We start from the raw sequence: 56977 nt of genomic DNA, 5'->3' as shown, positions 1-56977 counted from the left end.
TGCCATGGTCGCTCATCGCATCTGCTCCCACAGGCGGTGCGGCAGCACGGGCACCTGGCGCATGGTGATGCCGGTGGCGTGGCGGATCGCGGAGAGGATGGCCGGCGCGGTCGGCACCAGCGCCGGCTCACCAACACCCTTGGCACCATAGGGGCCTTCGGGCTCCGGGTCCTCGATCAGATGCACCTCGATCTCCGGCACGTCGCCCACGGTCGGGATCAGGTAGTCGTGCAGGTTTTCCGTGCGGCCTGGCAGAAATTCCTCCATCAGCGCCAGGCCGAGGCCTTGTGCGATGCCGCCATGGATCTGGCCGAGCACCAGCGTGGGATTCACCGCGCGCCCGACATCCTGCGCGGCGACGATGCGCCGCACCTTCACGGTGCCGAGCGCGGTATCCACCGCGACCAGCGCGATCTGCGCGGCGAAGCCATAGGTGGCGTAGGGCGTACCCTGGCCATTCTCGTCGAGCGCCGTCGTCGGCGGGTCGTAGCGGCCTTCGGCTTCGAGGTCTGCGTCGAGCGTCGCCAGGTCGATCACCCGCGCGCTGCCGACACGCAGCTGCGTGCCCTCCAGCGCCAGCGCCGCATCCTCCCCCGCATTGGCCAGCGCAAGAATCCGCCGCCGCAGCGCCAGCCCGGTCTCCATCGCCGCGCGGCCACTGACAAAGGTCTGGCGGGAGGCGCTGGTCTTGCCCGCGTCGTAGGTGCGCGCCGTATCGCCCAGCACGAAGCGAAAGTTTTCCAGCGGCAGCCCCAGCGCATCGGCGCAGATCTGGGCCATGACGGTGGTGCTGCCCTGGCCGATATCGACCGCGCCGTTGAACAAGGTCAGCGTGCCATCGCGTGCAAGGGTGAGCTTCATGCGGGACGGGTTGGACATGCTGGTATTGCCGCAGCCATACCACATGCAGGCAATGCCGGCGCCGAGCTTCACGCGCGGTGCCGTCGCATTATGCGCCGCGACCTGCGCCAGCATCGCATCCCATTCCGGCTTCAGCGCATCCAGGCATTCCGGCAGCCCGGCCGAGGCATGCAGCACCTGGCCGCTATGCGTCGTGTCGCCGCGGCCGATGGCATTGCGGCGCCGGATTTCCCAGCGATCCAGGCCGAGCTGTTCCGCCAGATCATCCACCAGCGATTCCGTCGCGATCGCCGCCTGCGGCACACCGAAGCCACGAAAGGCGCCGGCGGGCGTGTCGTTGGTGTAGATGGCACGCGCGCGGTTGCGGAGGTTCGGGATGCGGTAGGGACCGCCGGCATGCACGGGCACGCGATTGGCGACCGTGGCGCCCCAGCTCGCATAGGCGCCGGTGTTGAAATCCGCGTCAAATTCGTAGCTGGTGAAGCGCCCCTCCGCATCGGCCGACATGCGCGCGGTGATGCTGGCCGGGTGGCGTTTGGTGGTGCTGGCCATGCTTTCGGCGCGGGAATAGACGATGCGCACCGGCCGGCCCAGCTTGCGCGCGGCCACCGCCAGCAGCGGCTGCACCGAGACATCCAGCTTGCCGCCAAAACCACCACCGCAGGCGCTGGGCCGGATGCGCACCGCCTCCTCCGCCACGCCGAGCACGCGCGCGGTTTCCTCGCGGTCCATATAGGGCGCCTGGGTGCAGGCGAAGACCTCCATGCCGATGCCGTCCGGTGCGGGCTGCGCGTAGCCGGCCTCGGGTTCGATATAGGCGTGCTCGACGAAGCCGGTGGTGAAGCGGCCTTCCGAATAAGCGACATCGCGTAGCGGCGTGCCGCGATTCAGCTTGCCCTCGATCAGCAGATTGCCGGGCGCATGCGCGTGCAGCTGCGGTGCATCCACCGCGCTGGCGGCGGCGGCGCCATGCAGCGCGGGCAGGGGGTGCCAGGTGAGCGGCAGCGCCGCATCGCGCACGGCCATCACGGCCTCCCGACTGCCCACCAGGCCGAGCACCGCCTCGCCCCGGAAGCGCACCAGGCCATCGGCCAGCACGGGCTGGTCCTTCAGATTCGGCATGATGCCGAAGCCGTTCACGCCCGGTACATCGGCGGCGGTGAGGATGGCCTCCAGCCCCAGCTCCCGCCGTGCGGCTTCCAGATCGCCGAGGGAAAAACGCGCGCTGGCATGCGGCGATCGTACCACGCGCAGCCACAGCGCATCGGCCGGCGCCTCATCCGCGCCGAAGCGATCCGTGCCGTCCAGCTTCGCCACGCCATCCAGCCGCGCGATGCCGGCGCCGACCGCCTCGCCCGCCGGCGGGGACGCCACGGCCCGCGGTGCCGCATCCAGCACGGCGTCCAGGATCTTCGCATAGCCGGTGCAGCGGCAGAGCACGCCGCCCAGCGCGTCCCGCACCGCCGCGCGATCCGGCGCCGCGTCGCGCAGCAGCAGATCCGCCGCCGCCATCAGCATGCCCGGCGAGCAGATGCCGCATTGCGCCGCGCCATGTGCCAGGAAGGCGGCGCGCAGCCGTGCCAGCACGGCGCCCAACTCGCCGTGAACCGCCTCCACCGTCTCCACCCGCGCGCCCTCCGCCTGGGCGGAGGGGATCAGGCAGGCGCAGGCCTGGGCGCCATCCACCAGCACGGTGCAGGCGCCGCAATCGCCGGCATTGCAGCCCTCCTTCGTGCCGGTCAGGCCGAGCCTTTCGCGCAGCGTATCCGACAGCGGCGCGAAGGGCGGCGCGGAGACGGTGCAGGGGCTGTCGTTCAGGGTGAAGGCGATCTCGATCATGCGCGCGCCTCCAGCAGGTCCTGCAACAGCACCAGCGCGGCGTCGCGGCGATAGGCGGCGCTGGCGCGGATGTCGTCGATCGGGCTCAGCGATTCCAGATGCTGCTTCCGCACCAGGCGTGCAGCCTCCGCACGCGGCGCGCTGAGCAGCGCCGCCTCCAGCCCCGGCAGCCGCTGCGCCACCGCCGAACAGGCGCCGAGCGCGATGCGCGCCGTGGTGATGCGTCCCGCCCCATCAGTCGCGATCACGCCGGCCGCCATGGCGATGGAGATCACCAGATAGTGCCGCGCGCCCAGCTTGCGGAAGCCGCCCTGCGCGCCTTCCAGCCGCGGCACATGCAGCGCCAGCACCAGCTCATCTGCCGCCAGTGCCGTGGCGCGATAGCCGGTGAGGAATGCCGCCGCCGGCAGCCGCCGCGTGCCGCGCGGCCCCGCGATTTCCACCGAGGCATCCAGGGCCAGCAGGTTCGGGATGCCATCGCCGGCCGGCGAGGCCGTAACCAGGTTGCCCACCAGCGTCGCGCGATTCTGCACCTGCCGCCCGCCGACTTCGCGCGCGGCCGCCTTCAACCCTTCGAAGATCGGCGGAAGCCTGGCCGCGATCAGCGCGGACCAGGTGACCAGGCAGCCGATGCGCCAGCCCTCCGCGGTCTCCTCGATGTCGCGCAGGTCGGGAATGGCGCTGAGGTCGAGCACATCCTTGTGCGTCGGGTCGCCCCAGGCGGCGCGCGCCGTGCGGGCGGGGAAGACATCCGTGCCGCCGGCCAGCACCGCAACCTCGAAGGCCGCGCGGATGGTCAGCGCGTCGGCCAGGGTGGTGGGGCGATGATAGGCGATCATCCCCACAGCGCCTTCGCCTGATCCGGCGTGTAGTAGCCGCGCCGCACATCCCGCGCGACCAGCGCCGGGTCGCGGTCGCGCGGATTTCCATAGCCACCGCCGCCCGGCGTCATCACCTCCACCCGGTCGCCCGCGCGCAGTTGCAAACCCTGGTCCTTCGACAGATGCAGCGGGATGGTGGTGCTGCCATTGCGGTGCAGTTTTACGATGTTTTTCCCGCCCTCGCCGCCGCCGAGCACGCCGGGCGGGCCGAAGCGGCCGTGGTCCATTACGAAGCTGGCCTTGGCCTCGCCGCGCAGCAGCTCCACCTCGTAATGCACGCCGAAGCCGCCGCGCTGCGCGCCGGCGCCGCCGGAGCCCTCATGGATCGCGAAACGCCTGAACAGGACGGGGTAGTACTGTTCCATCACCTCCACCGGCGCAGTCTTGCTGATGCCGATGGTGGAGCAGCCATTGGTCAGGCCATCGGCTTCGGCAGTGCCGCCATAGCCGCCGCCGGTGATCTGGTACATCACATAGCCGGCCTTGCGCGCCGGATCGAAGCCGCCGAGCGCGAAATTGCCGGAGGTGCCGGCAGGCGCCGCCCAGACCTCCGCCGGCAGCGCCTGCGCGACGGCGAGGAACACCGCCTCCGCAATCCGCTGCGAGACCTCCGCCGCACAGCCGGAGACCGGGCGCGGATAGCGCGCATCGAGGAAGGTGCCCTCCGGCCGGATCACGCGCAGCGGCGCGAAGGTGCCGGCATTGATCGGCACATCGGGGAAGATGTGCTTCATCGCGAGATAGACGGCGGAACAGGTGGTGGCCCAGACGGAATTCATCGGCCCCTGGCAGGGCGGCGAGGAATCACCCAGATCGAAGACCAGCTCATCGCCCTGGCGCGTGACGGTCAGCGCGATGCGCAGCGGCGCATCCACCACGCCATCCGAATCCACGAAAGTTTCCGAAACATAGACGCCATCGGGGATGCGCCGGATCTCGGCCAGCATGCGTTCCGCGGCGCGTGCGCGGATGCCGGCGATGGCCTCGCGCAGTGTCGCCAGGCCATATCGCGACACCATTTCGGAAAGCCGCGCCTCACCCACCAGCAGCGCCGCCGCCTGCGCCTTGATGTCGCCGATGCGCTGGTCCGCGACGCGGATATTGGACTGGATGATCGACAGGATTTCCCGGTCCAGCACGCCCTTCTTGAACAGTTTCACGGGCGGCAGGCGCAGGCCTTCCTGTTCGACTTCCGTCGCATGCGCGGAGAAGCCGCCGGGCACCATGCCGCCGATATCCGGCCAGTGGCCGGTGTTCTGCAGCCAGCAGAACAGCTCGCCCTCCACGAAGAAGGGCCGGCAGAAGCGCACATCCATCAGATGCGTGCCGCCGAGATAGGGGTCGTTGACGATGTAGATGTCGCCCGGCTCCGGTGCCGCCACCGCGCCCTCGCCGATCAGCCGCACCAGATGCGCGGCGGAATGCGCCATGGTGCCGACAAAGACCGGCAGGCCGAGTTCGCCCTGTGCGATCAGGGCGCCATCCTCCGCCGCATAGATGCCGTCCGAGCGGTCATCGGCTTCCGCAATCACCGGCGAGAAGGCAGCGCGGGAGAAGGTGATGTCCATCTCGTTGCAGACCTGCTGCAACCCGGCCTGGATCACGGCGAGCGTCAGGGCATCGATCATGGCTGCACCGTGATGCGGAGATTGCCGATGGCATCTACCACGGCTTCGGATCGCGGCTCCAGCACCGTCGTCGCATCCGCCTGCTGGATGATGGCGGGGCCGGCGATGCGCGCGCCCCCCGCCAGCCTTTCCCGCTGCCACACGGTGGCGCGGTGCCAGGCGCCCTCGGCGTAGAGATCGCGCTCCCCGACCCGCGCCTCACCCACGCGCGCGGCGGGGTCGAGCAGGGCGGAGAGGGGGAAGGCGCGGCGGCGGCCGATGACGGTGGTGGTCAGGTTCACCAGCACTGCGCGGATTTCGGGAAGCTGGACCTGGAAGCGGGCAAAGTAGGCGGACTCGAAGGCGGCCTGGATTTCGGCGCGGGTCATGTCGATGCGCGGCAGGGCGACGCGGATCAGATGCGTCTGGCCGCGGAACTGCATATCCGCGGCGTGCAGCACATCGGTCCGCTCGACCTCCGCGCTATCGGCGGTGACGACGGCCAAAGCGCGGTCGCGCTGCGCCGCCAGCGTCTGCGTGATCTCCTCGGCGGAGATATCGTCCAGGCCGCGATTCAGCGTGTTCACCGCATCCTGCCGCAGATCCGCCACCAGACAGCCCAGCGCATTGGTCAGGCCCGGCCGCGCGGGCACCAGCACCATCGGAATGCCGATCTCCCGCGCCAGCGCCACCGCATGCAGCGGCCCGGCGCCGCCGAAGGCAAACAGGCAGAAATCGCGCGGATCATGGCCGCGGGAGAGGGAGACCATGCGGATGGCGCCGCTCATATGCACATTGGCGAGCCGCAGCGTCGCCTCCGCCGCCTGTTCCAAGCTCATGCCGAGGGGGGCGCCAATCTGCGCTGCGAAGGCCGCGCGCACCGTCTCCATCGGCACCGCGTCGCGCACCGCCAGCAGCCGCGCGGGGTCGAGCCGGCCGAGCACCAGGTTCGCATCGGTGATGGTGGGCCGCGTGCCGCCGCGGCCAAAGCAGATCGGCCCGGGCAGGCTGCCCGCGCTTTCCGGCCCGACGCGAAACATGCCGGCGCGGTCGATGCCGGCGATGGAGCCGCCGCCGGCGCCGACCGTGCGCACATCGACCATCGGCAGGTGGATCGGCAGGCCGTAGGCGATGGAGAGTTCCGCCGAAACCTCCGGAACGCCGCCCGCGATCAGCGCGACATCGGTGGAGGTGCCGCCCATGTCATAGGTGATGGCGTTGCGCAGCCCGCTCTGGGCCAGCGTCGCCGCCGCGGCCATGACGCCGGAGGCGGGGCCGGACATGACGGTCTTCGCCGCCTGCCGCGCCACCAGCCTGGCGGGCACGGTGCCGCCATTGCCGTTCATCACCAGCAGCTCGCGCCGGTGGCCCTGCGCGGCGAGTTGCGATTGCAGCCGCGTGATGTAGCGGTCCAGCACCGGCTGCACGGCGGCATTCACCGCGGCCGTGGTGCCGCGTTCGTATTCGCGGAATTCCGAGAGCAGTTCGTGGCCCAGCGTGACGTAGTCGTTCGGCCAGAGGCTGCGCGCGATCTCTCCGGCGCGCCGTTCATGCGCCGGGTTGGCATAGGCGTGCAGGAAATGCACGACGAGCGCCTCGCAGCCCTCGGCCAGCAGTGCGCGCACCTCGCGCGCCACCGCATCCTCGTCCAGCGGTATCACCACGGCGCCGCGCGCATCCATCCGCTCCGCCACTTCGCGGCGCCATTCGCGCGGTACCAGCGGTTCGAATGTGCCCTTCAGCCCATAGGGATTCGGGCGCGTGCGGCGGCCGAGCTCCAGCACGTCCCGGAAGCCCGCGGTGGTGATCAGCCCGACCTTGGCAAGCTTGCGCTCCAGCACGGCATTGGTCGTCGCGGTGGTGCCGTGGATGATGAGGTCGAGCGCGGCCGGGGAACTGCCTGCTGCCGCGATCGCCGCCAGCACGCCATCCGCCTGGTTCGCGGTGGTGGTCGGCACCTTGGCGAGCCGCACGCGGCCATCGGCGTCCTGCAGCAGCAGGTCCGTGAAGGTGCCGCCGACATCGATGCCGGCCGTGATGCGGGACATGCGTCAGACCGTCAGATAGGTGGTGCGGATATGGTCGTCGGCTTCCAGCGCCGCCATGGTGCCGGCGAAGCGGATGCTGCCCTTCTCGATGACATAGGCGCGGTCGGAGACGGCGGCGGCGAAATCCAGGCTCTGTTCGGAGAGAAGCACGGCCAGCCCCTCCGCCTTCATGCGCAGCACGGCCTCCGCCATCAGCTCCACGATCACCGGCGCCAGGCCCTCCGAGGGTTCGTCGAGCAGCACGGCTTCGGGGTTGCCCATCAGCGTGCGGGCTATGGTCAGCATCTGCTGCTCTCCGCCCGACATGGCGGCAGCACGCCGTCCACGCATCTCGGCCAGGTTTGGGAAGATTTCGTACAGACGCTCGACGGTCCAGGCGGCGCGCGCGCCCTGCGCGGGGCGGCGGCCGACTTCCAGATTTTCCGCCACGGTGAGATCCGTAAAAATGCGCCGGTCCTCCGGCACATAGCCGAGGCCGGCGCGCGCGATCCGGTACGGGGCCCAGCCGGTGATGTCCTGGCCGGCGAAGCGCACCTGGCCGGCGCGGGGCGGCAGCATGCCCATGATGGCCTTCATGGTGGTGGATTTGCCGGCGCCGTTACGGCCCATCAGCGCCGCCACCTCGCCGCGTTCCAGCGTGAGGTCCACGCCGAACAGCACCTCCGCCGGGCCATAGCCGGCGGTCACGCCCGAAACCTCGAGAACGGCCTCAGCCATGCGCGCCTCGCCGCGCCCGCAGCGCCGCCTTGTGGCCGGACTGGCCGAGATAGACGCGCTGCACCTCGGGATTGGCACGAACTGATTCAGGAGAACCCTCCGCGATCACCTCGCCGCGGACCAGCACCAGGATGCGGTCGGCATGGGCGAAGACCGCGTCCATGTCGTGCTCCGTGAACAGCACGCCGATGCCTTTTCCACGCGCGATGCCGGCCGTGAGTTGCATCAGCGCGGCGCGTTCGCGCGGCGCCATGCCGGCGGTGGGCTCATCCATCAGTAGCAGTTTCGGTGCGGCGGCGAGCGCGATGGCGAGCTCCACGCGCTTCACATCGCCATAGGCCAGCTCCCCGATCGGACGGTCCGCCGCCTCCGCCATGCCGACCTGCGCCAGCAGGGCCAGCGCCTCCGCCCGATAGAGCGACGCCGCATCCGCCACCACATCCCGCGTGCGGCCGTGATGCGCGATCAGCGCCATCTGCACATTGCCGGCGACCGACATCGAAAGAAAAGTCTGCGCCACCTGGAAGGTGCGGCCGACGCCGAGCCGGCACACCTCGCGCGGCGGCAGGCCGGTGATGTCCCGGCCCGCCAGCAGCACGCGGCCGGAGCTCGGCGCCAACTGCCCGCCCACCATGTTGAAGGTGGTGGATTTGCCGGCGCCATTCGGGCCGATGATCGCCAGCATCTCGCCCGCCGCCAGGGCGAAGGAGACGTCCTTCGCCGCGACGACGCCGCCGAAGCGCTTGTTCAGCCCCTCCGCCGCCAGCAGCGTCATGCGCGCCTCCGCAGAGCGCCATAGGCACCGGACAGGCCGCGCGGAAAAATCAGCACCAGGGCGATGATGGAGGCGCCGAGGAAGAACCGCCAATGGTCCGTCAGCGGCATGAAGAAGTCCTTGATGGTGTGGAAGGCCGCGGCGCCGGCGACCGCGCCCATCACCGTCTGCATGCCGCCCAGCAGCAGCATCGCCAGGAAGTCGATGGACATCGGGATCGCCAGCAGCGTCGGGTCGATCGAGCCCTTGGAGAAGGCATAGAGCCCGCCCGCCAGCCCCGCCGCCGCGCCCGCCAGGGTGAAGGCCAGCCAGCGATGCATCCGCACATCAATGCCGATGGCATCCGCCCGCTGTTCCGAATCCCGTGCCGCCCGCAGCGTGGCGCCGAAGGGCGCGTAGATCACGTGCCGCAGCGCCGCGATGCCGAGGATGCAGCAGCCGGCGACGAGATAATGAAACACCTCCCGCGACCGCGCCCAGGCGGAGGGCCAGACGCCGACCACGCCATTGTCGCCGCCGGTCACCTCCACCCATTGGAAGCAGACCGCATAGGCGATCTGCGCAAAGGCCAGCGTCAGCATCGCCAGGTAGATGCCGGTCAGCCGGACTACGAAGAAGCCGAACAGCGCTGCGAAGGCGGCGCCGGCCAGCGGGGCGGCGATCAGCGCCGGTTCCATCGCGAAGCCGCCCTTCGTCACCAGCAGCCCGGCCGCATAGGCGCCGAGGCCGAAATAGGCGGCATGGCCGAAGGAGACGATGCCGCCATTGCCGACGAGAAAATTCAGCGAGAAGGCGGCGAGCGCGAAGATCAGCACCTCCGTCGCCACTTTCACCGTATAGGCGTCGCCGAAGACCGGCACGGCGAGCGTCGCCGCCAGCACCACGGCCAGGATCACCTTCTCCCACAGCCCGAAGCGCGGGGTGGCCAGGATGCCTTCCGGCAGCGCCGCGCGGCCCGCTGCCGGTTCGGGTCGGCCGAGCAGCCCCCAGGGCTTCACCACCAGCACCACCGCCATCAGCAGGAAGACCAGCACCAGCGTGATCTTCGGGAAGATCAGCACGCCGAAGGAATTCAACTGCCCGATGATCACCGCGGCCAGGAAGGCGCCGGGCACGGACCCCATGCCGCCGATCACGGTGACGACGAAAGCCTCCGTGATGATCGACAGGTCCATCTGCGAATTCGCGGAGACACGCGGAATCTGCAGCGCGCCGCCCAGCCCCGCCAGGAAGGCGCCGAGGAACAGAGTGCCGGTGAACAGCAGCGCCTGGTTCACGCCGAGCGCCCCCACCATCTCCCGGTCCCGCGTTGCCGCGCGGATCAGGATGCCGAAGCGCGTCCTGTGCATCAGCAGCCACAGCAGGCCGAGCACGGCCGGCCCGACGCAGATCAGGAACAGCTCATAGGCCGGGAAGCGCTGGCCGAGGATCTCCACGCCATGGCGCAAGCCGGGCGCGCGCGGCCCGGGGATTTCCACCGGCCCCCAGATCCACAGCACCGCATCCTGCACCATCAGCACCACGCCGAATGTGGCCAGCAGCTGGAACAGTTCTGGTACTTTGTAGAGCCGCCGCAGCAGCAGAACCTCCATCACCACGCCGAGCACGCCCACCACGGCGGCCGAGACCAGCACCCCCGTGAAGAACAGCAGCGGCGACCGGTCGAAATCCAGCAGCCAGGGCACCACCGTCACCGCCATATAGGCGCCGAGCATGTAGAAGCTGCCATGCGCGAAATTGACGATGCGGGTGACGCCGAAGACCAGCGTCAGCCCCGACGCGATGACGAAAAGCGAGGAGGCGCTGGCCAGTCCCGAAAGGGACTGGACCACCAGGAATCCGAAATCCATGCGCCGCGGTCAGCTCCGCGGGCGCGCGGCGCGCACCTCGTCCTCGGGGAACAGGTAGTTGGCGCCATCGGCGTAGCGCGCATTGCGCATGGTGCCGGTACGGCCGCGCAGCACCGTCTCCCCCACCCAGGTGCCCATGGTGCCCTGGTGGTCCAGCGCGCGCATGGTGACATTGCCGACGATGGTCTGCGTCGGCAGGTCGGCCAGCGCATCCACCATCGCCTCCGTCTCCGTCGAATTCGCCTTGTTCAGCATGCTGGCCACCACCTGCGCGGTGACATAGCCGAGCACGCTGCCCTTGCGCGGCGTGTCGTTGAAGCGGGCGCGATAGGCCTCGATGAAGGCCTTGTGCGGGGCGTCCTGCACCTGTTCCCAGGGGTAGCCGGTGACGATCCAGCCATCCGGGCATTCATCGCCCAGCGGCAGCATGTATTCCGGCTCGCCGGTCAGCAGCGACAGCACCAGGCGACGCTCGAACAGCCCGCGGGTATTGCCCTCCCGCACGAAGGCGGTCAGGTCCGGTCCGAACAGCACGTTGAAGATACCGTCCGGCCGCGCCTGCGCCAGCGCGCCCACCGTGGCGCCGGCGTCCACACGGCCGAGCGCCGGGTATTGCTCCGCCACGATCTCGGCGCCCGGGATGGCGGAGCCGATCAGCTTCTTGAAGTTGGCGGCGGCGGATTGGCCGTATTCGTAGTTCGGCGCCACGATCGCCCAGCGCTTCGCCGTCTTGCCGCGCGCGGCCTCCACCACCATGCGCGTCTGCATGTAGGTGCCGGGGCGCAGGCGCCAGGTGTAGCGATTGCCCTGCGCCATGGTCAGCGCATCGGTCAGCGGCTCCGTCGCCAGGAACAGCTTCTTGCGCTGGTTCGCGAGGTCGGACACCGCCAGGCCGACATTGGACAGGAAGGTGCCAGCCAGGAAGGCGCAGCCTTCGCGCGTCAGCAGGTCCTCCGCCACGCGCACCGCGTCGCCGGGGGTGGAGCCGTCGTCGCGGAAGACGAATTCCAGCGGTCGCCCGCCCATTACGCCGCCGGCCTGGTTGATCTGGTCCACCGCCAGCTGGATGGCGTTGCGGTAGGGCATCGCGAAGGCGGCCATGCGGGCGTAGGAATTCAGCTCCCCCACCTTGATGGGGGCGCCCTGGGCCGGGGCGTGGCCGGGGCGCAGCCCCGCCAGGATGCCGGTGCCAGCCGCGAGCGCGCTGCGGCGGGAAAAGGTGAAGCCAGCCATCGCAAAGGATCCCCATTTGCCTGTCGGGGCGCATCCTCCACCGCGGTTGGGCGGCGGTCCAGCCGGTTTCAGGGTGCGCGGCGCATGTCTTGCTGCGCCGGCATCACCGGAATGCCCAAAGCCCTGGCCGCACTGCTTCCTACCGTGGCAGTTGCCTCCGCGGCCAAGCCGGATGGATCCGGGCGCGAACTCGCTTTTTCGTGGGTGGATCGTGGCCGAATAATGGCGCAGAGATCTTTATCTCGCCAACTTCCAGGGATCCCGCATGTTGCTCATCCTCTGCATCCTGGCTGGAGCCACGGCGCTGCTCGGCATGGTCAGCGTGGCGGCCACCCTGGTACCGGCCATGGGCCTGGGCCTGGCGGGGCTGACGGCAGCCGCTGGCTTCAGCCTCGTCTCGCTGGTCGCCGGGGTGGCCGCCGGGGCGCTCGCCCTGGGCCAGCAGCGCACCCGCGCAAGCTGAAGTCCCAGCCGGTTATGTAGCGACCGGCAGGCAGCCCTCGGGCGACCGTTCAGCCACGCCCGCCGCGGGCGAGCAGCGGCCCCAGCGCCGGGTCGACGTAGCGGATCTGTTGCAGCCTCACCTCGGGTACCGTCTCGGCGTCCCCCATCATGATGGTGAGGCAGAGGCAGGTGCCCATCAGCTCCAGTTGCTTGTGGCCGCGCAGGGGCAGCGGGATGCGGTTGCGGCGGCAGGTCTGCAGAAGGATCGCCAGGATGTCCCCGGCCGTGAAGGACCAATGGGCGCGCGGACCCGGCCGCGGCTTCTGCGGCACCAGGCGGGCGATCACCTCGCCCGAGGGCGCGGTCGCCATGTCCAGCCGCACCGGGCCGGCCGTATTCCGCCAGCCGGGCTGGGCCAGCATCATGCCGGCGACCAGCGCATCCAGCACCTCCTCCGGCGAGAACAGGATGTAGCGCACTTCCTTCGGCATGGCGGCCTTCAGGCGGCGCGGCGGGCGAGCAGGGCGGTGGTGGCCTCCTGCGCCAGGGCCCGCAGCGCGCTGCGCTCGGCGGCGCCGAAATCCGCGCGGGGGACGGTATCGATCACGCAGAGGGTGCCGAGGCGCTCGCCCTCGGGCAGCGTCAGGGGGGCGCCGGCATAGAAGCGGATATGCGGCGCGCCGGTGACCAGCGGGCTGTCGGCGAAGCGCGGATCGGCCGTCGCATCGGGCACCACCAGCACCTCCGCCTGGCGGATCGCGCGGTTGCACAGCGCGTGGTCGCGGGTGCTGATCTCGCCCGCCGGCAGCCCGACGGCCGCCTTGAACCACTGCCGCTCCGCATCCACCAGGCTGATCGCGGCAAAGGGCGTGGCGAAGCGGCTGGCGGCCTGAATCACCAGCGCGTCGAAATGCGGCTCCGGCGGCGTGTCCAGCACGGCCACCCCTGCCAGGGCGGCCAGGCGCCGGACCTCCTGCCGTGCCCCGGCTTCCGCCTGCCGCCGCGCGAATGCCATGGCGGCCTCGACGGCGGCTTCGGCGCCCGGCTGGACGCCCGACTGGACGCCCGGCTGGACGCCCGACTCGAGGCCGGCTTCGACGCCGGCTCCGACAGAGGGTTCGGGTTCGCGGCCCATTCTCTCATCCCGTCCCTGGATGCCTCGCATTCTGATTGCGGGCGCTGAAGGAACCGATAACGCCGGGGCCATGATTGCCTTCATGCAAGATTCACGTCGCCGGGACGCGCGGCAGGGTAGAGGCCCGCTCGTCGCCAGCAGGTCAGCGAGACTCACCTGATGGCCGGCAAGTTGGTCAGGAAGCCGGGCCGATCGGCGGGCAGCTCCGGGCGCGTGGCGCAACGGTGGCGGCTGCGGTGCGTTCCGCTTGGCGAAGCAAGGGCAGGGCGCAGGCATGGACGGCATGGCAGGCACGCTCGGAGCAGAACCCCGGCGGCGCTACCGGACGGTGTTCCTGTCCGACCTGCACCTCGGGACGCGCGGCTGCCGCGCCGATTTCCTGGTGGATTTCCTGCGCCGCACGGAATGCGAGCAGCTCTATCTGGTCGGCGACATCGTCGATGGCTGGCGGCTGCGCAAATCCTGGTACTGGGACGCCGACCATGACGAGGCGATCCGCCTGGTGCTGAAGATGGCGCGCAACGGCACGCAGGTCACCTACATCCCCGGCAACCACGACGAGATGCTGCGCGACTGGCTCGGCCTGGAAATCGCCGGCGTCCGCCTGGCGAAGGAGGCGGTGCACAGCGCCGCCGATGGCCGCCGCTTCCTGGTGATCCACGGCGACGAATTCGACAGCGTGGTGCGCTATGCCAAGTTCCTCGCCCATCTGGGCGACTGGGCCTATGACAGCGCGCTGGTCGCCAACCGCTGGTTCAACGCGCTGCGCCGGCGCTTCGGCTACCCCTACTGGTCGCTCTCGCAATGGCTGAAGCGGCAGGTCAAGGAAGCGGTCAAGGCGATCGACCGCTTCGAGACGGCGCTCGCCCAGGAAGCCCGCCGGCGCGGGCTGGACGGCGTGGTCTGCGGCCATATCCACCACGCCGAGATGCGCGACGTGCAGGGCGTGCTCTACATGAACGACGGCGATTGGGTGGAAAGCTGCACCGCCCTGGTCGAGCATGCCGATGGCCGCTTCGAGCTGGTGGATTGGGCGCGCGAGAACCAGCTCAGCTTCTTCCGCGCCGCGCCCGCCACCGGGACCTCCCCCCCCACCCGCGTGTCGGAGGCGGCCTAGCGCCGGCTTCATGCGCAGCCACAGCGCGTCTTTCGCCACTTCCCCGACGCGGCGTTCTCGGGCACCACAGGCGCCGCCGCAGAGGCTTGAGGCGAGAGGAACGGGTTGGACGAGATCGCCCCTTGGGGGATGGGTGCGCTGGAGCCCACGCAGATGACCGCCGCCGTCGGGCCGCTTCGCATCCTCGTCGTGTCGGACGCCTGGATCCCGCAGGTGAATGGCGTGGTCCGCACCATGGCGACCGTGGTGGCGGAACTGGCGCGGCTGGGCGATGTGGTGGAGGTGATCGGGCCGGACCGCTTCCCGACGCTGCCGACACCCGGCTACGCTGAGATCCGCCTGGCCCTGGCGCCGAAGCGCCGCCTGGCCCGGATGGTGGATGCGTTCCGGCCGAACGCCGTGCATGTCGCGACGGAGGGCCCGCTCGGCTGGGCCATGCGGGCGATCTGCCAGGCGCGGGGCTGGCGCTTCACCACATCCTTCCACACCAAATTCCCGGACTACCTGCACGCCCGCACGCGCATTCCGAAGTCCTGGTCCTGGGCGCTGATGCGGCACTTCCACGCCGCCGGGGCCGGTACGCTCTGCGCCACGCCGACGCTGGCGGCGGAACTCGCGGCGCGCGGCTTCGCCGATGTGGTGCCCTGGTCGCGCGGTGTGGATCTGGCGGGCTTCCATCCGGATGCGGCGCGGCAGGGGGCCGCGGAGGCGTGGGAATCGCTGCCGCGACCGATCTTCCTTTGCGCCGGCCGTGTGGCGGTGGAGAAGAACCTGGAGGCCTTCCTGGCGCTGGACCTGCCGGGCAGCAAGGTGGTGGTCGGCGATGGCCCGCAGCGTGCCGCCCTGTCCCGCCGCTTCCCCGCCGCGCATTTCACCGGCTGGCGCGAAGGCGCGGCGCTGGCGCGGGCCTATGCGCAGGCGGATGTCTTCGTGTTTCCCTCCCGCACCGATACCTTCGGGCTGGTGCTGCTGGAATCGCTGGCCAGCGGCACGCCGGTGGCGGCGTTTCCGGTGACCGGGCCGCTCGATATCATCGGTGCGCATCCGGTGGGGGCGCTGGATGAGGATCTGCGCGCCGCCTGCCTGCGCGCGCTCAACGCCGACCGCGCCGCCTGCCGCGCCCATGCCGCGCGGTTTTCCTGGGCCGCCTGCGCGCAGCGCTTCCGCGACAGCCTGATGCTGTGCCCCTGAGCGATCCGGAGTAGCTGCGCGCCGGTGCCGTTTCGCCGGACCACTGCCGGTGCGGCATCGGTGAATCCGGCGCCTGGGGGGGGGCGGCTTGCAGTGGCCTGCACCCGTTGGCCGGCACGCCCGGGCGGTCTCCTGCCGCCCTGGGCCAGGTCCGGATTTCCCACCCCCGCCGGGGCATGCTACCGGCCCTGTCATGGCGTGCCTCCATCCCCGCCCATGATCCGCAGGTTCATCCGGCATCCGGCGGTCCAGGGGGGCCTGGCGCGGGTGGTCGGGCTGTACCTCGCGCTGGTGGTGCGAACCACGCGCTGGCGCCTGGTGGGCGCGGAACCAGCCCTGGCGCTGGTGGCCGCGGGGCAGCCGCTGATCCTCGCCTTCTGGCATGAACGCCTGCCGCTGATGCCGGCGCTGGTCCATCTGGCGCGCGCGCAGGAACCGGCTGCGGCGCGGGTGCGGCCGCATGTGCTGGTCAGCCAGCACCGGGATGGCCGCTTCATCGGCGCCGCGGTCGGGCGCTTCGGGGTGGAGATGATCTACGGCTCCTCCCGCCGCGGCGGCGCAACCGCGATGTCGGCGCTGCTGCGGACGCTGCGCCGGGGCCAGCCGGTGCTGATCACGCCGGATGGCCCGCGCGGCCCGCGACGCCAGGCCGCGCCGGGCGTGGCCCAGGTCGCCGCCCATTCCGGCGCGCCGGTGGTGCCGCTGGGTGCCTCCAGCACCGCCCATTGGCGGCTCGGTTCCTGGGACCGCATGATGCTGCCGCTGCCCTTCGGCCGCGGCGTCGTGGTCTGCGGCCCGCCGATCCCGGTGGCGCGGGATGCGGCGGAGACGGCGCTGCCCGGCATCGCCGCTGCGCTGACCGAAGCCTGCCGCGAGGCGGACCGGCTGTGCGGCGTGGCCGATGTGCCGGACCGTCCGCCGCGCAACAGGACGCGGCGGCCGTGACGCCGCCGATCTCGGCCTGGCGCCTGGCGACCACCCTGGCCGCCCCCCTGCTGCGCTGGCACCTGGCCCGCCGCGTGCGGCGCGGCAAGGAAATCCGCGCCCGGCTCGCCGAGCGCCGCGGCCTCGGCGCCACCCGGCCGCCGGGCCGCCTGCTGTGGCTGCACGCCGCCAGCGTGGGGGAGGCGGTCTCGCTGCTGCCGGTGATCGAGGCGCTGCTGGCGCGCGACGCGGCGCCGCATCTGCTGGTCACCACCGGCACGGTGACGGGGGCGGAGGCGCTGCTGCGCCGGCTGCCCGCGGCGCTGGTGCAGCCCGGCGCCTCCGGCTTCCCGCGCGTGAGCCACCGCTTCCTGCCGCTGGATGTGCCGGCCTGGGTGGCGCGGTTCCTGGATGGCTGGCGGCCGGATGCCGGCGTGCTGGTGGAAAGCGAGCTGTGGCCCAACCTGATCGCCGCCGCCCGCGCCCGGGGCATCCCGATGGCGCTGGTCAATGCGCGGATCAGCCCGCGTTCCTTTGCCCGCTGGCGGCGCTTTCCGCGCAGCGCGGCGGAGATCCTCGGCGGCTTCGCCCTGGTGCTGGCGCGGTCGGAGGGGGATCGCGCGCGGCTGGCGGCGCTGGGCGCGGGGGTACCCCAAGCCGGGGCACCTCAAGCCGGGGCACCCCAAGCCGGGGCACCCCAAGCCGGGGAACCTCAAGCCGGGGCGCCGCAAGCCGGGGAACCCCAATGCTGGGGCGACCTGAAGGCGGCGGCCGCACCGCTGCCGGCGGATGCGGCGGCGCTGGAGCGTCTGCGCGCCGTGCTCGGCGACCGCCCGGTGTTCCTCGCCGCCTCCACCCATGCGGGGGAGGAGGCGCTGGCCCTGGCGGCCCATGCGCTGCTGGCGCCGCTCTGGCCGGAACTGCTGACGGTGCTGGTGCCACGCCACCCGGATCGCGGCGTGGCGGTGGCGGAGCTGGCGGCGCGGCAGGGGCTGGCGGTGGCGCGGCGGGCCGGCGGCGGCGCGCCGGGCGCGGATGTGGCGGTCTATGTGGCGGATACGCTGGGCGAGCTCGGGCTGTTCTATCGGCTGGCGACCCTGGCGGTGGTCGGCGGCAGCCTGGTGCCGCGCGGCGGGCAGAACCCGCTGGAGGCGGCGAGGCTGGGCTGCCCGATCCTGCTCGGCCCGCACACCTTCAACTTCGAGGAACCGGTGGCGCGCCTGCTGGCGGCCGGCGGCGCCCGGCTGGTGCAGCCCGAACCCGCGGCGCTGGCGGAGGAGGTTGCCGGTATGCTATCCGATGCCCCTGGGCGACAGGCCATGGCCGCCGCCGCCGCCGCTGTCGCGGAAGGCCAGGCTGGCCTGCCGGGGATGGTCGCCGCGGCGCTGCTGGACCTGTTGCCGGATTTTTGTGGACCTGCCAGCGATGGCGAGGCCCCCGCCGAAGACCCTGCCGAAGCCCCCGCTATGGGCCAGGGTCGTGAAACCGGGGCATAAGCTAGGGGGCCGGCCGCCAGGGGCGGCCCCGCTTCAAGGCCGCCCCGGCGGCAGTTTGGTGAACGAAACCTGATGGTCGAGGCCTGATGCGAGCACCCGCCTTCTGGGCGGGCAGTGGTGGCGTGATGCCGCTGCTGCTGGCCCCCTTTTCCGCGCTCTATGCGCAGGCCACCGCGCGCCGCATGACGCGGCCGGGCTGGCAGGCGCCGGTGCCGGTGATCTGCTGCGGCAACGCCACCGCCGGCGGTGCCGGCAAGACCACTGTCGCCATGGATCTCGGCCGGCGCCTGGCAGACCGTGGCGTCGCGGCGCATTTCCTGCTGCGCGGCTATGGCGGCACGCTGAAGGGGCCGGTGCGGGTCGATCCCGCCACGCATGACAGCACCATGGTGGGCGACGAGGCGCTGCTGCTGGCCGAGGTGCGCCCTACCTGGGTCTGCGCCGACCGCGCAGCCGGCGCGCAGGCCGCCGTGGCGGGCAATGCGCGCGCCATCGTCATGGATGACGGGCTGCAGAATCCGGGCCTGATCAAGGATCTGTCGCTGCTGGTGATCGATGGCAGCTTCGGCTTCGGCAATAACCGAGTCATCCCGGCCGGCCCGCTGCGCGAACCGGTGGCCGCCGCCGCCTCACGCTGCCAGGCCGCCGTGCTGATCGGCGAGGATGAAACCGGCGCGTTGGACCTGCTGCCCCCTGGCCTGCGCGTGCTGCGCGCCCGGCTGGTGCCGGGGCCGGAGGCGGCGATGCTGCGCGGCCAGCCGGTCTATGCCTTCTGCGGCATCGCCAACCCGCGCAAGTTCTTCGCCACCCTGCAGGAAGCCGGCGCCGTGCTGGCGGGGCGGGAAGCCTTCGGCGACCACTACCAATACGATGCCGACGAGATCCAGGAATTGCTGGCGCAGGCGGATGCCGCCCGCGCCCAGCTTGTCACCACCAAGAAGGACTTCGTCCGCATCCCGGCCCAGTTCCGGTCCCGCGTCACGGTGGTGACGGTGGGGCTGGAATGGGCCGAGTCGGCGCAGATCGAGAGCCTGCTGGACCCCTTGGCCGGGCGCGTGCCGATCCCGGCCTGAGGGGGGGGGCAGCGCTACCGCCAGAGCCCCTTCGCCGCCAGCCAATCCTGCACCAGCGCCGCGACCTGGTCGCTGTTGCGGTCCATCATCAACATGTGGCTGTTGCCCGGGATGCCGCGGCTTGGCAGGTCCACATCCTCCACCGTGCCGCCGGCCGCCTGGATCGCCGCGGCGAAGGCGCGGGCGTTGCGGCGGATGACGGACCAGCGCGGGTCCTGGTCGACATAGTCGCCATAGACCAGCAATTGCGGCACATCCTTCAGCTTCGCGGCCTCCGCCACCGCGCCGGTGCCGGCGGGCTCGATCAGCACCAGGGCGCGGAACAGATCCGGCCGGCGCTGCGCCACCTGCCAGGCGAAGGCGCCGCCCTGGCTATGCGCGATGACCACGGAAGGGCCGACCCGCTCCAGCAGCGCGATATAGGCCGCGATCACGTCGGAATCGGTGCCGAGGTAGCGGGCCACCACCTGGCGCATAAAGGCTTCGTAATGCTCCGGCGCCGTGGGGAACTGGTTGCCCGGCAGCACCTGACGCGTGGCGTAGGACCCGGCGCCCGTGCCGATCCGGAACCGCTCCCACGGGTTCTGCGCCGGCAGGTGCAGCGGCGGGGCGTAGATGTCGGGCACCATGGCGGCGCCGCTGCGGCCGCGCTCCACCGCATCCGTCACATAGGTGGCCCAGCCGCGGCGCAGGAAGAACTCGTCCCAGCCCGGGCGGCCATCCGGCGTGGTCTCCCAGGTGACGCCGGTGAGGTAGGCGCCGTGCCACAGCATCAGCGGGGCGGTGCCGCGCTGCGGCGCGGGCACCATGAAGCGGGCATACATCTGGCCCACCATGTGGACGCCGTTCGGGTCGATGCGCAGCGGCGCGCTGCCCACGGTCGGCAGGTATTCCCGCACCGGGCGGTCGGACAGCTCGACCTGGCGTCCGCCGACATGGAAGGAGCCGAAGCGCTCCAGCGTGATCGGCTGCGCCTGGGCGGCACCAGCGATACAGGCCGCGACGAGCGCGGCACCCCATTTCACCATGACATTTCCCCTCGCCCGGAACCTCGCCCGGCTGGGGAATATCCTACGATGCAGGACGCCGTCGCGCCTATGCCTCGGCAAGTGTCTTTTCGAACAGACCGAGCAGCGCCAGGCTGAATTCCTGCATATTGGCGGCGCGGTCGCCATGCCCGGTTTCGAGCGTCACCACGCGCTCCAGTGGGCCGGAGACGGCCAGGCAGCTATGCCCCGCCGCATCGCCATAGCGATTGCCGGTGGGGCCGGAGGCGCCGGTCTCCGCGATGCCCCATGTCGTGCCGAAGCGCGCCCGCAGGGTGCGCGCCAGCAGCATGGCATAGGGTTCGGAGGAGGAGCGCATCCCCGCCATGTCGGCGGCGGTGATCCCCAGAAGCTGTTCCCGCGCGGTGGCGGTGTAGACCACCGCGCCGCCCAGGAAATAGGCGCTCGCCCCGGGCACCGCGAGCAGGCTGGCCGAGACCAGCCCGCCGGCCGAGGATTCCGCCACGGCCACGGTTTCGCGGCGCGCCTTCAACAGCGCGCCGACAGCCTCACCCTTGGCGAAAAGGTCCTGCATCTATGCGACCCTCAATCGTGCCGTAGGCACGCCTGTGGCGTGACGGGCGGGCCGCATCCGCGGCCCTTGGCTACGCGGCGTAAGCCGCGGCGGCCATCCGGCCGCTCGGCCGGCGGAAGATGCCGGCCGCATCTACTCCGCCGCCTGGGCGTAGGCTTCCAGCGGCGCGCAGGTGCAGACCAGGTTGCGGTCGCCATGCACATTGTCCACCCGCTTCACCGGCGGCCAGTACTTCTGGCGCGCCACATAGGGCAGCGGGAAGGCGGCCTGTTCGCGGGTGTAGGGGTGCGACCAGTCGCTGGCCATCACCTCCGCCGCCGTGTGGGGCGCGTTCTTCAGCGGGTTGTCGGCGCGGTCCATGCGGCCCTGCTCGATGGCGCGGATTTCGCCGCGGATCGAGACCATGGCCGCGATGAAGCGATCCAACTCACCCATCGTCTCGGATTCGGTGGGCTCCACCATCAGCGTGCCGGTCACCGGCCAGGACATGGTGGGCGCGTGGAAGCCGTAATCCTGCAGGCGCTTGGCGATGTCCTCGACCGAGGCGCCGCCATTCTGCTGGAAGCCGCGGCAATCCAGGATGCATTCATGGGCCACCATGCCCTGGCGGCCGCGATACAGCACCGGGAAATGTTCGGACAGCTTCACCGCCATGTAGTTGGCGTTGAGGATCGCCACCTCCGTCGCGCGCTTCAGCCCCTCCGGCCCCATCATGCGGATATAGGCGTAAGAGATCGGCAGGATGGAGGCGCTGCCGAAGGGGGCTGCCGCCACCGGCCCGTGGCTGGTCGCCTGCGGGCCGGCTTCCGCCAGCATCGGATGCGCCGGCAGATAGGGCGCCAGATGCGCCGCGACGCCGATCGGGCCGACACCCGGCCCGCCGCCGCCATGCGGGATGCAGAAGGTCTTGTGCAGGTTCAGGTGGCACACATCGGCGCCGATCGCGGCCGGGCTGGTGAGCCCGACCTGCGCGTTCATGTTGGCGCCGTCCATATAGACCTGGCCGCCCTTCGCATGGATCAGGGCGCAGATTTCGCGGATGGCTTCCTCGAACACGCCATGCGTGGACGGGTAGGTGACCATCAGCGCGGCGAGGCGATCCGCATACTGGTCCGCCTTGGCGCGCAGATCGTCCAGATCCACGTTGCCGTCGCGGTCGCAGCCCACCACCACCACCTTCATGCCGGCCATCACGGCGGAGGCCGGGTTGGTGCCGTGGGCGGAGGAGGGGATCAGGCAGATATCGCGCGCAAGGTCGCCGCGCGCGCGATGCCAGCCACGGATCGCCAGCAGCCCGGCATATTCGCCGGCGCTGCCCGCATTCGGCTGCAACGACACGGCGGCGAAGCCGGTAACCGCGCAGAGCCAGCCTTCCAGGCGCCGGATCATCTCGATATAGCCGGTCGCCTGGTCCACCGGGGCGAAGGGGTGGATGTTGCCGAAACCCGGGAAGGTCACGGGGATCATCTCGGCCGTCGCGTTCAGCTTCATCGTGCAGGACCCCAGCGGGATCATGCTGCGGTTCAGCGCGACGTCCTTGTCCTCCAGCTTCTTCAGGTAGCGCAGCATCGCGTGTTCGGCGTGATGGCTGCGGAAGACCTCCGCCGTCAGGAAGGTGCTGGCGCGGGTGAGGGAGGCGGGGATGCCGCCTTCCGGGTCGATGCCGTCGAGCTGCGGCGCCGCCTGGCCGGCGGCCTCCGCGATCGCATCCAGCAGCGCCAGAAGATCCGCACGGGTCACCGTCTCATCGAGCGCGATGCCGACGCCGCCGCCTTCGTGACGCGCCAGGTTGAAGCCGCGCTTCAGGGCGCCGGCGATCAGCGCCTCCGCCTTGCTGCCGGCCTCGATGCAGATGGTGTCGAAGATGTCGCGATGGCGCAGGGCGAAGCCGGCGCGCCTGGCGGCACCGGCCAGCAGACGTGCCTGCAAGGCGACGCGCTGGGCGATGCGGGTCAGCCCCTCCGGCCCGTGCCACACGGCGTACATGCTGGCCATCACGGCCAGCAGCACCTGCGCGGTGCAGATATTGCTCGTCGCCTTCTCGCGCCGGATATGCTGTTCGCGCGTCTGCAGCGCCAGGCGCATGGCGGGCTGGCCCGCGGCATCCAGCGAGACGCCAACCAGGCGCCCCGGCATCAGCCGCTTGTGGGCATCCTTCACCGCCATGTAGCCGGCATGCGGCCCGCCATAGCCCATCGGCACGCCGAAACGCTGGGTGGAGCCGACGACGACGTCCGCGCCCATCTCCCCCGGCGGCTTCAGCAGCACCAGCGACAGCGGATCGGCGGCGACGATGGCGAGGCCGCCGGCGCCGTGCACCGAGGCGATCTCCTTCGTCAGGTCGCGCACTTCGCCGGTCGTGCCCGGATACTGCAGCAGCAGCGCGAAAGGCTTTTCCGCGGTCACGGTCGCGACGATCTCGGAGGGCTTCGCGATCAGCACCCGGAAGCCCAGCGGCTCCGCGCGGCCGGCGACCACGGCGCGGGTCTGCGGGTGCACGTCCGAGGCGATGACGATGGCGTCCGACTTGCCGCGCGTCGCGGCATGCGCCAGCGCCATGGCTTCCGCCGCCGCCGTCGCCTCATCGAGCAGGGACGCATTCGCCACGGGCAGGCCGGCGAGGTCCGTCACCATGGTCTGGAAATTCAGCAGCGCCTCAAGCCGGCCCTGGGCGAGTTCCGCCTGGTATGGCGTGTAGGCGGTGTACCAGCCCGGATTCTCCAGCACGTTGCGCAGGATGACGGGCGGCGTCAGCGTGCCGTGGTAGCCGATGCCGATCAGCGACTTGATGTCGGCGCGGTTCTTCCCTGCCAGCGCGCGCAACTCCGCGATCGCCTCGGCCTCGGTCGCTGCCGGCGGCAGGGGCAGGGGCGCGTTGCTGCGGATATCGGCGGGCACGGTGCGGGCGGCCAGCGCCTCCAGGCTCTCGGCGCCGACCACCTTCAGCATGGCGGCAACCTCCGCCTCCGAAGGGCCGATATGGCGACGGGCGAACTCGCCCTTGTCCTCAAGCGCGCTCAGCTGGGCAATGGCGTTCATGCGAGGCTGTCCACGAAGGCGGCGTAGGCGGCCTCATCCATCAGCGCATCGACCGTCGCGGCCTCGACGCCGCCGATCTTGAAGAACCAGCCCTCGCCGGTCGGCGCGCTGTTGATCAGCGCCGGGTTTTCGACCAGCGCGGCGTTGGTCTCCACCACCTTGCCGGCGACCGGGGCATAGACGTCCGACGCCGCCTTCACGCTCTCGACCACGGCGCAGGCCTCGCCTTCCGTGACCTCGCGGCCCGGCTCCGGCAGGTCGACGAAGACCACGTCGCCCAGCGCGTTCTGGGCGTGGTCGGTGATGCCGATGGTGGCGACGTCGCCATCCAGCCGGATCCACTCATGGTCTTTGGTGAAGCGCAGTTCGGCCATTGTCCGGGAACCTTTTCAGCGAGCGTAGCGGTGGGGAGCGAAGGGCAGGGGGCAGATGCGGGCGGGCAGCGCCTTGCCGCGCACCATCAGTTCGAGGGCCGTGCCATCGGCCGCCGCGCCGCGCGCGACATAACCCATGGCCACGGGCGCGTTGACGGAGGGGCCGAAGCCGCCGGAGGTGATTTCGCCGACCACCTCGCCGGAAACCTGCACCGGCGTGTGGCCGCGGGCCGGCTGGCGCCCTTCCGGCTGGATGCCGACGCGCAAACGCTTCGCGCCATTGTCCAACTCGTCGCGGCAGCGCTCGGCGCCGCGGAAATCCCAGGCCGTGCGGCGGCGCTTGCCCATGGTCCAGACCAGATTGGCTTCCACCGGGCTGGTCGTCTCGTCGAGGTCGTTGCCGTAGAGGCAGAGGCCGGCCTCCAGCCGCAGTGAATCCCGCGCGCCGAGGCCAGCCGGCATCACGCCCGGCAGCGCCAGCAGGGCCTTGGCCACCGCCTCCGCCTGCTCGGCCGGGATGGAAATCTCCACGCCATCCTCGCCGGTATAGCCGCTGCGGCTGACCAGGCAGGGCACGCCGGCGATCTCGAATTCGGAAAAGTCCATGAACTTCATGGCGGCGATGCCCGGCGCCAGGGTGGCCAGGGCGGGGACGGCGCCCGGCCCCTGCAGCGCCACCAGCGCGCGGTCCGGCAGCGGCCGCAGCGTGACGCCCGCCGGCAGCACCGCCTCGATGGCCGGGATGTCGAGATGCTTGCGGGAGGCGTTGAGCACCAGGAACAGCCGGTCGCCGCGATTGGCGACCATGAAGTCGTCGAGGATGCCGCCCGTCTCGGTCATCAGCACGCCGTAGCGCTGCCGGCCGGGCTTGAGGATCTGCACATCCGCTGGCGTCAGCTTTTCCAGCGCCGCGGCGGCGCCTTCGCCGATGAGTTCGGCCTGGCCCATATGGGAGACGTCGAACAGCCCGGCGCTGGCGCGCGTATGCAGGTGTTCCGCCATGATGCCGGCCGGGTATTGCACCGGCATGGCATAGCCGGCGAAGGGCACCATGCGCCCGCCCAGCTCCCGATGCAGCGATGCGAGTGGTGTCTCGAGCAAATCGGTATCGGCCACGGTGCCCCCAAAGGCTTCCCATCGCCGAAATGGCGTCGGGTGTTCCGTGACCCCCCTCTGTCCGGTGACCTGAGAGATTCGGCCCGCCTCCCGGCGCTGCCTTACTCCGTCGGTGCCGCGCCCCGTTCGGAGCGCGAGCTTTCCAGAGTCCCGCCGAGCCCTTCGGCTCCTGCCCGCGCGGCCCTTCTGCCTGAGCGTTTCCGGGGGCCGGTTGCGCCTTCGGCGGCGGTTTCGGAACCCGAAAAGGCCCCTCGCCACTCTCTCCCGCGCGGTCCACGGGAGCGGCGGGTATGCCCGAGGCCGGGACAGGGTGCAACGGCGCTTTTCGGCCGGGCGAGGGTTCCACCCCTGCCGGACGGGTGGTTTCCTGCCGGCGCAACAAAGCGAGGGACGGCAGGCGATGCGGGAGTTGACGGCGGAGGGCCTGCTGGCGGCGTTGCAGGGCTGGGTCGAGATCGAAAGCCCGACGCAGGATGTCGCCGCGGTGAACCGCATGGCGGACCATGTGGAGGCGAAGCTGCGGGCGATCGGCGCGCGGATCGAGCGCATTCCCGGCCGGGACGGCTTCGCCGACATCCTGATCGGCCGAGTCGAAGGTGAACAGCCCGGCCCCGGCCTGCTGCTGCTCGGCCATATCGACACCGTGCATCCGGTCGGCACCCTGGCCGGGAAGCTGCCGTTCCGGGTGGAGGGCAGCCGCGCCTATGGCCCCGGCATCTATGACATGAAGGGCGGCAATGCCATGGCGCTGGCCGCGCTGGAGCATCTGCACGCACAGGGCCGCCGCCCGCTGCTGCCGGTCAGCTTCATGATGATCCCGGACGAGGAGGCGGGCAGCCCCTCCTCCCGCCCCGCCATCGAGGCGGAGGCGCGGCGCCATGCCGCGGTGCTGGTGCCGGAACCCTCGGGAGAGGGCGGGCGGCTCACCGTCGGCCGCCACGGCATCGCGCGCTACCATCTGCGCACCATCGGCCGCCCCGCCCATGCCGGCGCCACCCATGCCGAGGGCCGCAGCGCGATCCGGGAGATGGCGCGGCAGGTGCTGGCGATCGAGGCGCTGACCGACTACCCGCGCAACTTCTACGTCAATATCGGCACCATCTCCGGCGGCACGCATGAGAACATGGTGCCCGCCGAATGCCGCGCGATCTGCTACGCGCTGGTGCCCACGGCGGCGGAGGCGCGCGAATTGCACAATGCGCTCTTCGCGTTGCGGCCGCATGACCCGGATGTGACGCTGGAGGTGGTGCCCGGCCTGTCCCGCCCGCCCTTCGGCAAGTCGCCGGCCATCCAGGCGCTGTACGACCATGCGAAGGCGCTGGCGGCGGATGGCGACTTTCCGGTGGCGGGAGAACGCATCGCCGGCGGCGGCTCGGACGGCAATTTCACCGGCGCGCTGGGCGTGCCGACGCTGGATGGCCTCGGCGTGATCGGCGGCGGGCCACACAGTTTCGCCGAGCATATCGAGATCGGCTGCCTGGTGGCGCGCACCCGCCTGTTCGTGCGGCTGTTCGAGACCCCGCTGCCGGCGCTGTAGCGCGGCAACCTGCTGCGGCGCAGCACGTTGGCGCCGCATGAAAGCAGCAAACTGGATTGCCGGCGCGGCGGTGGCCCTTGGCGGCGCCGTGCTGGCCAACGACCTCGTCGCGCGCCGCAACGAGGCACGCCACCCGCCACGCGGCCGCTTCCTGACCGTGGATGGCGTGCGGCTGCACTTCCTGGAACGGGGCGCGGCGCAGGCCGGGCCGACCGTCGTGCTGCTGCACGGCAATGGCGCGATGGCGGAGGATTTCGCGCTCAGCGGTATCCTGGACGAGTTGGCGCGCCACCATCACGTGATCGCCTTCGACCGCCCCGGCTTCGGCTACAGCGACCGGCCGCGCCGCCACATCTGGACCGCCGCCGCGCAGGCCAGGCTGCTGCGCCATGCGCTGCGGCGCATGGGCATCCAGCGCTCGGTGGTGGCCGGGCATAGCTGGGGTACGCTGGTGGCGCTGGAGATGGCGTTGCAGCGGCCGGACCAGGTGGCGGCGCTGGTGCTGATGTCGGGCTACTTCACGCCGACGCTGAGGATGGACGTGCCTGCCTTCTCCGGCCCCGCCATCCCGATCCTCGGCGATGTGATGCGCTACACCATCTCCCCACTGATCGCGTGGGCGATCACGCCGCTGCTGTTCCGCCGCATCTTCTCCCCGGGCCCGGTGCCGGCGCATTTCGCCGAAGGCTTCCCCACCGGCCTGGCGCTGCGCCCATCCCAGCTGCGCGCCGCCGCCGCCGATACCGCGCTGATGATCCCGGGTGCGGCAGCCACGCGGAACCGGCATGGGGAGGTGCGGATGCCGGTGCTGATCCTGGCCGGTGCGGATGACCAGATCGCCGATGTCGGCCGGCAATCCGCCCGCCTGCACCGGGACATTCCGGGCAGCGAGCTGCGCCTGGTGCCCGGCGCCGGCCACATGATCCACCATGCGGCGCCGGAGGCGGTGGTGCAGGCGATCCGCGATGCTGCCGACCGGGTGCGTGACGAAAGGGCGCGCGACTAGCCATGGCGGCGGCGCCCTTCCGCGTGGTGATCCTCGGCGCCGGCTTCGGCGGGATGGAGGCGGCACGCGCACTGCGCCATGCGCCGGTGGAGGTCACGCTGGTCGACCGCCACAACCACCACCTGTTCCAGCCGCTGCTGTACCAGGTTGCGACCGCGGCGCTGTCGCCCGGCGACATCGCCTGGCCGATCCGCGCCATCTTCCGTCGCCAGCCCAATGTGACGGTGCTGATGGCGGAGGTCTCGGGCATCGACACCGCCGCCCGCCAGGTGCGGACGCAGGACGGCCTGCGCCTGCCCTATGACGCGCTGGTGGTCGCCACCGGCGCCACCCATTCCTATTTCGGCCATGACGAATGGGCGGGCGTGGCACCCGGCCTGAAGACGCTGGACGACGCCACCGCGCTGCGCCGCCGCCTGCTGGTGGCCTTCGAGCAGGCCGAGCTGACCATGGACGCCACCGAGCGCCAGCGCCTGCTGACCTTCATCGTCATCGGCGCCGGCCCCACCGGTGTGGAGCTGGCCGGCGCCATGGCGGAGCTGGCGCGCGATGCGATGTCCCGCGAATTCCGCCGCATCAGGCCGGAGATGGCGCGCATCATCCTGCTGGAAGCCGGCGAGCGCGTGCTGTCCACCTTCCCCGAGGATCTGGGCGAGACCGCGCGGCGGTCGCTGGAAGCCAAGGGCGTTCAGGTGCTGACCGGCCGCAAGGTCACGCTCTGCGACGAGGCCGGCGTCACCTGCGGCGAGGATCGCTTCCCCGCCAGCACCGTGGTCTGGGCCGCGGGAGTCGTCGCCTCCCCGGCCGCGCAGTGGCTGGGCGTGCAGCCGGGCCGGGCAGGGCGGCTTGAGGTCGGGCCGGATTTGTCCCTGCCAGGCCTGCCGGAGGTCTTCGCCGTGGGCGACCTGGTGCAGGCCAAGGATGCGGAGGGCAAGCCGGTGCCGGGCACCGCGCCGGCCGCCAAGCAGATGGGCCGCCATGTCGGCCGCCTGCTGGCCGCGCGCGCCGCGGGCCGTACGGCACCCGGCGCCTTCCGCTACCGCCACCAGGGGGAGCTGGCGACGATCGGCCGGCGCTCCGCCGTGGTGGCGCTGGGGCGCTTCAGGCTCACCGGCCTGATCGGCTGGTGGTTCTGGGGCATCGCGCATGTCTATTTCCTGGTCGGCTTCCGCAGCCGCGTCGTCGTCTCCTTCGAATGGCTGTGGAGCTACCTGACCTTCCAGCGCGGCGCGCGGCTCATCACCGCCCCCTCCCGCCGTCCGCCCAGCGATGCGCCCGTGTGATGCGCCCGTGTGACGCACCCGTGTGATTGCGTGGCCGAAAGCGCGGCAGCGTGACCGCGGCGGTGCCGAACCCGCAACCCCATCCCGCATTCAAGCCACATCTTGAAGGGGTGACGCGGATGCGGGCGCTGGTCTGGCACGGCAAGGAAGACATTCGCTGCGACACGGTCAGCGATCCCACCATCGAGGATCCGCGCGACGCCATCATCAAGGTGACGAGCTGCGCGATCTGCGGATCGGACCTGCACCTGTTCCACAACCTGATCCCCGCCATGAAGCCCGGCGACATCATGGGCCATGAGACGATGGGCGAGGTGGTGGAGGTCGGTTCCGCCGCGAAGGGCAGCCTGAAAAAGGGCGACCGCATCGTGGTGCCCTTCACCATCACCTGCGGAACCTGCGAGCAGTGCAGGCGCGGCAACTGGTCGGTCTGCGAGACCACCAACCGCAACAAGGAGATGGCGGACAAGGTCTTCGGCCATGCCGGCGCCGGCCTGTTCGGCTATAGCGGCCTGACCGGCGGCTATCCCGGCGGCCAGGCCGAATATCTGCGCGTGCCCTATGCCGACCAGACGCATATCAAGGTGCCGGACGGGCTGACGGACGAACAGGTGCTGTTCCTGTCCGACATCCTGCCGACCGGCTGGCAGGCCGCGGTGCAATGCGACATCAAGCCGGACGACACGGTGGCGATCTGGGGTTGCGGCCCGGTCGGGCAGATGGCGATCCGCAGCGCCGTGCTGCTCGGCGCGAAGCAGGTCATCGCCATCGACCGCTTGCCCGAACGGCTCGGCATGGCCGCCGCCGGCGGCGCCATCACGATCAACTTCGAAGAAGAAAGCGTGATCGAGCGGCTGAATGAGCTGACCGGCGGCAAGGGGCCGGATAAATGCATCGATGCCGTCGGCATGGAAAGTCATGTCGGCATCGGCCAGCCGGACACGCTGCTGGACCGCGCCAAGCAGGTGGTGATGCTGGAGAATGACCGCCCGCATGTGCTGCGGGAGATGATCTATGTCTGCCGCCCCGCCGGCATCCTCTCCGTCCCCGGTGTCTATTCCGGACTGGTGGACAAGCTGCCGATGGGCCTGGTGATGAACAAGGGACTGACCATCCGTACCGGCCAGACGCATGTGAAGCGATGGACGGAGGACCTGCTGCGCCGCATCGAGGAAGGCCAGATCGATCCGTCCTTCGTCATCACCCACACCGTGGGGCTGCAGGATGGACCGGAGATGTACAATATCTTCCGCAACAAGCAGGACGGCTGCATCAAGGTGGTGCTGAAGCCATGAGCATGATCGCGAACATGTCCCGCCAGAAGGGCGACCCGCGCATCCTGCGCCGTGGCCCCGGCTCGCTCGGCGCCGCGGACCGGCTGGCGCGGGCGCTGGGCTGGTTCAGCATCGGCCTGGGCGTGGCGCAGATGCTGGCGCCACGGCGGATGACCCGTGCCCTGGGCATGCGCGGCCAGGAAGGCCTGATGCGGGCCTATGGCGCGCGGGAGGTTGCCTCGGGCGTGCTGGCCTTGTCCGTGGACCCGTCCGTCGGCCTGCGCAGCCGCATGGTGGGGGATGCGGTGGATGCTGCCACGCTGATCGCGGCGCTGCGCCCGGGCAATCCGAAGCGGGACAATGTGATGCTGGCGCTGGCGATGGTGGCCGGCGTGACGATGCTGGACATCCTGGCCGACCAGGCGCTGAAGGCGCGGCACGGACGGGAACAGGCGCGCCCGCTGCGCCGGATCGCGCCCAACACCGCCGCCCGGCCCGGTGACCGCAGCGGCTTTCCGCAAGGCCTGGCGCGGGCACGTGGCGCGGCGCGGGACTTCGTCGTGCCGGACGATTTTCGCGCCGCTTTCTGACTCCGGCGGCCCGGCCGGCGAGGGCATCCGTTCAGGAGGCCCGCATCTCCGGCGGCCGGTGCCCCTCGATCGCGGCGGAGAGGGCGCCGCGCAGTTCCTCCAGCCCGAAGGGCTTCCGCAGCAGCGGCAGGCCGGCTGCGGCCACGCGCAGGGGTGCGCCGCTGAAGCCGCTGCATAGCACGATCGGCAATTCGGGCCGCTGTGACCGCAGGGTGCGCGCGAGGTCCAGCCCATCCTGGCCACCCGGCATCACCACATCCGTCATCACCAGATCCACCTGCAGCCCCTGCTTCAGCACCGAAAGCGCCGCCTGCGCCGAATCCACCCGGCTGACGGTGTGGCCCAGGTGGCGCAGCACTTCCTCCGTCAGGTCGCCCACATCCGTATCATCCTCCACCAGCAGCAGGCGCAGCGGTGCCATGCCGCTCGTCGGCTGGAGTAGATTCTCCGCCGCCTGTGGCGTGGTGGGAACGCCGAGGGAGCGCGGCAGCAGCAGCGTCACCGTGGTGCCGCCGCCCGTCTCGCTGCGGATGCGCGCCGCGCCGTTGCTCTGCCGCACGAAGCCATAGACCTGCGCCAGGCCGAGGCCGGTGCCGCGGCCGGCCTCCTTGGTGGTGTAGAAAGGCTCGAAGACCCGCGCCAGAACGTCCGGCGTCATGCCGATGCCGGTATCGGACAACGCAATCTCGACGTAGTCGCCCGGTGCCAGTTCCACGTCGCCCTGGCCGATCGTCACATTCGTCGCCATCAGGCGCAGCGTGCCGCCGCGCGGCATCGCATCGCGCGCATTCACGCCAAGGTTCAGCAGCGCCAGTTCCAGCTCCGCCGCATCCACCAGCACGGGCCAGATGTCCGGTGCGGCGTGGATGCCGATGGTGATGTCGCCGCGCAGCGTGCGGGCCAGCAATTCCCGCATCTCCTCAAGCCACAGCTGCAGGTCGAGCGGCTGCGGCTTCAGAGTCTGGCGCCGGGCGAAGCTCAGCAGGCGACGCGTCAGTTCCGCGCCACGCTTCGCGGCCTGGCCCATCGCCTCCACCAGCTTCTCCCGCCGGGCCGGGTCCTCCGTGGTGCGGAGCAGGGCGATGCCGCTGGTGATGACGGAGAGCAGGTTGTTGAAGTCATGCGCCACGCCGCCGGTCAGCTGGCCCAGCGCCTCCAGCTTCATCGTCTGGAACAGGCGGGCCTGGGCGGCCTCGCGGGCGCGGACTTCCTGTTCCACCTCCCGCCGCAGGTCCTGGTTGGCATCCTTCAGCGCCAGCTCCGACTGCTTGCGTTCCGTGATGTCGATGTTGAGCCCGATCAGCCGGAGCGGCTTGCCCTGCTCGTCGCAGACCAGCCGGCCGCGGCCGGCAAGCCAGCGCAGCCCGTGGCGGGGATGCCGGATGCGATACTCGACCGAAAATTCCGGCGCGCAATTCGCGACGCAGTCGCGCAACGCCGCCTCCGCCGCCGCACGGTCCTCCGGCACCACCGATTCGACCCAGGCGGCGTAGGAAGGACGCATGACCGCAGGGTCCAGGCCATAGAGGTCGAAGTATTCCGCGGACCAGACGATGTTGTTGCGACGGATGTCCCAGTCCCAAGTCCCCGCGCCGGCATAGCGCTGTGCCAGGCGCAGGCTTTCCTCGCTGTCGCGCAGCCGGGCATTGATGGCGGCCAGTTCGGCGGTGCGCGCCTCGACCCGTTCCTCCAGCTCCGCATTGTTGTCGGCCAGCGCGGTATTCGCCTCCTCCAGCTCCTCCGCGATGACGTGCAGTTCCTCCAATGCCACGCGCAGGCTCTCGGCGGTATCGGACGTGTCGCCGTTGCCCGGCAGCTTGTGAGGCTGTGGGCGCAGCTTGGCCTGCGCAGTGGCGGCTGCAGCTTCCCGCTCTGTCAGCCTGGACTCCACCTCGCGCAGCCTGCGGGTGCGGACCGCCAGCTCCGCCACCAGGCGGGCGCAGTCCTCGGCCAGGGTGGCCGCTTCCTGTTGCGCGTCCTCCAGCGCCACGCGCAACTGTTCGCTTTCCCCGGCCAGGCGGGCCCGCTCTCCGAGATCTTCATCCGGCTGTGCCATGCCTACCCTATACATGTTGCCGGGCCGTGTGGCCTGGGCGACTTTGCCGCCGCATCTGCGTTTCAAAGCGGCATTTGAAGGCCTGAAGGCGCATCCTCCCGCGAAGTTGCCTGCGTGGGAAACTTGGCTGCACGTCGAAACGATAAGGCAGGAGCGATCGATGGTAAATCACAACGTGATCGTCCTGGGCGCATCCGCCGGAGGTGTGGACACGCTGGTGGCGCTGTGCGGCCGCCTGAGCGCGAACCTGCCCGCGGCGGTGCTCGTGGTGCAGCATATCTCGCCGAATGCGAATAGCGCCATGGCGCATATCCTCGACCGTGCCGGGCCGTTGCCGGCGAAGCAGGCGGTGCATGGCGCGCCGCTGCGGGTCGGCACCATCAGCGTGGCGCCGCCGGACCGGCATCTGCTGGTGGCGCCGGACGGGCAGCACATGGCCCTGAGCCGCGGCCCGCAGGAAAATCGTTCCCGCCCCGCGATCGACGTACTGTTCCGCTCCGCCGCGGTGGCATGCGGGCCGCGCGTGATCGGCGTGGTGCTGAGTGGCCTGCTGGATGACGGCACCGCGGGGCTCATCGCCATCAAGGCCTGCGGCGGCATCAGCGTCGTGCAGGACCCGGCGGATGCCACATGGCCCGACATGCCGCGCAACGCCCTGTTCGGCGACAGCCCCGACCATTGCCTGCCGGCCATCGAGCTGCCGGCCCTGCTTGACCGGCTGGCCCAGAGCCCAGCCGGCGCCGCCCCCCCGGTGCCACCGCGGCTGAGCGCCGAGGTCCGCATCTCGCGCCAGGAGTTCGCCGCCATGCCGCCGAACACGACCACCATTGGCCAGCCGAGCCGGATGAGCTGCCCCGCCTGTGGCGGCGTGCTGAACGAGATCGAGGACAAGAAGGTGCCGCGCTTCCGGTGCCAGATCGGCCATGCCTACGGCGCCGAGACCCTGGCGCTGACACAGCAGGAAGCATTGGAGGAAGCGCTTTCGGTTGCGATCCGCACGCATCACGACAGGCAGCAACTGTTCCTGCGGATGCAGCATCAGGCGGAGGCGCGCGGCATGCGCCATGCCTCGCAACGCTGGCAGCGGGCGGCGGAGGAGGCAGCGCGTGCCGCCGTGTTGATCAGCGATGCGATGGACATGCTGCGGCAGACGGAAGACGAGCCACCGACCGAGGCGCCTGCCATGCCAGCCTAGCGCAAACGCCGTGATGAGTGGTTCAGTGGGAGCGCATTTCCTGCGCTGGAGTCAACGGAGTCTGGCGAGCGCAGCCGCCGGTTTCACGGCGGCGCCGCTACCCGGTCGGCCTCACCCGTCAGCCGGCGCCGGTCCGCGATGTCGTGCAGGATCGCGACGAGCAGTGGCGGCATCTCGTCACCGAAATACTGCAGGCACATCTCCACCGGGCGTTCCGCCGGCCCGCCGGCCTCGTCCGTCCGATGCAGCACCGCCTCGACGACCAGTTCCTGCACCTCGCCGGCCAGCAGCGGGGCCAGCATCGCGCGAAAGGCGAGGGAGGACACGCCCACCAGCAGGTCGGTGAAGGGAATGCGACGAAGCTGCGCGATGGACTGGCCCAGCTTCTGTTCGCCGCCGCGATTGACCAGGATGAACCGCAGCGTCTCCGGGTCGAGGAAGTACACCTCGTTCAGCGAATGGCCGAGGATGCGGCCGAGGTAGCGCGCGTAATCCTGGTCCTGCCGCGCTTCGGTCACGTCCTCCACGATCAGCACGACGCCGCGCGGCCCGGCTGTCTCGTAGAGCAGCGGGGAGATCCGCACGCGGCATTTCAGGCCACGGCCGCGCCGGTCCACCGCCGCGATCGTCGTCTCCGCATGGTCCACCTGGCCGGACAGTACGCGCTGCATGTCGGACCGCAGCGGTTCCAGCGGCAGGCCGATATCCAGCTCCAGCGCCTGCCGGTCCACCACTTCCTCCGCCCGCAGGCCCCAGACCGCCTCGTTCCAACGGTTCCAGGACCGCACCTTCAGCGACGGGTCCAGTACGATGATGCCGGCATCCATGCTGCGGAGCACGCCGTCCATGTGGCGGCGGAACTCGGTGGTCTCCTCCTGCCGCAGGCGCAGCTCCTCATTCGCCGCCTCAAGCTCGTCGTTGGTGGATCGCAGCTCCTCGTTCATCGTCTCCAGTTCCTCGTTGGTGGACTGGAGTTCCTCGTTGGTGGTCTCTAGCTCCTCGTTGGTGGATTGCAGTTCCTCGTTGGTGGTCTCCAGCTCCTCATTGGCGGATTGGAGCTCCTCGATGGTCGTCTCCAGGCTTTCCTGCGCCGCCTCCAGCTCCTGCTGCAGGGTCCAGGCGCGGGTAGTGTCGGAGAAGCCGAGCAGGGTGGCGAATTGCAGGCCGTCCCGCGCGAACAGCGGCGTGACGTCGATGGTCAGGCGAACCGGGCTGGCGGGGGGATGCTGGTATTCGAGATGTTCGAGCCGTACAGCCCGCCCGCTGCGGGAGGCTTCGTCGATGCGGCTCCGCAGCTCCACCGGCCTGTAGGAGATCGCCAGGTCCTGGAAAGGCCGCCCAAGATCGCCTTCGCCCACTTCGAGAAGGCGGCGGGAGGCAGGGTTGGCGAAGACCAGCACGCCATCATTGTCCACCGCCAGATAGGCCTGGGCGGTACCGTCGGCGAGCGCCTCCAGCAGCCGCTGGTGCAGGGTGGGCGCGCGCCCGGGCCCCAGCGTGGCCGGCGGGCCGGCGAAGGTGACGCTGCCGCCATGGCTGCGGCGCCAGCCCTGCGGCACCTTGCGGAAGATACGGTGCTTCAGATCCACTGCCTCGAACAGCCGGGACCGCGCGAGCTGTGTTTCCGCCTTGCCGAGGAACAGCAACCCGTCATCCGCCAGCGCATAGTGCAGCCGCGGCAGGACCTGGTTCTGCGTATCCGTCTCCAGGTAGATCAGCAGGTTGCGGCAGACCAGCAGGTCGATGCGGATGATCGGCGCATCATGCACCACGTTGTGGCGGCCGAAGATCACGCATTTCCGCAGCTCGCGCTGCAGCACGTAGTGGTTCGGGGTGCGGTCGAAGTAGCGCGCCAGCAGGTCCGGCGGCACGCCTTCCACGTCGCGCGGGGTGTAGGTCGCCTGCCGGGCCGTGCGCAGCGCGTCCTCGTCCAGGTCGGTGGCGTAGATCTTCAGGCGGTTGCAGGCATCCGGGCCCAGCACCTCGGCGAAGGCCATCGCCAGGCTGTAGGGTTCCTCCCCGGTGGCGCAGCCAACGCTCCAGATCCGCAGCTGGCCGGTTTCGCCGATGCGCTCCACCAGCCTGGGCACCACATCGGAGCGCAGCGCCTCCCATGCCTCCGGATCGCGGAAGAAGGAGGTTACGTTGATCAGCACGGTGTTCAGCAGCGCCGGGAATTCATCCGGATGCGCTTCCAGGAAGGCGTGGTAGGCGGCGAAGCCGTCGATGCCGACCTCCTCCATCCGCCGCTGGATGCGGCGGCGGAGGCTGGACTTCTTGTAGCCGCGGAAATCGACCCCGCGGCTTTCCTGGATGTGGCGGATCAGCGCCTGCAGGTCGGGCTCGACCGTTTCTGTGCCGGACATCGGACTTCCTTGTACCGATGCCGCAATACCATCTCGGCGCGGGCGTCGCACGCCATTCGGCGGGCGCCACCGAACTGCGCACGCCATTCGGCGGGCGCTACCGGACTGCGCACGCCATTCGGCGGGCGCTACCGAACTGCGCGCGCCATTCGGCGGGCGCTACTGCAGCGGTTTCCCCGGCTCCTCGGCATCCTCTTCGACCCATTCACCGGCCGGGGCGGTCACCTCGGGCGTCGGGTTCTCGGCCAGAAGCGTCGCGGTCTCGTCGTCGAAGGCGCTGACGGTGGTGCTGTCCCCATTGCTATCGGCCAGCCCGAGCGCCGCGACGGTCGCCGCCACCACGCGGGCGGCAAGGGCTGCGCTGCGGGCGTCCTGGCATTCCACCACCACCTCCGCATCCTCGCCGCCATTCTGGACAAGTTCGACCAGGTAGAATTGCGCGCCGTCGCGCTCGGCGCTTTCCCAGATGCCCTCGGCGGTGCGCCGCATCGGCGTGATCGCCACCGAGAGCGCCGGGTTGGCCTGCGGCGCTCCACTGCTGTCGGACATTCCTCGCCTCCTCCGCTGTATGGGCTGCAACGCGACGTGGCTGCGGGGGTGCCAAGCCATTCCGCGGGCGTGACCAGCATGCATCAACATCATGTGCTGCGACAGGCAGCCGGAGGGCGCAGCCGAAGCAGACAGCCGGTGGCGCTGCGCCGGGGGCGCCTCCGGTGAAGCGGCGAAAGGCGGCGCATTCGCGAAAGCAGCGGAAGGCTGCGCCATCGCAAGGAACAGTTGTGGCCGCCTTTTGTTGGAGATGCAGCGTCATGGCGGCGGGCATGGGTCCGCGCGCCGGCGAAGCAGCAGGTGAGGTGAGCCAGATGAGCGACACGAGACAGGGCGGTTTCCCCGACCGCAACCCTCCGAACCCGAACAGCCCCACCCGGTCCGACCCGACGCACCGCGTCGCCGAGGACGGCCGCGCCGCCCTGGACGAAGCCAAGGCGCAGGCCGGCGAGGTTTCCGGCACCGTCCGTCGCGAGGCGGCCGGCGCCGTGGCTGATGTGAAGGCCGAGGGTGCGGAGGTGCTGGATGCGGCCCGCAAGCGCGCGGAAGGTTTCGCGGAGGCGCAGAAGCGCGCCGGCGCCGAGCAGGCCGAGGGCTTCGCCGAAGCGGTGCATGGCGCCGCCGACAAGCTGGGCGAGCAATCCCCGGTGATGGCGCGCTACGTGCACGAGGCGGCTTCCGCGATCGAGGGCATGGGCCGCACCCTGCGTGACAGCAGCCCGGCAGACTTGCTCGGCCGCGTCGAGGATCTGGCGCGCCGCCAGCCGGCCGCCTTCTTCGGTGCCGCCGTGCTCGCCGGCTTCGGTCTGGCGCGCTTCGCCAAGAGCTCGGCCGAGGCATCGCGCCGCGGCAGGCAGGGCTACGCCGGCACAGGGCATCACACCGCGCCGATGGGCGGTGGCGTGCGGCCGGAGACGGCGGCGCAGGCCCCGGGTTGGGCACCGCCTGCCAACAACGACAGCGGCGGCGCCAAGCCGACGACGCTCGCGGCGGCCTCGCTGGGCGGCGCGGCGGCCTGGCCGGGCGGCCGTGCGCCCAGCATGCCCGAGAACCCCGGCAAGGGAGGCAGCGGCAATGTCCTCTGATCCCTATGGCGTGGATCCACGCCATGCAGCCCACGATACCGGCCGTTCGGTGCCGGAGCTGTTCACCACGGTGATCGGCCAGATCTCGACGCTGTTCCGGCAGGAAGTGAAGCTTGCCCGCGCCGAGGTCGGTGAGAAGATCAGCCACGCGACGGGCGCGATCACACCGCTGGGCGCGGGGGCCGGCATGCTGCTGGGCACGCTGATCCTGCTGCTGTTCGCGCTGGTCTCGCTGCTGGTGCATTTCGGCGTTCCGGTGGGCTGGTCGCAGCTCATCGTCGCCATCGTCGCGGCGGTGATCGGCTACGCGCTGATCCGCAGCGGCATTTCCCGTTTGAACACGACGAACCTGATGCCCCAGCGGACCGCCGAGCAGCTGTCCCGGGATGCACAGGTCGCGAAGGAGCAGGTGCGATGAGCAGCACGACGGATCCCGGCAACCGCAGCAGCGCGGATATCGAGCATGAGGTGGAGCGCACCCGCGCAGGGCTGACGGAGACGCTGGAGGAACTGCGCGACCGCGCCTCCCCCGGCCAGCTCTTCGAGCAGGCGCTGGACTACGCCCGCACTTCGGGCGGCGCGGAATTCACCCGCAACCTGGGCGCCGCGGTGCGCGACAATCCGCTGCCGCTGCTGCTGATCGGTGCCGGCATCGGCTGGATGATGCTGGGCCAGGGCGGGCGTGGCCCGTCGCTGCCGCGGCGCCGCAGCGGTGCCTACGAGGCACCCTACGGCGACAACTATCCCGCCACGGGGTGGGAGCGTGCCGAACCGGGCATCGGTGAGCGCGCGAGCGGCGCGGTGGGCGATGCGGCCGGTGCGGTGCGCGATGCCGCCGGCGGGGTGCGCGACAGCGTGGCCGGTGCGGCCCGCAGCGCCTCCGATGCGGCCAGCTCGGCCTATCGCAGCGTGGCGGGCGCGGTCGGCGCGGCGGGCGAATCGCTCGGCGGCGCGGCCAGCTCCGCCAGCAGCAGCGTGCGCGGTGGTACCGGGCATGCCTCGCACCTGGCATCCGACTATGCCGGCCGTGCCTCCCGCACCGCGTCCGAATATTCGCGCGACGCGCGGGACCGGATCGGTCACTGGGCGGATGATGCGGAAAACACGGCGAACTGGGTACTGCGCGAGCAGCCCCTGGTGCTCGGCGCGCTGGGCATCGCCCTCGGCGCCGCCGTCGGTGCCCTGCTGCCCGGGACGGAGACCGAGGACCGCCTGATGGGCGAGACGCGGGACGACCTGGCGCATCAGGCCGGCGCCCTGGCGCAGGAAGGCTATGAGAAGGCACGCGACACCGTCAGCGGCCATGCCGAGCATGCGCGCGATACCGCGGCCGGCAGCGCAGCGGGCCTCGCCGGTCAGGCGCGGGAAGCGGTGCGGGACGCGGCCCACAACATCGCCGCGAACGCCAAGGAGGCGCTGGCCGAAACGCCGGAGGACGGCAATCGCGACACCACGAAGCCGTCCGGCGGCGCGACCGGTACCGGCCATGCCGCCGGCACCACGCCGGGTGGCTATCCGTCCAGCCCGCAGCCCGGGACCGGCAACCGTCCGGTGAGCGGCCTCGGCTGATCCGGCAGGCCGGCCCGGCATTCCGCCGGGCCGGCGACGGCCTCGCCTTCAATCCAGCAGGGCGAGTGCCTGGCGCACCGCGCCCTGCATCGTGGCGCGGTCCGGCCGCCCGCGCGCCAGCACGCGCAGGCCCAGCAGCAGCGTCATCAGCAGCCGCGCCAGGTCATCCGCATCCCGCGCCAGGCTGATGCTGCCATCCGCCTGCCCGGCGAGTACGCGGCCGCGGAAGAAATCCTCCAGCTCCGCCAGCCGGCTGGCCACCACGCCGGCCACGCCGCGGTCATGCGGCGCCACTTCGAGCGCTGAATTCACCAGCAGGCAACCCATGCGGTCGCGCAGCGACCGGGCGACGATCTCCTCCAGCAGCCCGGCGATCGCCAGCCGCGGGGGCTGGGTGGCGGCCATCCGCCGCAGCCGCTCACGCATGCCCTGGTCGAGGTAGCGGTCGAGGCAGCGTGCGAACAGGCTGCGCTTGTCGCCAAAGGCGTTGTAGAAGCTCGCCTGCCCGAGCCCCATCACCTGGCCCAGGTCGCGCACGCTGGTGCCGGCATAGCCATGGCGCCAGAACTGGCGCATCGCCGCCTCGATGACGGCATCCTCGTCGAAGCTGCGGGGGCGGGACATCCTCGCCAGCATAGGTCCGGCCCCCAGGTGGGACAATGCGGGGGGCAATGCGGGGGGACGGTTCCGCTTGCCCTGGACGCATGGTGGAAGCAACCTGCGCCGTTGCCACCCTCCGGACCACGCCCCCCATGTGCCGCTTCCTCGCCTATCTGGGCGAACCCATCTTCCTCGCCGACCTGGTCTGCGCGCCGGCGCATTCGCTGATCCACCAGTCGATGCATGCCGATGAGGGCAAGACCGCCACCAATGGCGACGGCTTCGGCCTGGGCTGGTACGGGGAGCGGGAGGAGCCGGGCCTGTACCGGGAAATCCGCCCGGCCTGGTCGGACGAGAATCTGCGCTCACTCTGTTCGCAGGTGCGGTCGCGGCTGTTCTTCGCGCATGTCCGCGCCTCCACCGGCACATCGACCACGCGGGCCAATTGCCATCCCTTCGGCCTGGGGCGGCAGATGTTCATGCATAACGGCCAGGTCGGCGACTACCTCCGCATCAAGCGGCGGATGGAGGCGCTGATTCCGGATGCGCTGTACGAACACCGCCAGGGCACCGGCGATACCGAGGCGATCTTCCTGGCCGCCGCGGCGGATGGGCTGGCGGAGGACCCGATCGGCGCGCTGTCGCGCACCCTGGCGCGGGTGCTGGCGATGATGCAGGCGGCCGGCAGCACCCAGCCGCTGCGCTTCGCCGCGGCGCATAGCGACGGGCAGACGCTGACCTGCTTCCGCTGGTCCTCGGACAACCGCCCGCCCACGCTGTACTGGCGCCGCGCCGGTGCGAATGTGCTGGTGGTGTCGGAGCCGGTGGATGAACGCACCGCCGGCTGGCTGCCGATCGCGGCGAACCACGCGCTGGTGGCGCGGCCCGGGCAGGGTGTCCAGGTGCAGCCCTTCGAGGTGGCGGAGCCGGTCTTGTCCGATCTGTAACAACCGGTCCATAAAGCGCCATCACTCCACGGGGGACGACCCATGCTGACCCGCCTCGCCACCCTGGTCCTCGGCGCGAGCCTGCTGGCCGGGCCGGTATTCGCACCGAGGGCCATTGCCCAGGCGATCCCGCCCGAGCGCATCCTGCGCATGGTGCCGAATGCGGATCTGCAGACGCTGGACCCGATCAACACCACCGCCGGCGTGGTGCAGTCCCACGCGCACATGATCTACGATCAGCTGTTTGGCCGCGACGCGCAGCAGCGCCCGCAGCCGCAGATGGTGGGCGCGTACAGTGTCTCCGACGATGCGCTGGTCTGGCGCTTCACGCTGCGCGACGGCCTGGCCTTCCATGACGGCGCGCCGGTCACTGCGACCGATGTCGTGGCCTCGCTGCGCCGCTGGGGCGCGCGCGACCCGCATGGCCGGCAGATCATGGCGATCACCGCGAGCATGGAGCCGCAGGCCGATGGCAAGACCATCGTCTGGACGCTGAACCGGCCCTACGGGCTGATGCTGGATGCGCTCTCGAAGCCGGCCGGCAACATGCCCGCCATCATGCCGGCGCGCATCGCCGCGACCGACCCCTTCACCGCGATCCGCGAGACCATCGGCAGCGGGCCCTTCATCTTCTCACGCGAGGAATGGGTGCCCGGCAGCACGGTGGTGTATCGCCGCAACCCGAACTACGTGCCGCGCAGCGAGCCCGCCTCCGGCACCGCCGGCGGCAAGGTGGTGCATGTCGACCGCGTCGAGTGGCAGAACATCGCCAATGCGCAGACCTCGACGCTGGCGCTGATCCAGGGCGAGATCGACTACATCGAGAGCCCCGGCGTGGACTTCCTGCCGATGCTGCAGCGACGCGGCATGCAGATCGTCCGCACCAATACGCTCGGTGCGCCGGGCATGATCCGCATGAACCACATCCACCCGCCTTTCAACGACCCGCGCGCGCGGCAGGCGCTGATGCTGCTGGTGAACCAGGAGGAAATCCTCCAGGGCATGTTCCCCGACCCGGCGCTGTACCAGGTCTGCCACGCCTTCTTCGTCTGCGGCTCGGCGCAGGAGACCAATGCCGGCGTGCCGGAACGGCTCGGCAGCCCCGCCGCCCGCGAACGGGCGCGGCAATTGCTGCGCGAAAGCGGCTATGATGGTACGCCGATCGTGATGATGGACCCGACCGACAATCCCTTCGTCCACACCGCGACCCTGGTGCTGGCGCAGCAGATGCAGTCCGTCGGCTTCCGTACGGATGTGCAGGCGATGGACTTCGCCTCGATGGCCGGGCGCCGCGCCAATCGCCGCCCGCCCAGCGAGGGCGGCTGGCATATCGGCCTGACCTACTGGAACGGCCTCGGCGCCTCCGACCCCGTGGGAAATGTGCCGATGCAGGCGAGTTGCGACCGGGCCTGGCCGGGCTGGCCCTGCGATGCCGCGCACCAGGCGCTGATCGATGCCTTCCCCTACGCCGCCAACGCCGAGGAGCGGAAGCGCATCCTGGAGGAGCTGCACGCCAGCGCCTACAACCTGGTGCCCTACGTGCCCTATGGGCAGTGGTACCTGCCCTCGGCGGTCACCCCGCGCATCTCCGGCGTGCTGGCGATGCCAGGCATCATCATCGCCTGGAACATCCGCAAGGCGGCACGCTGAGACTTATACGAACGGCCGTTTCGCGCGGCCGCTCCGGGCCGCCCTCAAGCGCCGGGCGGAAACCTCCGGTTTCCCTGGCTTCGCGGCACTGGCCGCGGCGGCCGTTCGGACCGGTCAAGAAGCCGGTCCGCTCGGTTTCAGGCCACGGTATCGGCCATCTCGGCGCCGCGCCGGCCCATCGGCCGGTCCGGCACCGTGGTGCTGTCCCGCGCGGTCTGGTGCTCCATCTCGGCGTTCAGCTCCGCTCCGAGCAGGATGACGATGGCGGAAATCCAGATCCAGGTCATGAAGCCCATGACCGCGCCGAGCGAGCCGTAGGTCTCGTTGTAGCTGCCGAAATTGGCGACGTACCAGGAGAAGCCGGCGGAGGCGGCGAGCCAGACGAGCGCGGCGAAGGCGCTGCCCCAACTCACCCAGCGCCACTTGGCCTCCGCCCGGCTCGGGCCCCAGCGGTACAGGCAGGCCAGCACCAGCCCGACCAGCGCCAGCATCACCGGCCAGCGACCATAATCCAGCAGCGTCTCCGCCGTGCTGCCCAGGCCGACCAGGCCGAGCACCACCGGCACCGCCACCACCGCGACCATGGTCAGGATGGCGAACAGGATGAAGCTGAGCGTGAAGGCCAGCGTGGTCAGCGTCAGCTTGATGAAGCTGCGCTTCTCATGCTCCTCGTAGACCACGTTCAGCGCGTCGAACAACGCCTTCGCCGCCTGGTTGGCCGACCATAGCGACACGAGCAGGCCAGCGATGGCGCCGAAGCCCAGCGTCCCATCGGCGGATTCCGCCACGCGCTGCACCTGCTCCGTGAGGATCTCCATGCCACCGCCCGGCACGATGCCGCCGAGCGCATCCAGATGCCCCTGGATCGTCGTCGGGTCCGCCACCAGCGCGTAGAGAGACACCAGCGCCGCCAGCGCCGGGAACAGCGCCAGCAGGGTGTAGAAGGTGATGCCGGCGGCTTCCGTCATCAGCCGGTCCTCGCTGGCCTGCATCACCGTGCGCTTGACGATCTGCCACCAGCCGCGCGCCGGAATCTCGGTCGGGCGTTCGGCGTTGCGCCCGGCCCCCGGCTCCGTCGCCCGTGCGCCCGGGCCGGCCTCCGGCCGGTTGCCGGGGTGGGCCTCACGCCGGGGCGGGGTGCGTCGCACGGGCGACGGGCGCGGCCCGCGCCGGGCGGAATCCAGCGCCAGCAGCCCCGCCAGTGCCGCCGCGGCCAGCATCCAGCCGCCGCCTTCCCCCGCTGCGGGCCTGCCCGCCATGCGGTGCCTGTCTCCTGCGTCCGCCATGATGCTGCTCCTCGTTCATGCCCGGCAACGCCGAGGCGCGGCACGAGTGCCGCGTGGATGGAAACTTTTTGCGACCACCGGCGCTGAACGGTACGGGATGGCAAGGGAGGGGGCGATGGCGGAGGCGCAGCCCGTGGCGCTGCCCTGGCTGCTGCTGGAAAGCATCGGCGGCCCCGTGCGGCGCGGCGCGCAGATGCTGCTGGCGACGCTGGCCCTGGCTGCCGGCGTGGTGACCGAAGGGCTGCACCCGTCCAGCTGGCGCCGCCGCACCCTGCGCTCCGAACTGCGCCGCAGCCTGCGCCAGGCCATCGCCGGCGGCTTCGGCACCGTGGTCATCACCGCCACCCTCATCGGCTTCGGCGTGGTCCACCAGACGCTGCGCTGGCTCAGCTTCGCGGGGCAGGAGGATTACACCGGAACGCTGCTCGCCACCGTCCTGGTGCGGGAGGTGACGCCGGTGCTGGTCGGGCTGATCCTGCTCGGCCGCAGCGGCACCGTCACGGTGGTGGAATTCGGCGCCACCAAGGCCGGCGGGCAGCTCGAGGTGCTGGAGGCGCAGGGCCTCGACCCCTTCGCACTGCTGGTGCTGCCGCGGGTGGTGGCGATGGCGCTGGCCGGCTTCACGCTGGGGGTGATCTTCCTCGGCGTGGCGCTGGTCACCGGCTACCTGACCGGCTGGTTCACGGATCTGGTGGTCGGGCCGCCGCGGGAATTGCTGCTCAACCTGTTCGGCGCGACCGATACCGCCGAGTTCGCGCTGTTCGCGGTGAAGCTGGTGGTGATCGGCGCGCTGGTGGCGCTGGTCTGCGCCATTACCGGCATGTCCTCCACCCGCGCCGAGACCCCCTCCCACCTGCTGCCGCGGGCCTTCGTGCGTGGGCTGCTGGCGATCCTGGCGGCCAGCGCGCTGCTCAGCGTGGCCGCGGCATGACAGCGGTACTGGATGTGCGGGCAGCCCCGGCGCCCGGCGCCTCCCCCATCCAGGGGCGGGTGGAGCTGGCGCTGGCGCCCGGCGATCTGGCCCTGGTGCATGCGGAAGATCCCGGCATGGCCCGCGCCCTGGCGATGCTCTGTACCGGGCTGGTCAAGCTGGCCTCCGGGCAGGTGCGCTTCCTGGAGCAGGATTGGGCGGCGCTGCCACGGGTGCCGGCGCAGGCGCTGCGCGGGCGCATCGGCATTGCCCCCGGCGATGGCGGCTGGCTGCCGCATCTGACGGTGGCGGAAGGCATGCTGCTGGCCCGCCGGCATCACGACGACACGCCCGATGCCGAATTGCGCGCGGAGGCGGCGGAGCTGTGCCGCCTGTTCGGCCTGGATGGCCTGCCGCTGGCGCATCCGGCGGAGCTGACGCGGACCGACCTGGCCCGTGCCGGCTGTGCGCGGGCCTTCCTCGGCGCGCCGGACCTCATCCTGCTGGAAAGCCCGCTGGATCGTGAGACCGCCGACATGCTGGCGGAGCCGCTGCTGGCGGCGCTGGCGCCGGCCCGCGCCCGCGGCGCCGCCGCGTTGTGGTCCACCAGGTCGCGCCGCGCCTGGGACCAGCCCGGCTTCCCCGCCAGCCAGTGGTGGGTTCTGCAGCAGGACGGCCTGAAGGGGGACGCACCATGTCAGGCTCCGCGATAAGCCAGGAAGATCGCGTCCGGCTACGCCACACGGATCGCTGGGTGGGCGCGCTGGTGCTGCTGGCGCTGGTGCTGTTCCTCGGCGCCCTGTTCCAGCGCGGCGTGATCCGCGAATGGTTCGCGCGTGGCGCCACGCTGATGGTGCTGCTGCCGGAGGAAGGCGTCGCGGGCCTGTCCGTGGGGGCGGAGGCGGAAGTGCTGGGCATCCGCGCCGGCTCCGTCCGCCGCATCATCGTCGACCCGGAGCGCCGCATCCGCGCCGAGCTGCGCATCGAGGAACAGGCGAAGCCCTTCATCCGCCGCGATTCCACCGCCGTGGTGCGGCGCCGCTTCGGCGTGGCCGGTCCTGCCTACCTGGATATCCAGCGCGGCCGGGGCGAGGAGCTGGATTGGGACCGCGCCTGGATCCGCGCCACCAGCGAACGCGCACCGACCGAAACCCTCGGCACGCTGCTGGATGAATTGCAGCAGCGCGTCTTTCCCATCCTGGACGAGCTGCGCACCGGCACCGCCGCCTTCGCCGCCGCGACGCAGCGGCTGGAGCGCGGGGAGGGTACGGTGGGCCGCCTGCTGGCGGATGACACGCTGATCCGCCAGGCCGAGGCCGCCACCGCCCGCGCCGCCGCGGTGATGGAGAATATCGAGACGGCGAGCCGGGAGGTGCGCCAGCTCACCGCTGGCCTGGCCAATGGTCGCGGCAGCGGGTCCCTGCCCGGGCTGGTGACGCGGGCGGAGCGCGTGCTGGCGCAGGTCGAACGCGCCAGCGCCGACCTCGCTCGCGCCACGCCCGCCTTGCCGCAGGTCGCCGCCAATGTGCGGGACGGTACGGACAGCCTGCCGGCGGTGATGGTGCAGGCGCAGGAAGCCGCGCGGCAGATGGAGCTGCTGCTGGCGCAGCTGCGACGCCACTGGCTGCTGGGCGGCGGCGGCGCGCCGGCGCGCAATGTCTCCGCCGGCGTGCCGCGGCCGATGGTGGAGCGGCTGCGCCCGTGAAGCCTGCGCTGCTGGTCCTGGCCCTGCTGCTGGCAGCCTGTGGTGGTCGTGCCGCCCCGGAAGGCCCGCCGCGCGACACGGTGCTGGACCGTGCGGCGGACAGTGCGCGGGATGCGCTCAACCAGGACCAGCCGGCGGTGGCGGCGCGGCTCTATGCGCGGGCCCTGGACCGCGCGCGGGAACGCGACGATGCCGCGGCGATCGATGCCATGGGCTTCGGCCAGGCCACCGCCGCCCTCGCGCATGGCGATGCGCCGGCGGCGCTATCCGTGGCGCGGCAGGTGCGGGCGGGCCTCGCCCGGCGCGGCCGCGGTGCCTCCGCCGGGCTGCTGCTGGCGGAGGCGACGGCGCTGTTCCGCCTGGGCCGGATGACGGAGGCGGAGGCGCTGGCGCGGGTCGTCGCCGGGCGCGGCGCGGAACATCCGGCGGCGGCGCTGCGGGCGCATTTCCTGCTCGGCCTGCTGGCGGCCGGGCGCGGCGAGCTGGCCGGGGTGCTGGCGGCGCGGGCGGCCATCGGCGCGCCGCGCGACCCCGCCTTCCGGGCCGATGCGGTGGAGCTGGAAGGCGCCGCGGCGCTGCTGCGCAGGGATGCCGCGGGCGCCCGGCTGCACGCCGCCACGGCGGCCGATCTGCGCCGGGATTCGCTGGATTATCGCGGCCTGTCGCGGGCGCTGGCGCTGCAGGGCGCGGCGCTGGAGCGGCTTGGCGATCCGGTCGCCGCCGCGGATGCCTGGCTGCGCGCCGGCCAGGGTGCCGCGATGCGCGGGGAGGCGGCGGATGCGCGGCGCTGGCTGGCCGAGGCCCGCCGCCTGGCCGGCGGCCGCGCCGAGTTGCTGGCGGCGATCGACCGGGCGGCGGAAGCGCTGGCGCCGTGAGAGGTTTGACGCGCGGCGAGGCCACGCCGATCCTTCCCGGACGGGATTGGGGGACGCCATGAAGAAGCTGGTGAATGATCCGCGCCGCGTGGTGCGGGAAATGCTGGAAGGGTTGGCGGACCTCAACCCTGGCCTGGCGCTGCTGGATGCCGAGGACGTGGTGGTGAGGGCCGCCCTTCCGGTACCCGAGCACCGCCCGGTGGCCGTGCTGTCCGGCGGCGGGGCGGGGCATGAGCCGGCGCATGCGGGCTATGTCGGGCCGGGGATGCTGGCGGGCGCCATCGCCGGGGATGTCTTCACCTCGCCCTCCGTCGATGCCGTGCTGGCCGGCATCCGCGCCGCCGCCGGGCCGCGCGGCGCGCTGCTGGTGGTGAAGAACTACACCGGGGACCGGCTGAATTTCGGCCTCGCCGCCGCGCTGGCCACGGCGGAGGGAATCCCGACGAAGCTGGTGGTGGTGGCCGATGACGCCGCGCTGCATGAGACGGTGGCCCCCGAGCGCCGCCGCGGCATCGCCGGCACCGTGCTGGTGCACAAGGTGGCCGGCGCCGCGGCCGAGGCGGGGCTGGATCTCGATGCCGTGCTGGCCGAGGCGGAGGCCGCCTCCAGTGCAGTGGTGACCATGGGCGTGGCGCTCGGCGCCTGCACCGTGCCGGCCGCCGGGGTACCGGGCTTCGCGCTGGGCGAGGATGAGATGGAGCTCGGCCTCGGCATCCATGGCGAGCAGGGCGTGCGGCGCGCGCCGATGGCCCCGGCCGATGCCATCGTGGCGACAATCCTGGACACGCTGGTGGCCGATGCCGGACTGCGGGAGGGGGACCAGGTGGCCCTGCTGGTGAACGGGCTGGGCGGCACGCCGCCGATGGAGCTTTCCGTCGTGGCCCGCGCCGCGCTGGCGGGGCTGCGCGACCGCGGCATCGCGGTGCCGCGCGGCTGGGCCGGCAATTTCATGACGGCGCTTGAGATGCCCGGCTGCTCGATCAGCCTGATGCGGTTGGATGCGGCGCGACTGGCGCGGCTGGATGCGCCCGCCAGCGCCCCGGCCTGGCCCGGCGGCGGCATGCTGGCGCCGCGCGCCACCGTCGCGACACCGGCGGACCCGGCGCCCGGCCACCCCGAACCCGGCCCCCTCGCGCCAGCATTGCGGCGCGTGGCACTGGCCGTCGCGGCGGCCCTGGAGGCGGAGGAGGCGGCGCTGACGGCGCTCGACAGCCATGCGGGGGATGGTGATCTCGGCCTGTCCATGGCGCGCGGCGCGGCGGCGATCCGGGCCTTGCCGGAGGGCGCCTTCGCCACCCCGGCCAGCGCGCTGTCCGCCATGGCGCAGGCGTTGCGGCGGGCGATCGCCGGCAGTTCCGGGCCATTCTACGCCACCGCGCTGCTGCGCGCGGCACAGGTGCTGGGCGACCGGGATGCGGACCACGCCGGCTGGGCCGAAGCCTTCCGCCAGTCTGTCGCGGCGATTGGCGAGCTCGGCGGCGCCAGGCCAGGCGACCGGACCATGCTGGACGCTCTGCACCCGGCGGCGGAGGCCTTCGCCGCAACGCCGGCCTCGCCCGCCGCGGCCTGGGATGCCGCGCTGGCGGCGGCGCAGGCGGGCACGGCGGCCACCGCCACCATGCGCCCCCGCCTCGGCCGCGCCGCCTATCTCGGCGACCGGGCGCTGGGCCAGCCGGATGCGGGGGCAGGCGCGGTGCTGGTCTGGATGCAGGCGATCCAGCGCAGCCTGGGCTGAGCGGCGTCCCGGGGCATCCGCCGAAGTCTTTTTCGGCCCCGCTGCATCCGTTGCGCCCGGCGCTTCGTATCGCGGCGGGATCGAGGAGGAGCTGGATGCGGATCGGATCGGAGCCGGCTTTTCGTGGGCGGGGGCGTGGCGCTGGCTGCGGGGCTGCGGCCGCCCCGCTGCCCGCTCGACTTGGCTCGGTGCCGGCCCGGCTGCTGGCGGTGGGGTTGGTCCTGTGAATCGGCGTGACCTGCTGATGGCCGGGTTGGCCGGCCTTCCGGGGGCGCGCACCGGCTTCGGCTTTCCCATGGCGACCACCGCGAAGGGTCGGCGGCTGGTGCTGAACGGCGTCGCCACGTTTCAGGGCGGCTGGTGGTCAGGCGACTGGTGCCGCGTCGCCCTGTACCGTGAACTGGTGGACCGGGAGCCGCTGGACCCGGAGGCGGCGGCCGGAATGGCCGGCCGGCTGCGGATGGTCGAGGCCCGCTTCCTGCGCGACCTGGCGCTGGATACGGTGGTGGAGCAATGGCAGGAGCGGCTCTCCGGCTCCCTGCCGCCCGCCTTTCGGGCCTGGCTGCGCCCGGTGCGGGCGGGTGATGTGGAGCGCCAGCTTTTCCTGGACGGATCGGTGGTGCTGGAGGCGCCGGGACGCCTGGTGCGCCGGATCGACCATGCCGGCTTCGCGCGGCAGTTGCTGGATTCCTGGATCGGCCCGGAGGCCGGGGAGATGGGCGGCGCGCTGCGTGGCGTGCCAGCCTGACAGCCCAGCCCCGAGTCGGCCATCGGCCCGCGCGGAATCAAGGGCATGGAGGATGACGCTTCCGGGGCGGGCGGGTTGCGGCTACTCAGCCGCTCGCGCCCCTGGAGTCCTGGATGACGATCGCCATCGATATCGGCCTGAGCGCCTCCGGCACCCCTGCCGAATTCGATCTTGAGGAACTGCTGTCCACCCGCCTTCTGGTGCAGGGCAATTCCGGGTCCGGCAAGTCACATCTGCTGCGACGGCTGCTGGAACAATCGGCCCCCTGGGTGCAGCAGGTGGTGGTGGATCCGGAGGGGGATTTCACCTCGCTGGCCGATCGCTTCGGGCATCTGGTGGTGGATGCGGCGGATTATACCGACCAGGCGCTGCAGCAGGTGGCGGAACGGGTGCGGCGGCATCGCGTCTCGGTGGTGCTGAATCTTGAGAATGTCGAGGTCGAACAGCAGCTTCGCCTGGCGGCCGCCTTCCTCGGCGGGTTGTTCGACGTGGACCGGGATGCCTGGAACCCGGTGATGGTGGTGGTGGACGAGGCGCAGCTCTTCGCCCCCGCCGCCGCCAGCGAGACCTCGGACGAGGCGCGCCGGGCCGCGCTGGGCGCCATGACCAACCTGATGTGCCGCGGCCGCAAGCGGGGGCTCGCCGGGGTGATCGCGACGCAGCGCCTGGCCAAGCTGGCCAAGAACGTGGCGGCGGAGGCCTCCAACTTCATGATGGGGCGCACCTTCCTCGACATCGACATGGCGCGCGCGGCGGATCTCCTGGGCATGGAGCGGCGCCAGGCGGAGATGTTCCGCGATCTGGAGCGCGGGCATTTCATGGCGCTCGGCCCCGCCGTGTCCCGGCGCCCGCTGCGGGTGCGGGTGGGGGTTGTGGAAACCGGGTCGCGCAGCGCCGGGCCGAAGCTGGTGCCACCGCCGACCCAGGCCAGCGCGGCGGAGGCACGCGAACTGATCCTGGTGGCGCCGGAGCCCGAGACGCCGCGCCCGCCCCGCCGGATGCCGCGCGCTTCGGCGCCCGACCTGCTGGCGCAGCTCGCCCAGCACCGCCCCGCCTTGCCGGCCGCGGAGCCGGTGGCGCCGCCGACGCCCGAGGAAAAGGCCGAGCACCGCCGCAAGATCGCGGGCGTATTGACCAAAATCCTGGCGGAGCCGGATGCGCCCTTCCGCCCGGCCAGCGTGCTGTACCAGGATTTCCTGGTGCGCTGCAGGATCGAGGAAGTGGGCGGCCCGGCCATCGACATCCCCGCCTTCCGCCGCCTGCTGACAACCGCCCGCGCCGGGATCGGCGCCGAAGCGGCGGAGCGCAGCGAATGGGCGCAGGCGGTGGCGCGGGCGGAGGCGCTGCCGGATGACGTGCAGGGCGTGTTCCTGCTGCTGGCCCGCGCCGCGCTGGAACGCCAGCCCTGCCCATCCGATGCCACGCTGGCGCGCGCCTATGGCAGCCGTTCCCTCGGCCGGGCGCGGCGGCTGCTGGCCTATCTGGAGGAACAGGGCGTGCTGGTGGTGCGCGCGGAGCGTGGCGGGCGGCGCAGCGTGGTGCTGGTGGGCCTGGCCTGGGAGACGGCGCCCGGCGACCCGAACGGGCCGGAAGAGGCCGTGACCGCGGCCGCCTGAGCCCCTATCTGTGGTGGCATGACCACGAACCCGCTGCTCGCCCCCTGGACCACGCCCTTCGGCGTGCCGCCCTTCGACCTGATCCTGCCGGAGCATTTCGGCCCCGCCTTCGACCAGGGCATGGCGGAACAGGTGGCGGAGATTGCCGCCATCGGCGCCGACCCGGGTCGGGAAAACTTCGCCAATACGGTGGAGGCGCTGGAGCGCAGCGGCCGCACGCTGGACCGGGTGCGCAGCGTGTTCTTCAACCTGGTCTCCAGCCAGGCGACCGAGGCCTACCAGGCGATCGAGCGCGACTACGCCCCGCGCCTGGCTCGCCACCGTGCCGATATCGCGCTGGACCCGGCGCTGTTCGCCCGCGTCTCGGCCCTGCTGGAGCGCCGCGACGGGCTCGGCCTGGATGCGGCCCAAAGCCGGCTGCTGGTGCGGCTGCATGCGGGGCTGGTGCGCAGCGGCGCGGCGCTGGATGCGGCGGGGCGTGACCGGATGGCGGCGATCTCCACGCGGCTCGCCGTGCTGCACACGCAGTTCGGCCAGAACGTGCTGGCGGACGAGACGGAATGGCAGATGGTGCTGGCCGAGGGTGACCTCGCCGGCCTGCCCGATTTCGCCCGCGACGCGGCGCGGGAGGCGGCGCGGGAACGCGGGGTGGAGGGCTGGGTCATCACCCTGTCCCGCTCCTCGATCGAGCCCTTCCTGGTCTTCTCCACCCGCCGCGATCTGCGGGAGGTGGCCTGGCGCGCCTGGGTGGCGCGGGGTCTCGGTGCGCGGGACAACACCGTGCTGATCAAGGACATCCTGGCGCTGCGCGCGGAACGCGCCCGGCTGCTGGGCCATGCGGATTTCGCCGCCTGGCGGCTGGCCGACAACATGGCGCGCGATGCCGCCGCGGCGTCCGACCTGCTGCAGCAGGTCTGGGCACCCGCCAAGCGCCGTGCGGCGGTGGAGCGGGCGGAGCTGGAGGCGCTGGCCGGCCATCCCATCGAGGCCTGGGACTGGCGCCACTATGCCGAGATCGCGCGCCGCGCCCGGCACGATATCGATGAGAGCCTGACCAAGCCCTATTTCCCGTTGGAGGGGATGCTGGCCGCCGTCTTCGACACGGCCCGGCGCCTGTTCGGCGTGCGCTTCGTCGAGCGCCCGGACATTCCCGTCTATCACCCCGATGTCCGCGCCTTCGACATGCAGGACGAGGCCGGCGCGCATCGCGGCGTGTTCCTGCTGGACAGTTTTGCCCGGGCGGGCAAGCGGTCCGGGGCCTGGATGAGCAGCTACCGCGTGGGGCACGGCCTTGATGGTCCGGTGACGCCGATCGTGGTGAACAACAACAACATCGCGAAATCCACGCCCGCGCTGCTGTCCTTCGACGAGGCGCGGACGCTGTTCCACGAATTCGGCCATGCGCTGCACGGCCTGCTTTCCTCCGCGCACCATCCCTCCCAATCCGGCACGGCCGTGCTGGCGGATTTCGTGGAATTCCCCAGCCAGGTGTTGGAGCATTGGCTGGAGGTGCCGGAGATTCTCCGCACCCATGCGCGCCACCACGAGACCGGGGAGCCGCTGCCGGAGGACCTGCTGCGCCGGCTGCTCGCCGCGCGCCAGGATGGGCAGGGTTTTGCGAGTGTGGAGTTCGTCTCCTCCGCCCTCATCGACCTGGCGCTGCACACGCATCCCGACCCGCAGGGGCTGGATGTGTTGCAGTTCGAGGAAGAATTCCTCGGCGAGATCGGCATGCCGGAGGCGATCGGCCTGCGCCACCGCCCCGCCCACTTCCAGCACCTTTTCGCCGGCGGCGGCTACGCGGCGGGCTACTACGCCTATATGTGGGCGGAAGTGCTGGATGCCGATGCCTTCGAGGCTTTCGAGGAAGCGGGCGACCCCTTCGACCCGGCGCTGGCGGCGAAGCTGAAGGCAGTCTTCCAGGCCGGCGATACGCGCGACCCGATGGAGCTCTACGTCGATTTCCGCGGGCGTCCGCCCTCCGTGCAGGCGCTGCTGCGCAACCGCGGGCTGGCCGAGGCGTAACAACGGGGGCTTGCCGGGGGCGGCGCCGCGGGGCGAAGTGTCGGCAAAAGCCGGGAGACCACGCATGAGCCTTCGCCGCATCGCCACCACGCCCTTCAGCGACCAGAAGCCCGGCACCTCCGGCCTGCGCAAGAAGGTGACGGTCTTCCAGCAGCCGCATTACGTGGAGAACTTCGTCCAGGCGATCTTCGACATGCTGGGCGAGAAGCGGCAGGGGGCGACGCTGGTGGTGGGCGGCGATGGCCGCTTCCTGAACCGGGAGGTGGTGCAGGCCACGCTGAAGATCGCCGCCGCCAGTGGATTTGCCCGGGTTCTGGTGGGGCAGGGGGGGCTGCTGTCGACGCCGGCGGCCTCCAACATGATCCGCATCTCGGGGGCGATCGGCGGCGTGGTGCTGTCGGCCAGCCACAATCCGGGCGGGCCGGATGGCGATTTCGGGATCAAGTTCAACGCGGCCAATGGCGGCCCGGCGCCGGAGGAGATCACCGGCGCCATCTTTCGCCGCGCCAGCGCCATCACCGAATACGCCATGATGGAGGTGCCGGACCTCGACCTGGACCGCCTCGGCGAACAGCGGCTCGGCGATTGCGTGGTGGCGGTGGTGGACCCGGTGGCGGACTACACCACGATGATGCGCAAGCTGGTGGATTTCGATGCCATCGCGAAGCTCTTCGCCGGCGGCTTCCGCATGCAGTTCGACGCGATGAGCGCGATCACTGGCCCCTATGCCCACGCCATTTTGGAAGGCGCGCTGGGTGCCGCACCGGGCACCGTGCGCAACGGCACGCCGCTGCCCGATTTCGGCGGCCATCACCCGGACCCGAACCCGGTGCATGCGGCGGAGCTGATGGCGGCGATGATGGGCGCGGATGCGCCGGAATTCGGCGCGGCCTCCGACGGCGATGGCGACCGCAACATGATCGTCGCGCCGGGCCTGTTCGTCACGCCGTCCGACAGCCTGGCGATCCTGGCCGCGCATGCGCATCGCGCGCCAGGCTATGCGCGCGGCTTGGCCGGCGTCGCCCGCTCCATGCCGACCAGCCGGGCGGTGGACCGCGTGGCGAAGGCGCTCGGCATTGAATGCTACGAGACGCCGACGGGCTGGAAGTTCTTCGGCAATTTGCTCGATTCCGGCCGCATCACGCTGTGCGGGGAGGAAAGCGCCGGCACCGGATCCGACCATGTGCGGGAGAAGGACGGGCTGTGGGCGGTGCTGCTGTGGCTCAACATCCTGGCCGCCACCGGGCAGCGCGCGGATGCGATCGTGCGCGATCATTGGGCGCGCTTCGGGCGGGATTACTACACGCGGCACGATTACGAGGAAGTCGATGCGAGCGCGGCGCAGGGGCTGATGACGGCGCTGCGCGCGAAGCTCGGCACGCTGCCCGGGCAATCCTTCGCCGGCCTCACCGTCTCCGCCTGCGATGACTTCGCCTATACCGATCCGGTCGATGGCTCCGTCACCGAACAGCAGGGCGTGCGCATCCTGTTCGCGGAGGATGCACGCGCGGTGTTCCGCCTGTCCGGCACCGGCACCGTCGGCGCCACGCTGCGCGTCTATCTGGAGAGGTTCGAGCCGGATGCGGCGCGGCATGCGCTGGATACCCAGCAGGTGCTGGAACCGGTCGTCGCCGCGGCGCGCGAGATCGCAGAGATCGTGCGCCACACCGGCCGCGAGGCGCCATCCGTGGTGACCTGATGGCCGGAGCCGTCGGATAACACTGACTTAACATAATTCTTGATACGCCAATCCGATCCCCCTAGCTTCGCTCCCGAAGTGGTGTCCGGCGCAGACCGGTTGCAGCACATGTTCCAACGAGGACGTGGCACATCACTTGCAGGGATTTCGGCAGAATAATCTGGGAGTTGAGGGGATGAGGATTGGTGTTTCGCTGCTCATCGCAGCGACGACGATGCTTGGCGTCGCGGGCGCGGCATCCGCGCAGCAGACGCTGCAGCAGGTTCGTGACCGTGGCAGCCTGAACTGCCAGGTCGGCCTGCCAACCCCGGGCTTCTATGCCCTGGCCGCGAACGGCACCTGGTCCGGCATGGATGTGGACGTGTGCCGCGGCGTCGCCGCCGCCATCTTCAACGATCCGGGCAAGGTGCAGTACCAGTCGGTGACCTCGGCGGTGCGCTTCACGTCCCTGGCCAATGGCGAGAGCGACATGCTGTCCCGCACCACCACCTGGACCGCGGTGCGCGACGGGCAGCTCGGCCTGGAATTCGCCGGCGTGAATTTCTACGACGGCCAGGGCTTCGTGGTGCCCCGCGCATCCAACATCACCTCCGCCCGCGAACTCGATGGCGCGACGATCTGCGTGCTGACCGGCACGACGACGGAGCTGAACCTCGCCGACTATTTCCGCGCCAACAACATGCGCTTCACTGCGGTGACGAATGAGAACGTCAATGTGCTGGTGGAGACGTATCTGGGTGGCGGCTGCGATGCCTACACCAACGACAAGTCGGGCCTGGCCGCGCGGCGTTCCGCCTTCCCGACGCCGAACGACCACATGATCCTGCCGGAAACCATCTCGAAGGAGCCGCTCGGCCCGGTGGTGCGTCACGGCGACAACAACTGGGGCGACATTGTCCGCTGGGTGCTGATGGGCATGATCGAGGCGGAGGAAATGGGCGTCACCTCCGCCAATGTCACGCAGATGCTGCAATCGCCGAACCCCGGCATCAAGCGGCTGCTCGGCGTGGAGGGCAATGTCGGCCAGGGCATGGGCCTGCCGAACGACTTCATGGTGCGGGTGCTGCGCCATGTCGGCAATTACGGCGAGATCTATGAACGCAATGTGGGCGCCAACACGCCGATTGGCATCCCGCGGGAGCGGTCGCTGAACGCGCTGTGGAACAATGGCGGCATCCTCTACGCCATGCCGTTCCGCTGAGCCTTCCTCTGACAGGCCGGGCCGCGATGGGCTGAGGCCGGGGGCCGCGCGGGTTGCGCGGCCCGTCCTTGGCCTGCACGCGGGCCTGCGCGCAAGCAGGGCTGCCCATGTCCCAACTCACCGGGTCCCCATCCAGCGTGATCCGCCGTCCGGCAACTCCGCCGATGCG

General features: G+C 71.1%; 49 protein-coding genes and 2 riboswitches (2 of these 51 only partly in view). Of the genes, 28 read left to right on the top strand and 21 right to left on the bottom strand.

The window, feature by feature from the left end:
• The 9 genes in view from HB662_RS05960 to HB662_RS05920 are tightly spaced (at most 9 nt apart) and all read right to left on the bottom strand, a layout consistent with a single transcriptional unit that may run on beyond the window.
• A protein-coding gene (locus HB662_RS05960) for a 6-hydroxynicotinate reductase (protein WP_168048215.1) crosses the window boundary here: on the bottom strand, positions 1-16 show its start. 1481 nt of this gene lie to the left of the window's left edge; the window shows 16 of its 1497 coding nt (coding positions 1-16); it begins with the start codon at positions 14-16; the stop codon falls past the left edge of the window.
• Positions 13-2700: a molybdopterin-dependent oxidoreductase gene (locus HB662_RS05955; RefSeq protein ID WP_168048213.1), complete on the bottom strand. Its 2688-nt coding sequence runs from the start codon at positions 2698-2700 to the stop codon at positions 13-15. Before HB662_RS05955 ends, HB662_RS05960 begins: the two co-directional genes overlap by 4 nt.
• Complete coding sequence (locus HB662_RS05950; protein ID WP_209443133.1) at positions 2697-3539, bottom strand: FAD binding domain-containing protein; 843 nt, start codon at positions 3537-3539, stop codon at positions 2697-2699. The genes HB662_RS05955 and HB662_RS05950 overlap by 4 nt, the downstream gene beginning before the upstream one ends.
• On the bottom strand, positions 3536-5209 hold the full coding sequence (locus tag HB662_RS05945; protein WP_168048211.1) for a hydantoinase B/oxoprolinase family protein: 1674 nt from the start codon (positions 5207-5209) through the stop codon (positions 3536-3538). Before HB662_RS05945 ends, HB662_RS05950 begins: the two co-directional genes overlap by 4 nt.
• Positions 5206-7236, bottom strand: a complete 2031-nt coding sequence (locus tag HB662_RS05940) for a hydantoinase/oxoprolinase family protein (protein ID WP_168048209.1) — start codon at positions 7234-7236, stop codon at positions 5206-5208. The genes HB662_RS05945 and HB662_RS05940 overlap by 4 nt, the downstream gene beginning before the upstream one ends.
• 3 nt (positions 7237-7239) lie before the next feature.
• Positions 7240-7953 carry an ABC transporter ATP-binding protein gene (locus HB662_RS05935; RefSeq protein ID WP_168048207.1) on the bottom strand — a complete coding sequence of 238 codons (714 nt, stop codon included), beginning with the start codon at positions 7951-7953 and terminating at the stop codon, positions 7240-7242.
• Complete coding sequence (locus HB662_RS05930) at positions 7946-8728, bottom strand: ABC transporter ATP-binding protein (RefSeq protein ID WP_168048205.1); 783 nt, start codon at positions 8726-8728, stop codon at positions 7946-7948. The genes HB662_RS05935 and HB662_RS05930 overlap by 8 nt, the downstream gene beginning before the upstream one ends.
• Positions 8725-10578 carry an ABC transporter permease gene (locus tag HB662_RS05925; RefSeq protein WP_168048203.1) on the bottom strand — a complete coding sequence of 618 codons (1854 nt, stop codon included), beginning with the start codon at positions 10576-10578 and terminating at the stop codon, positions 8725-8727. Before HB662_RS05925 ends, HB662_RS05930 begins: the two co-directional genes overlap by 4 nt.
• 9 nt (positions 10579-10587) lie before the next feature.
• Positions 10588-11811 carry an ABC transporter substrate-binding protein gene (locus tag HB662_RS05920; protein ID WP_168048201.1) on the bottom strand — a complete coding sequence of 408 codons (1224 nt, stop codon included), beginning with the start codon at positions 11809-11811 and terminating at the stop codon, positions 10588-10590.
• A 265-nt stretch (positions 11812-12076) separates the two neighbouring features.
• On the opposite strand from HB662_RS05920, the gene HB662_RS05915 reads away from it, so the two are divergent.
• Complete coding sequence (locus HB662_RS05915) at positions 12077-12274, top strand: hypothetical protein (RefSeq protein WP_168048199.1); 198 nt, start codon at positions 12077-12079, stop codon at positions 12272-12274.
• A gap of 49 nt (positions 12275-12323) precedes the next feature.
• On the opposite strand, the gene HB662_RS05910 is transcribed toward HB662_RS05915, so the two are convergent.
• Both HB662_RS05910 and HB662_RS05905 read right to left on the bottom strand, forming a co-directional pair.
• Positions 12324-12746 (bottom strand): hypothetical protein, encoded by a 423-nt coding sequence (locus HB662_RS05910; protein ID WP_168048197.1) that lies wholly within the window; start codon positions 12744-12746, stop codon positions 12324-12326.
• Between the two features lie 8 nt (positions 12747-12754).
• Entirely contained in the window at positions 12755-13390 is a 636-nt protein-coding gene (locus HB662_RS05905) for a GAF domain-containing protein (RefSeq protein WP_245185469.1), read from the bottom strand.
• Positions 13391-13664: 274 nt separating this feature from the next.
• Between HB662_RS05905 and HB662_RS05900 the strand changes: the two genes are divergently transcribed.
• The 5 genes from HB662_RS05900 to lpxK all read left to right on the top strand — a co-directional run bounded on the left by HB662_RS05900 (position 13665) and on the right by lpxK (position 19191).
• Positions 13665-14507, top strand: a complete 843-nt coding sequence (locus tag HB662_RS05900; RefSeq protein WP_245185468.1) for a UDP-2,3-diacylglucosamine diphosphatase — start codon at positions 13665-13667, stop codon at positions 14505-14507.
• A gap of 153 nt (positions 14508-14660) precedes the next feature.
• Positions 14661-15698, top strand: coding sequence for a glycosyltransferase family 4 protein (locus HB662_RS05895; protein ID WP_168048195.1), 1038 nt, complete (start codon positions 14661-14663; stop codon positions 15696-15698).
• Between the two features lie 216 nt (positions 15699-15914).
• Positions 15915-16643 (top strand): lysophospholipid acyltransferase family protein, encoded by a 729-nt coding sequence (locus HB662_RS05890; protein WP_168048193.1) that lies wholly within the window; start codon positions 15915-15917, stop codon positions 16641-16643.
• Complete coding sequence (locus tag HB662_RS05885) at positions 16640-18118, top strand: glycosyltransferase N-terminal domain-containing protein (RefSeq protein ID WP_168048191.1); 1479 nt, start codon at positions 16640-16642, stop codon at positions 18116-18118. Before HB662_RS05890 ends, HB662_RS05885 begins: the two co-directional genes overlap by 4 nt.
• Before the next feature lie 86 nt (positions 18119-18204).
• A complete protein-coding gene (lpxK, locus tag HB662_RS05880) occupies positions 18205-19191 on the top strand; it encodes a tetraacyldisaccharide 4'-kinase (RefSeq protein ID WP_168048189.1) in 987 nt (328 codons plus the stop codon).
• A gap of 14 nt (positions 19192-19205) precedes the next feature.
• On the opposite strand, the gene HB662_RS05875 is transcribed toward lpxK, so the two are convergent.
• From HB662_RS05875 to gcvT, 5 genes are all read right to left on the bottom strand, one after another.
• Positions 19206-20219 carry an alpha/beta fold hydrolase gene (locus HB662_RS05875; RefSeq protein WP_168048187.1) on the bottom strand — a complete coding sequence of 338 codons (1014 nt, stop codon included), beginning with the start codon at positions 20217-20219 and terminating at the stop codon, positions 19206-19208.
• A 67-nt stretch (positions 20220-20286) separates the two neighbouring features.
• On the bottom strand, positions 20287-20772 hold the full coding sequence (locus HB662_RS05870; RefSeq protein ID WP_168048185.1) for a CinA family protein: 486 nt from the start codon (positions 20770-20772) through the stop codon (positions 20287-20289).
• A 132-nt stretch (positions 20773-20904) separates the two neighbouring features.
• On the bottom strand, positions 20905-23811 hold the full coding sequence (gene gcvP / locus HB662_RS05865) for an aminomethyl-transferring glycine dehydrogenase (protein WP_168048183.1): 2907 nt from the start codon (positions 23809-23811) through the stop codon (positions 20905-20907).
• Positions 23808-24185, bottom strand: coding sequence for a glycine cleavage system protein GcvH (gene gcvH / locus HB662_RS05860; protein ID WP_168048181.1), 378 nt, complete (start codon positions 24183-24185; stop codon positions 23808-23810). Before gcvH ends, gcvP begins: the two co-directional genes overlap by 4 nt.
• 15 nt (positions 24186-24200) lie before the next feature.
• Complete coding sequence (gcvT, locus tag HB662_RS05855; protein ID WP_168048179.1) at positions 24201-25301, bottom strand: glycine cleavage system aminomethyltransferase GcvT; 1101 nt, start codon at positions 25299-25301, stop codon at positions 24201-24203.
• 47 nt (positions 25302-25348) lie between these two features.
• Positions 25349-25457, bottom strand: a riboswitch (glycine riboswitch).
• A 12-nt stretch (positions 25458-25469) separates the two neighbouring features.
• Positions 25470-25578, bottom strand: a riboswitch (glycine riboswitch).
• A 123-nt stretch (positions 25579-25701) separates the two neighbouring features.
• Between gcvT and HB662_RS05850 the strand changes: the two genes are divergently transcribed.
• The 5 genes from HB662_RS05850 (at position 25702) to HB662_RS05830 (ending at position 30991) form a co-directional block, all read left to right on the top strand.
• A complete protein-coding gene (locus HB662_RS05850; RefSeq protein WP_168048177.1) occupies positions 25702-26838 on the top strand; it encodes a M20 family metallopeptidase in 1137 nt (378 codons plus the stop codon).
• A 37-nt stretch (positions 26839-26875) separates the two neighbouring features.
• Entirely contained in the window at positions 26876-27844 is a 969-nt protein-coding gene (locus HB662_RS05845) for an alpha/beta fold hydrolase (RefSeq protein WP_209443132.1), read from the top strand.
• Positions 27845-27846: 2 nt separating this feature from the next.
• Positions 27847-29127 (top strand): NAD(P)/FAD-dependent oxidoreductase, encoded by a 1281-nt coding sequence (locus HB662_RS05840; protein ID WP_168048175.1) that lies wholly within the window; start codon positions 27847-27849, stop codon positions 29125-29127.
• Positions 29128-29246: 119 nt separating this feature from the next.
• Entirely contained in the window at positions 29247-30422 is a 1176-nt protein-coding gene (locus HB662_RS05835) for a zinc-dependent alcohol dehydrogenase (protein WP_168048173.1), read from the top strand.
• Positions 30419-30991, top strand: a complete 573-nt coding sequence (locus HB662_RS05830) for a hypothetical protein (protein ID WP_168048171.1) — start codon at positions 30419-30421, stop codon at positions 30989-30991. The genes HB662_RS05835 and HB662_RS05830 overlap by 4 nt, the downstream gene beginning before the upstream one ends.
• Before the next feature lie 31 nt (positions 30992-31022).
• Here the strand turns inward: HB662_RS05830 and HB662_RS05825 are convergent, their stop codons facing one another.
• On the bottom strand, positions 31023-33047 hold the full coding sequence (locus HB662_RS05825) for an ATP-binding protein (RefSeq protein ID WP_168048169.1): 2025 nt from the start codon (positions 33045-33047) through the stop codon (positions 31023-31025).
• Positions 33048-33207: 160 nt separating this feature from the next.
• Between HB662_RS05825 and HB662_RS05820 the strand changes: the two genes are divergently transcribed.
• Entirely contained in the window at positions 33208-34242 is a 1035-nt protein-coding gene (locus HB662_RS05820) for a chemotaxis protein CheB (RefSeq protein ID WP_168048167.1), read from the top strand.
• 83 nt (positions 34243-34325) lie between these two features.
• Here the strand turns inward: HB662_RS05820 and HB662_RS05815 are convergent, their stop codons facing one another.
• Entirely contained in the window at positions 34326-36608 is a 2283-nt protein-coding gene (locus HB662_RS05815; protein ID WP_168048165.1) for a CheR family methyltransferase, read from the bottom strand.
• A gap of 159 nt (positions 36609-36767) precedes the next feature.
• The gene (locus HB662_RS05810) at positions 36768-37157 is read right to left on the bottom strand and encodes a hypothetical protein (protein WP_168048163.1); all 390 of its coding nucleotides are present in this window, start codon (positions 37155-37157) and stop codon (positions 36768-36770) included.
• A 314-nt stretch (positions 37158-37471) separates the two neighbouring features.
• Between HB662_RS05810 and HB662_RS05805 the strand changes: the two genes are divergently transcribed.
• From HB662_RS05805 to HB662_RS05795, 3 genes are read left to right on the top strand one after another with little or no spacing between them, the layout of a single operon-like run.
• Positions 37472-38242 carry a hypothetical protein gene (locus HB662_RS05805; RefSeq protein WP_168048161.1) on the top strand — a complete coding sequence of 257 codons (771 nt, stop codon included), beginning with the start codon at positions 37472-37474 and terminating at the stop codon, positions 38240-38242.
• Positions 38232-38660 (top strand): phage holin family protein, encoded by a 429-nt coding sequence (locus HB662_RS05800; protein WP_168048159.1) that lies wholly within the window; start codon positions 38232-38234, stop codon positions 38658-38660. Before HB662_RS05805 ends, HB662_RS05800 begins: the two co-directional genes overlap by 11 nt.
• Positions 38657-39811, top strand: coding sequence for a DUF3618 domain-containing protein (locus HB662_RS05795; RefSeq protein WP_168048157.1), 1155 nt, complete (start codon positions 38657-38659; stop codon positions 39809-39811). The genes HB662_RS05800 and HB662_RS05795 overlap by 4 nt, the downstream gene beginning before the upstream one ends.
• Positions 39812-39859: 48 nt before the next feature.
• Here the strand turns inward: HB662_RS05795 and HB662_RS05790 are convergent, their stop codons facing one another.
• The gene (locus HB662_RS05790; protein WP_168048155.1) at positions 39860-40435 is read right to left on the bottom strand and encodes a TetR/AcrR family transcriptional regulator; all 576 of its coding nucleotides are present in this window, start codon (positions 40433-40435) and stop codon (positions 39860-39862) included.
• 128 nt (positions 40436-40563) lie between these two features.
• Between HB662_RS05790 and HB662_RS05785 the strand changes: the two genes are divergently transcribed.
• Both HB662_RS05785 and HB662_RS05780 read left to right on the top strand, forming a co-directional pair.
• Entirely contained in the window at positions 40564-41358 is a 795-nt protein-coding gene (locus HB662_RS05785) for a class II glutamine amidotransferase (RefSeq protein WP_168048153.1), read from the top strand.
• Between the two features lie 42 nt (positions 41359-41400).
• Complete coding sequence (locus HB662_RS05780; protein WP_168048151.1) at positions 41401-43008, top strand: ABC transporter substrate-binding protein; 1608 nt, start codon at positions 41401-41403, stop codon at positions 43006-43008.
• A gap of 137 nt (positions 43009-43145) precedes the next feature.
• On the opposite strand, the gene HB662_RS05775 is transcribed toward HB662_RS05780, so the two are convergent.
• Positions 43146-44267 carry a YihY/virulence factor BrkB family protein gene (locus HB662_RS05775; RefSeq protein ID WP_245185467.1) on the bottom strand — a complete coding sequence of 374 codons (1122 nt, stop codon included), beginning with the start codon at positions 44265-44267 and terminating at the stop codon, positions 43146-43148.
• A gap of 142 nt (positions 44268-44409) precedes the next feature.
• Here HB662_RS05775 and HB662_RS05770 point away from each other — a divergent pair, with 142 nt between their 5' ends.
• From HB662_RS05770 to HB662_RS05720, 11 genes are all read left to right on the top strand, one after another.
• Positions 44410-45225 carry an ABC transporter permease gene (locus tag HB662_RS05770; protein ID WP_168048147.1) on the top strand — a complete coding sequence of 272 codons (816 nt, stop codon included), beginning with the start codon at positions 44410-44412 and terminating at the stop codon, positions 45223-45225.
• Positions 45222-45917, top strand: a complete 696-nt coding sequence (locus HB662_RS05765) for a P-loop NTPase family protein (protein WP_168048145.1) — start codon at positions 45222-45224, stop codon at positions 45915-45917. Before HB662_RS05770 ends, HB662_RS05765 begins: the two co-directional genes overlap by 4 nt.
• Complete coding sequence (locus tag HB662_RS05760) at positions 45899-46909, top strand: MlaD family protein (RefSeq protein ID WP_168048143.1); 1011 nt, start codon at positions 45899-45901, stop codon at positions 46907-46909. Before HB662_RS05765 ends, HB662_RS05760 begins: the two co-directional genes overlap by 19 nt.
• Complete coding sequence (locus HB662_RS05755; protein ID WP_168048141.1) at positions 46906-47784, top strand: hypothetical protein; 879 nt, start codon at positions 46906-46908, stop codon at positions 47782-47784. The genes HB662_RS05760 and HB662_RS05755 overlap by 4 nt, the downstream gene beginning before the upstream one ends.
• A 58-nt stretch (positions 47785-47842) precedes the next feature.
• Positions 47843-49519, top strand: coding sequence for a dihydroxyacetone kinase family protein (locus HB662_RS05750; protein WP_168048139.1), 1677 nt, complete (start codon positions 47843-47845; stop codon positions 49517-49519).
• 223 nt (positions 49520-49742) lie between these two features.
• On the top strand, positions 49743-50267 hold the full coding sequence (locus tag HB662_RS05745) for a hypothetical protein (protein WP_168048137.1): 525 nt from the start codon (positions 49743-49745) through the stop codon (positions 50265-50267).
• Between the two features lie 113 nt (positions 50268-50380).
• A complete protein-coding gene (locus HB662_RS05740; protein ID WP_168048135.1) occupies positions 50381-51883 on the top strand; it encodes a helicase HerA domain-containing protein in 1503 nt (500 codons plus the stop codon).
• 18 nt (positions 51884-51901) lie between these two features.
• Positions 51902-53908: a M3 family metallopeptidase gene (locus HB662_RS05735; RefSeq protein ID WP_168048133.1), complete on the top strand. Its 2007-nt coding sequence runs from the start codon at positions 51902-51904 to the stop codon at positions 53906-53908.
• Positions 53909-53972: 64 nt separating this feature from the next.
• Entirely contained in the window at positions 53973-55607 is a 1635-nt protein-coding gene (locus HB662_RS05730; protein WP_168048131.1) for an alpha-D-glucose phosphate-specific phosphoglucomutase, read from the top strand.
• A 175-nt stretch (positions 55608-55782) separates the two neighbouring features.
• On the top strand, positions 55783-56808 hold the full coding sequence (locus HB662_RS05725) for an amino acid ABC transporter substrate-binding protein (protein WP_171970217.1): 1026 nt from the start codon (positions 55783-55785) through the stop codon (positions 56806-56808).
• Positions 56809-56915: 107 nt separating this feature from the next.
• Positions 56916-56977 carry the 5' end (the start) of an amino acid ABC transporter permease gene (locus HB662_RS05720; RefSeq protein ID WP_245185466.1) on the top strand. The gene runs 1156 nt beyond the window's last position, so the window shows 62 of its 1218 coding nt (coding positions 1-62); the start codon lies at positions 56916-56918; its stop codon lies beyond the right edge, outside the window.

The organism is Falsiroseomonas frigidaquae (assembly GCF_012163145.1).
In the GTDB taxonomy this organism is placed as follows: domain Bacteria; phylum Pseudomonadota; class Alphaproteobacteria; order Acetobacterales; family Acetobacteraceae; genus Falsiroseomonas; species Falsiroseomonas frigidaquae.
Note: the sequence above shows the minus strand (reverse complement) of the source record. Positions and strands in the feature narration are given on the sequence as shown.

What these genes read in the sequence shown, in the direction of transcription:
- HB662_RS05955 (WP_168048213.1), bottom strand. Translation starts at nt 2,700, where the DNA reads ATGATCGAGATCGCCTTCACCCTGAACGACAGCCCCTGCACCGTCTCC.
- HB662_RS05950 (WP_209443133.1), bottom strand. Translation starts at nt 3,539, where the DNA reads ATGATCGCCTATCATCGCCCCACCACCCTGGCCGACGCGCTGACCATC.
- HB662_RS05945 (WP_168048211.1), bottom strand. Translation starts at nt 5,209, where the DNA reads ATGATCGATGCCCTGACGCTCGCCGTGATCCAGGCCGGGTTGCAGCAG.
- HB662_RS05940 (WP_168048209.1), bottom strand. Translation starts at nt 7,236, where the DNA reads ATGTCCCGCATCACGGCCGGCATCGATGTCGGCGGCACCTTCACGGAC.
- HB662_RS05935 (WP_168048207.1), bottom strand. Translation starts at nt 7,953, where the DNA reads ATGGCTGAGGCCGTTCTCGAGGTTTCGGGCGTGACCGCCGGCTATGGC.
- HB662_RS05930 (WP_168048205.1), bottom strand. Translation starts at nt 8,728, where the DNA reads ATGACGCTGCTGGCGGCGGAGGGGCTGAACAAGCGCTTCGGCGGCGTC.
- HB662_RS05925 (WP_168048203.1), bottom strand. Translation starts at nt 10,578, where the DNA reads ATGGATTTCGGATTCCTGGTGGTCCAGTCCCTTTCGGGACTGGCCAGC.
- HB662_RS05920 (WP_168048201.1), bottom strand. Translation starts at nt 11,811, where the DNA reads ATGGCTGGCTTCACCTTTTCCCGCCGCAGCGCGCTCGCGGCTGGCACC.
- HB662_RS05915 (WP_168048199.1), top strand. Translation starts at nt 12,077, where the DNA reads ATGTTGCTCATCCTCTGCATCCTGGCTGGAGCCACGGCGCTGCTCGGC.
- HB662_RS05910 (WP_168048197.1), bottom strand. Translation starts at nt 12,746, where the DNA reads ATGCCGAAGGAAGTGCGCTACATCCTGTTCTCGCCGGAGGAGGTGCTG.
- HB662_RS05905 (WP_245185469.1), bottom strand. Translation starts at nt 13,390, where the DNA reads ATGGGCCGCGAACCCGAACCCTCTGTCGGAGCCGGCGTCGAAGCCGGC.
- HB662_RS05900 (WP_245185468.1), top strand. Translation starts at nt 13,665, where the DNA reads ATGGACGGCATGGCAGGCACGCTCGGAGCAGAACCCCGGCGGCGCTAC.
- HB662_RS05895 (WP_168048195.1), top strand. Translation starts at nt 14,661, where the DNA reads ATGACCGCCGCCGTCGGGCCGCTTCGCATCCTCGTCGTGTCGGACGCC.
- HB662_RS05890 (WP_168048193.1), top strand. Translation starts at nt 15,915, where the DNA reads ATGATCCGCAGGTTCATCCGGCATCCGGCGGTCCAGGGGGGCCTGGCG.
- lpxK (WP_168048189.1), top strand. Translation starts at nt 18,205, where the DNA reads ATGCGAGCACCCGCCTTCTGGGCGGGCAGTGGTGGCGTGATGCCGCTG.
- HB662_RS05875 (WP_168048187.1), bottom strand. Translation starts at nt 20,219, where the DNA reads ATGGTGAAATGGGGTGCCGCGCTCGTCGCGGCCTGTATCGCTGGTGCC.
- HB662_RS05870 (WP_168048185.1), bottom strand. Translation starts at nt 20,772, where the DNA reads ATGCAGGACCTTTTCGCCAAGGGTGAGGCTGTCGGCGCGCTGTTGAAG.
- gcvP (WP_168048183.1), bottom strand. Translation starts at nt 23,811, where the DNA reads ATGAACGCCATTGCCCAGCTGAGCGCGCTTGAGGACAAGGGCGAGTTC.
- gcvH (WP_168048181.1), bottom strand. Translation starts at nt 24,185, where the DNA reads ATGGCCGAACTGCGCTTCACCAAAGACCATGAGTGGATCCGGCTGGAT.
- HB662_RS05850 (WP_168048177.1), top strand. Translation starts at nt 25,702, where the DNA reads ATGCGGGAGTTGACGGCGGAGGGCCTGCTGGCGGCGTTGCAGGGCTGG.
- HB662_RS05845 (WP_209443132.1), top strand. Translation starts at nt 26,876, where the DNA reads ATGAAAGCAGCAAACTGGATTGCCGGCGCGGCGGTGGCCCTTGGCGGC.
- HB662_RS05840 (WP_168048175.1), top strand. Translation starts at nt 27,847, where the DNA reads ATGGCGGCGGCGCCCTTCCGCGTGGTGATCCTCGGCGCCGGCTTCGGC.
- HB662_RS05835 (WP_168048173.1), top strand. Translation starts at nt 29,247, where the DNA reads ATGCGGGCGCTGGTCTGGCACGGCAAGGAAGACATTCGCTGCGACACG.
- HB662_RS05830 (WP_168048171.1), top strand. Translation starts at nt 30,419, where the DNA reads ATGAGCATGATCGCGAACATGTCCCGCCAGAAGGGCGACCCGCGCATC.
- HB662_RS05825 (WP_168048169.1), bottom strand. Translation starts at nt 33,047, where the DNA reads ATGGCACAGCCGGATGAAGATCTCGGAGAGCGGGCCCGCCTGGCCGGG.
- HB662_RS05820 (WP_168048167.1), top strand. Translation starts at nt 33,208, where the DNA reads ATGGTAAATCACAACGTGATCGTCCTGGGCGCATCCGCCGGAGGTGTG.
- HB662_RS05815 (WP_168048165.1), bottom strand. Translation starts at nt 36,608, where the DNA reads ATGTCCGGCACAGAAACGGTCGAGCCCGACCTGCAGGCGCTGATCCGC.
- HB662_RS05810 (WP_168048163.1), bottom strand. Translation starts at nt 37,157, where the DNA reads ATGTCCGACAGCAGTGGAGCGCCGCAGGCCAACCCGGCGCTCTCGGTG.
- HB662_RS05805 (WP_168048161.1), top strand. Translation starts at nt 37,472, where the DNA reads ATGAGCGACACGAGACAGGGCGGTTTCCCCGACCGCAACCCTCCGAAC.
- HB662_RS05800 (WP_168048159.1), top strand. Translation starts at nt 38,232, where the DNA reads ATGTCCTCTGATCCCTATGGCGTGGATCCACGCCATGCAGCCCACGAT.
- HB662_RS05795 (WP_168048157.1), top strand. Translation starts at nt 38,657, where the DNA reads ATGAGCAGCACGACGGATCCCGGCAACCGCAGCAGCGCGGATATCGAG.
- HB662_RS05790 (WP_168048155.1), bottom strand. Translation starts at nt 40,435, where the DNA reads ATGTCCCGCCCCCGCAGCTTCGACGAGGATGCCGTCATCGAGGCGGCG.
- HB662_RS05785 (WP_168048153.1), top strand. Translation starts at nt 40,564, where the DNA reads ATGTGCCGCTTCCTCGCCTATCTGGGCGAACCCATCTTCCTCGCCGAC.
- HB662_RS05780 (WP_168048151.1), top strand. Translation starts at nt 41,401, where the DNA reads ATGCTGACCCGCCTCGCCACCCTGGTCCTCGGCGCGAGCCTGCTGGCC.
- HB662_RS05775 (WP_245185467.1), bottom strand. Translation starts at nt 44,267, where the DNA reads ATGGCGGGCAGGCCCGCAGCGGGGGAAGGCGGCGGCTGGATGCTGGCC.
- HB662_RS05770 (WP_168048147.1), top strand. Translation starts at nt 44,410, where the DNA reads ATGGCGGAGGCGCAGCCCGTGGCGCTGCCCTGGCTGCTGCTGGAAAGC.
- HB662_RS05765 (WP_168048145.1), top strand. Translation starts at nt 45,222, where the DNA reads ATGACAGCGGTACTGGATGTGCGGGCAGCCCCGGCGCCCGGCGCCTCC.
- HB662_RS05760 (WP_168048143.1), top strand. Translation starts at nt 45,899, where the DNA reads ATGTCAGGCTCCGCGATAAGCCAGGAAGATCGCGTCCGGCTACGCCAC.
- HB662_RS05750 (WP_168048139.1), top strand. Translation starts at nt 47,843, where the DNA reads ATGAAGAAGCTGGTGAATGATCCGCGCCGCGTGGTGCGGGAAATGCTG.
- HB662_RS05740 (WP_168048135.1), top strand. Translation starts at nt 50,381, where the DNA reads ATGACGATCGCCATCGATATCGGCCTGAGCGCCTCCGGCACCCCTGCC.
- HB662_RS05735 (WP_168048133.1), top strand. Translation starts at nt 51,902, where the DNA reads ATGACCACGAACCCGCTGCTCGCCCCCTGGACCACGCCCTTCGGCGTG.
- HB662_RS05730 (WP_168048131.1), top strand. Translation starts at nt 53,973, where the DNA reads ATGAGCCTTCGCCGCATCGCCACCACGCCCTTCAGCGACCAGAAGCCC.
- HB662_RS05725 (WP_171970217.1), top strand. Translation starts at nt 55,783, where the DNA reads ATGAGGATTGGTGTTTCGCTGCTCATCGCAGCGACGACGATGCTTGGC.